51 protein-coding genes and 9 pseudogenes (2 of these 60 cut by a window edge) are annotated in these 55,037 nt (G+C 70.5%); 22 read left to right on the forward strand and 38 right to left on the reverse strand.

The annotated features are described in order from the left end of the window. From ACFYNL_RS35905 to ACFYNL_RS35980, 16 genes and pseudogenes are all read right to left on the reverse strand, one after another. On the reverse strand, nt 1–162 hold the start of the coding sequence (locus ACFYNL_RS35905; protein WP_388811348.1) for a fumarate reductase/succinate dehydrogenase flavoprotein subunit. 2,580 nt of this gene lie to the left of the window's left edge; 162 of the gene's 2,742 nt are visible here — the first part of the coding sequence; the start codon lies at nt 160–162; the stop codon falls past the left edge of the window. An 11-nt stretch (nt 163–173) separates the two neighbouring features. Further along, nucleotides 174–980 (reverse strand): ABC transporter ATP-binding protein, encoded by an 807-nt coding sequence (locus tag ACFYNL_RS35910; protein WP_388811350.1) that lies wholly within the window; start codon nt 978–980, stop codon nt 174–176. Then, nucleotides 964–1,908 carry an ABC transporter permease gene (locus ACFYNL_RS35915; RefSeq protein WP_388811353.1) on the reverse strand — a complete coding sequence of 315 codons (945 nt, stop codon included), beginning with the start codon at nt 1,906–1,908 and terminating at the stop codon, nt 964–966. The genes ACFYNL_RS35910 and ACFYNL_RS35915 overlap by 17 nt, the downstream gene beginning before the upstream one ends. Beyond that, nucleotides 1,905–3,251, reverse strand: a complete 1,347-nt coding sequence (locus ACFYNL_RS35920) for an ABC transporter substrate-binding protein (RefSeq protein ID WP_388811356.1) — start codon at nt 3,249–3,251, stop codon at nt 1,905–1,907. The genes ACFYNL_RS35915 and ACFYNL_RS35920 overlap by 4 nt, the downstream gene beginning before the upstream one ends. A gap of 16 nt (nt 3,252–3,267) precedes the next feature. After that, the gene (locus ACFYNL_RS35925) at nt 3,268–3,495 is read right to left on the reverse strand and encodes a ferredoxin family protein (RefSeq protein WP_388811359.1); all 228 of its coding nucleotides are present in this window, start codon (nt 3,493–3,495) and stop codon (nt 3,268–3,270) included. A gap of 33 nt (nt 3,496–3,528) precedes the next feature. Next, nucleotides 3,529–4,317: a GntR family transcriptional regulator gene (locus ACFYNL_RS35930; RefSeq protein ID WP_388811362.1), complete on the reverse strand. Its 789-nt coding sequence runs from the start codon at nt 4,315–4,317 to the stop codon at nt 3,529–3,531. 290 nt (nt 4,318–4,607) lie between these two features. Continuing rightward, a complete protein-coding gene (locus ACFYNL_RS35935) occupies nt 4,608–5,507 on the reverse strand; it encodes a TauD/TfdA dioxygenase family protein (RefSeq protein WP_388811365.1) in 900 nt (299 codons plus the stop codon). A 194-nt stretch (nt 5,508–5,701) separates the two neighbouring features. Further along, on the reverse strand, nt 5,702–7,057 hold the full coding sequence (locus tag ACFYNL_RS35940) for an LLM class flavin-dependent oxidoreductase (RefSeq protein ID WP_388811368.1): 1,356 nt from the start codon (nt 7,055–7,057) through the stop codon (nt 5,702–5,704). A 76-nt stretch (nt 7,058–7,133) separates the two neighbouring features. After that, nucleotides 7,134–8,123, reverse strand: coding sequence for an ABC transporter permease (locus ACFYNL_RS35945; RefSeq protein ID WP_388811371.1), 990 nt, complete (start codon nt 8,121–8,123; stop codon nt 7,134–7,136). Then, the gene (locus ACFYNL_RS35950) at nt 8,120–8,968 is read right to left on the reverse strand and encodes an ABC transporter ATP-binding protein (protein WP_388811374.1); all 849 of its coding nucleotides are present in this window, start codon (nt 8,966–8,968) and stop codon (nt 8,120–8,122) included. The genes ACFYNL_RS35945 and ACFYNL_RS35950 overlap by 4 nt, the downstream gene beginning before the upstream one ends. Nucleotides 8,969–8,972: 4 nt before the next feature. Continuing rightward, nucleotides 8,973–10,019: an ABC transporter substrate-binding protein gene (locus tag ACFYNL_RS35955; protein ID WP_388811376.1), complete on the reverse strand. Its 1,047-nt coding sequence runs from the start codon at nt 10,017–10,019 to the stop codon at nt 8,973–8,975. Between the two features lie 176 nt (nt 10,020–10,195). Further along, nucleotides 10,196–10,288, reverse strand: a complete 93-nt coding sequence (locus ACFYNL_RS35960; protein ID WP_388811378.1) for a putative leader peptide — start codon at nt 10,286–10,288, stop codon at nt 10,196–10,198. Between the two features lie 594 nt (nt 10,289–10,882). Beyond that, the gene (locus ACFYNL_RS35965) at nt 10,883–11,665 is read right to left on the reverse strand and encodes a TSUP family transporter (protein ID WP_388811381.1); all 783 of its coding nucleotides are present in this window, start codon (nt 11,663–11,665) and stop codon (nt 10,883–10,885) included. Nucleotides 11,666–11,717: 52 nt separating this feature from the next. After that, on the reverse strand, nt 11,718–12,287 hold the full coding sequence (locus tag ACFYNL_RS35970) for a winged helix-turn-helix domain-containing protein (protein WP_388811385.1): 570 nt from the start codon (nt 12,285–12,287) through the stop codon (nt 11,718–11,720). A 1,116-nt stretch (nt 12,288–13,403) separates the two neighbouring features. After that, nucleotides 13,404–13,816 (reverse strand): annotated as a pseudogene (locus ACFYNL_RS35975) (TetR/AcrR family transcriptional regulator); the annotation flags it as partial. Next, entirely contained in the window at nt 13,783–14,262 is a 480-nt protein-coding gene (locus ACFYNL_RS35980; RefSeq protein WP_388811387.1) for a winged helix-turn-helix transcriptional regulator, read from the reverse strand. The pseudogene ACFYNL_RS35975 and the gene ACFYNL_RS35980, both read right to left, overlap by 34 nt. A gap of 93 nt (nt 14,263–14,355) precedes the next feature. On the opposite strand from ACFYNL_RS35980, the gene ACFYNL_RS35985 reads away from it, so the two are divergent. Then, the gene (locus ACFYNL_RS35985; RefSeq protein WP_388811389.1) at nt 14,356–14,856 is read left to right on the forward strand and encodes a PaaI family thioesterase; all 501 of its coding nucleotides are present in this window, start codon (nt 14,356–14,358) and stop codon (nt 14,854–14,856) included. A 689-nt stretch (nt 14,857–15,545) separates the two neighbouring features. Here ACFYNL_RS35985 and ACFYNL_RS35990 read toward each other — a convergent pair. Further along, on the reverse strand, nt 15,546–17,435 hold the full coding sequence (locus ACFYNL_RS35990) for an AMP-binding protein (protein WP_388811391.1): 1,890 nt from the start codon (nt 17,433–17,435) through the stop codon (nt 15,546–15,548). Nucleotides 17,436–17,772: 337 nt separating this feature from the next. On the opposite strand from ACFYNL_RS35990, the gene ACFYNL_RS35995 reads away from it, so the two are divergent. From ACFYNL_RS35995 to ACFYNL_RS36010, 4 genes and pseudogenes are all read left to right on the forward strand, one after another. Further along, nucleotides 17,773–17,940, forward strand: coding sequence for a hypothetical protein (locus tag ACFYNL_RS35995; protein ID WP_388811394.1), 168 nt, complete (start codon nt 17,773–17,775; stop codon nt 17,938–17,940). A 225-nt stretch (nt 17,941–18,165) separates the two neighbouring features. Next, nucleotides 18,166–18,990 (forward strand): MerR family transcriptional regulator, encoded by an 825-nt coding sequence (locus ACFYNL_RS36000; RefSeq protein WP_388811397.1) that lies wholly within the window; start codon nt 18,166–18,168, stop codon nt 18,988–18,990. A 303-nt stretch (nt 18,991–19,293) separates the two neighbouring features. Continuing rightward, a pseudogene (locus ACFYNL_RS36005) lies at nt 19,294–20,267 on the forward strand (site-specific integrase). A gap of 144 nt (nt 20,268–20,411) precedes the next feature. Next, nucleotides 20,412–21,632 carry an MFS transporter gene (locus tag ACFYNL_RS36010; RefSeq protein WP_388811709.1) on the forward strand — a complete coding sequence of 407 codons (1,221 nt, stop codon included), beginning with the start codon at nt 20,412–20,414 and terminating at the stop codon, nt 21,630–21,632. 92 nt (nt 21,633–21,724) lie between these two features. Here ACFYNL_RS36010 and ACFYNL_RS36015 read toward each other — a convergent pair. Further along, a pseudogene (locus ACFYNL_RS36015) lies at nt 21,725–22,264 on the reverse strand (Tn3 family transposase); the annotation flags it as partial. Nucleotides 22,265–22,333: 69 nt separating this feature from the next. On the opposite strand from ACFYNL_RS36015, the gene ACFYNL_RS36020 reads away from it, so the two are divergent. The 4 genes from ACFYNL_RS36020 (at nt 22,334) to ACFYNL_RS36035 (ending at nt 24,426) form a co-directional block, all read left to right on the forward strand. Continuing rightward, a complete protein-coding gene (locus tag ACFYNL_RS36020; RefSeq protein ID WP_388811399.1) occupies nt 22,334–23,071 on the forward strand; it encodes an HAD family hydrolase in 738 nt (245 codons plus the stop codon). After that, nucleotides 23,068–23,544 carry a GNAT family N-acetyltransferase gene (locus ACFYNL_RS36025; RefSeq protein ID WP_388811401.1) on the forward strand — a complete coding sequence of 159 codons (477 nt, stop codon included), beginning with the start codon at nt 23,068–23,070 and terminating at the stop codon, nt 23,542–23,544. Before ACFYNL_RS36020 ends, ACFYNL_RS36025 begins: the two co-directional genes overlap by 4 nt. A 347-nt stretch (nt 23,545–23,891) precedes the next feature. After that, the gene (locus tag ACFYNL_RS36030) at nt 23,892–24,086 is read left to right on the forward strand and encodes a hypothetical protein (protein WP_388811404.1); all 195 of its coding nucleotides are present in this window, start codon (nt 23,892–23,894) and stop codon (nt 24,084–24,086) included. A gap of 196 nt (nt 24,087–24,282) precedes the next feature. After that, entirely contained in the window at nt 24,283–24,426 is a 144-nt protein-coding gene (locus ACFYNL_RS36035) for a hypothetical protein (protein WP_388811406.1), read from the forward strand. A 4-nt stretch (nt 24,427–24,430) separates the two neighbouring features. Here ACFYNL_RS36035 and ACFYNL_RS36040 read toward each other — a convergent pair whose 3' ends face one another. Continuing rightward, complete coding sequence (locus ACFYNL_RS36040) at nt 24,431–25,192, reverse strand: maleylpyruvate isomerase family mycothiol-dependent enzyme (protein ID WP_388811408.1); 762 nt, start codon at nt 25,190–25,192, stop codon at nt 24,431–24,433. 222 nt (nt 25,193–25,414) lie between these two features. Between ACFYNL_RS36040 and ACFYNL_RS36045 the strand changes: the two are divergent. Then, nucleotides 25,415–25,543, forward strand: a pseudogene (locus tag ACFYNL_RS36045) (IS5/IS1182 family transposase); the annotation flags it as partial. A gap of 316 nt (nt 25,544–25,859) precedes the next feature. Here ACFYNL_RS36045 and ACFYNL_RS36050 read toward each other — a convergent pair. The 5 genes from ACFYNL_RS36050 to ACFYNL_RS36070 form a co-directional block, all read right to left on the reverse strand. After that, the gene (locus tag ACFYNL_RS36050) at nt 25,860–26,795 is read right to left on the reverse strand and encodes a sigma-70 family RNA polymerase sigma factor (RefSeq protein ID WP_388811411.1); all 936 of its coding nucleotides are present in this window, start codon (nt 26,793–26,795) and stop codon (nt 25,860–25,862) included. Between the two features lie 10 nt (nt 26,796–26,805). Then, nucleotides 26,806–27,996: an NAD(P)/FAD-dependent oxidoreductase gene (locus ACFYNL_RS36055; protein WP_388811414.1), complete on the reverse strand. Its 1,191-nt coding sequence runs from the start codon at nt 27,994–27,996 to the stop codon at nt 26,806–26,808. Between the two features lie 443 nt (nt 27,997–28,439). Beyond that, nucleotides 28,440–28,673, reverse strand: a complete 234-nt coding sequence (locus ACFYNL_RS36060) for a hypothetical protein (protein ID WP_388811417.1) — start codon at nt 28,671–28,673, stop codon at nt 28,440–28,442. Between the two features lie 78 nt (nt 28,674–28,751). Further along, on the reverse strand, nt 28,752–29,084 hold the full coding sequence (locus ACFYNL_RS36065; protein ID WP_388811419.1) for a cupin domain-containing protein: 333 nt from the start codon (nt 29,082–29,084) through the stop codon (nt 28,752–28,754). Nucleotides 29,085–29,177: 93 nt separating this feature from the next. Then, the gene (locus tag ACFYNL_RS36070; RefSeq protein WP_388811422.1) at nt 29,178–30,050 is read right to left on the reverse strand and encodes a universal stress protein; all 873 of its coding nucleotides are present in this window, start codon (nt 30,048–30,050) and stop codon (nt 29,178–29,180) included. Nucleotides 30,051–30,668: 618 nt separating this feature from the next. On the opposite strand from ACFYNL_RS36070, the gene ACFYNL_RS36075 reads away from it, so the two are divergent. The 4 genes and pseudogenes from ACFYNL_RS36075 to ACFYNL_RS36090 all read left to right on the forward strand — a co-directional run bounded on the left by ACFYNL_RS36075 (nt 30,669) and on the right by ACFYNL_RS36090 (nt 33,855). After that, on the forward strand, nt 30,669–31,232 hold the full coding sequence (locus ACFYNL_RS36075) for a hypothetical protein (protein ID WP_388811424.1): 564 nt from the start codon (nt 30,669–30,671) through the stop codon (nt 31,230–31,232). A 389-nt stretch (nt 31,233–31,621) separates the two neighbouring features. Then, nucleotides 31,622–32,527: a universal stress protein gene (locus ACFYNL_RS36080; RefSeq protein WP_388811426.1), complete on the forward strand. Its 906-nt coding sequence runs from the start codon at nt 31,622–31,624 to the stop codon at nt 32,525–32,527. Nucleotides 32,528–32,576: 49 nt separating this feature from the next. After that, nucleotides 32,577–33,459: pseudogene (locus ACFYNL_RS36085) on the forward strand (universal stress protein). Nucleotides 33,460–33,630: 171 nt separating this feature from the next. Then, on the forward strand, nt 33,631–33,855 hold the full coding sequence (locus ACFYNL_RS36090) for a hypothetical protein (RefSeq protein WP_388811429.1): 225 nt from the start codon (nt 33,631–33,633) through the stop codon (nt 33,853–33,855). A 536-nt stretch (nt 33,856–34,391) separates the two neighbouring features. On the opposite strand, the gene ACFYNL_RS36095 is transcribed toward ACFYNL_RS36090, so the two are convergent. Continuing rightward, on the reverse strand, nt 34,392–35,117 hold the full coding sequence (locus ACFYNL_RS36095; protein ID WP_388811431.1) for a CBS domain-containing protein: 726 nt from the start codon (nt 35,115–35,117) through the stop codon (nt 34,392–34,394). Nucleotides 35,118–35,653: 536 nt separating this feature from the next. Here ACFYNL_RS36095 and ACFYNL_RS36100 point away from each other — a divergent pair. Further along, complete coding sequence (locus tag ACFYNL_RS36100; protein ID WP_388811433.1) at nt 35,654–36,562, forward strand: universal stress protein; 909 nt, start codon at nt 35,654–35,656, stop codon at nt 36,560–36,562. Nucleotides 36,563–36,636: 74 nt separating this feature from the next. On the opposite strand, the gene ACFYNL_RS36105 is transcribed toward ACFYNL_RS36100, so the two are convergent. The 7 genes from ACFYNL_RS36105 to ACFYNL_RS36135 all read right to left on the reverse strand — a co-directional run bounded on the left by ACFYNL_RS36105 (nt 36,637) and on the right by ACFYNL_RS36135 (nt 42,178). Further along, a complete protein-coding gene (locus ACFYNL_RS36105) occupies nt 36,637–36,903 on the reverse strand; it encodes a hypothetical protein (protein ID WP_388811436.1) in 267 nt (88 codons plus the stop codon). Continuing rightward, nucleotides 36,900–37,256 (reverse strand): hypothetical protein, encoded by a 357-nt coding sequence (locus ACFYNL_RS36110; RefSeq protein WP_388811438.1) that lies wholly within the window; start codon nt 37,254–37,256, stop codon nt 36,900–36,902. Before ACFYNL_RS36110 ends, ACFYNL_RS36105 begins: the two co-directional genes overlap by 4 nt. Nucleotides 37,257–37,296: 40 nt before the next feature. Continuing rightward, a complete protein-coding gene (locus tag ACFYNL_RS36115; protein WP_388811441.1) occupies nt 37,297–37,797 on the reverse strand; it encodes an oleate hydratase in 501 nt (166 codons plus the stop codon). Further along, nucleotides 37,779–38,210, reverse strand: a complete 432-nt coding sequence (locus tag ACFYNL_RS36120) for an oleate hydratase (protein WP_388811444.1) — start codon at nt 38,208–38,210, stop codon at nt 37,779–37,781. The genes ACFYNL_RS36115 and ACFYNL_RS36120 overlap by 19 nt, the downstream gene beginning before the upstream one ends. Nucleotides 38,211–38,441: 231 nt before the next feature. Then, nucleotides 38,442–38,864 (reverse strand): hypothetical protein, encoded by a 423-nt coding sequence (locus ACFYNL_RS36125; protein WP_388811447.1) that lies wholly within the window; start codon nt 38,862–38,864, stop codon nt 38,442–38,444. Nucleotides 38,865–38,903: 39 nt separating this feature from the next. After that, nucleotides 38,904–40,118: a globin domain-containing protein gene (locus tag ACFYNL_RS36130; protein ID WP_388811450.1), complete on the reverse strand. Its 1,215-nt coding sequence runs from the start codon at nt 40,116–40,118 to the stop codon at nt 38,904–38,906. 347 nt (nt 40,119–40,465) lie between these two features. After that, nucleotides 40,466–42,178 carry a SulP family inorganic anion transporter gene (locus ACFYNL_RS36135; protein WP_388811453.1) on the reverse strand — a complete coding sequence of 571 codons (1,713 nt, stop codon included), beginning with the start codon at nt 42,176–42,178 and terminating at the stop codon, nt 40,466–40,468. A gap of 381 nt (nt 42,179–42,559) precedes the next feature. Between ACFYNL_RS36135 and ACFYNL_RS36140 the strand changes: the two genes are divergently transcribed. Both ACFYNL_RS36140 and ACFYNL_RS36145 read left to right on the forward strand, forming a co-directional pair. Further along, nucleotides 42,560–43,504 (forward strand): universal stress protein, encoded by a 945-nt coding sequence (locus tag ACFYNL_RS36140; RefSeq protein ID WP_388811455.1) that lies wholly within the window; start codon nt 42,560–42,562, stop codon nt 43,502–43,504. Between the two features lie 26 nt (nt 43,505–43,530). Then, a complete protein-coding gene (locus ACFYNL_RS36145) occupies nt 43,531–44,436 on the forward strand; it encodes a universal stress protein (protein ID WP_388811457.1) in 906 nt (301 codons plus the stop codon). An 8-nt stretch (nt 44,437–44,444) separates the two neighbouring features. Here ACFYNL_RS36145 and ACFYNL_RS36150 read toward each other — a convergent pair. Next, nucleotides 44,445–44,528 (reverse strand): annotated as a pseudogene (locus ACFYNL_RS36150) (polyphosphate kinase 2); the annotation flags it as partial. 139 nt (nt 44,529–44,667) lie between these two features. Between ACFYNL_RS36150 and ACFYNL_RS36155 the strand changes: the two are divergent. After that, nucleotides 44,668–45,399 carry a CBS domain-containing protein gene (locus ACFYNL_RS36155; RefSeq protein ID WP_388811459.1) on the forward strand — a complete coding sequence of 244 codons (732 nt, stop codon included), beginning with the start codon at nt 44,668–44,670 and terminating at the stop codon, nt 45,397–45,399. Between the two features lie 15 nt (nt 45,400–45,414). After that, nucleotides 45,415–45,704: pseudogene (locus ACFYNL_RS36160) on the forward strand (flavodoxin domain-containing protein); the annotation flags it as partial. A 358-nt stretch (nt 45,705–46,062) separates the two neighbouring features. On the opposite strand, the gene ACFYNL_RS36165 reads toward ACFYNL_RS36160, so the two are convergent. Together ACFYNL_RS36165 and ACFYNL_RS36170 are read right to left on the reverse strand one after the other, a co-directional pair. Further along, the gene (locus ACFYNL_RS36165; RefSeq protein ID WP_388811712.1) at nt 46,063–46,767 is read right to left on the reverse strand and encodes a CBS domain-containing protein; all 705 of its coding nucleotides are present in this window, start codon (nt 46,765–46,767) and stop codon (nt 46,063–46,065) included. A gap of 41 nt (nt 46,768–46,808) precedes the next feature. Then, nucleotides 46,809–47,272: pseudogene (locus tag ACFYNL_RS36170) on the reverse strand (cyclic nucleotide-binding domain-containing protein). Between the two features lie 496 nt (nt 47,273–47,768). On the opposite strand from ACFYNL_RS36170, the pseudogene ACFYNL_RS36175 reads away from it, so the two are divergent. After that, nucleotides 47,769–48,691 (forward strand): annotated as a pseudogene (locus ACFYNL_RS36175) (carbamate kinase). 321 nt (nt 48,692–49,012) lie between these two features. Further along, complete coding sequence (locus ACFYNL_RS36180; protein WP_388811461.1) at nt 49,013–50,011, forward strand: Acg family FMN-binding oxidoreductase; 999 nt, start codon at nt 49,013–49,015, stop codon at nt 50,009–50,011. A 15-nt stretch (nt 50,012–50,026) separates the two neighbouring features. Here the strand turns inward: ACFYNL_RS36180 and ACFYNL_RS36185 are convergent, their stop codons facing one another. Further along, nucleotides 50,027–50,407, reverse strand: a complete 381-nt coding sequence (locus ACFYNL_RS36185) for an STAS domain-containing protein (protein ID WP_388811463.1) — start codon at nt 50,405–50,407, stop codon at nt 50,027–50,029. Between the two features lie 286 nt (nt 50,408–50,693). On the opposite strand from ACFYNL_RS36185, the gene ACFYNL_RS36190 reads away from it, so the two are divergent. Next, nucleotides 50,694–51,134, forward strand: a complete 441-nt coding sequence (locus tag ACFYNL_RS36190; protein ID WP_388811466.1) for a pyridoxamine 5'-phosphate oxidase family protein — start codon at nt 50,694–50,696, stop codon at nt 51,132–51,134. 702 nt (nt 51,135–51,836) lie between these two features. On the opposite strand, the gene ppdK is transcribed toward ACFYNL_RS36190, so the two are convergent. Both ppdK and adhP read right to left on the reverse strand, forming a co-directional pair. Then, nucleotides 51,837–54,521, reverse strand: a complete 2,685-nt coding sequence (gene ppdK, locus ACFYNL_RS36195; protein WP_388811469.1) for a pyruvate, phosphate dikinase — start codon at nt 54,519–54,521, stop codon at nt 51,837–51,839. A gap of 103 nt (nt 54,522–54,624) precedes the next feature. Next, nucleotides 54,625–55,037, reverse strand: partial view of an alcohol dehydrogenase AdhP gene (gene adhP / locus ACFYNL_RS36200; RefSeq protein WP_388811471.1) — the final stretch only. Its footprint extends 598 nt past the window's final position; the window shows 413 of its 1,011 coding nt (coding positions 599–1,011); the start codon falls outside the window, past its right edge; the stop codon is at nt 54,625–54,627.

Here is a 55,037-nt window from a genome sequence, read left to right on the forward strand (position 1 = left end):
GGAGTGGCGGACGTGGGCCTTCTCCAGCAGGAGCACGTTCGCGCCGTGCTCGGCTGCGGTGAGCGCGGCCATGGTGCCCGCGGTGCCGCCGCCGATGACGAGGACGTCGCAGCTGATCTCCTCGGCGTCGGCGAGGGCCGGGATCTGCAGGGGGGTGTCCACCGGGGTGCCTTTCAAGAACCGAGTGAGGTGAGGACTTCGCGCCGCAGGGCGATGCGCCCCGGATCGTCGTGCGCCGTACGGTCGCGCGGGCGCGGCACTTCTCGTACGGCGAGGAGGCGGCCGGAGCCGAGCAGGGCCACACGGTCGCCGAGGAACAGGGCCTCGTCCACGTCGTGGGTGACGAAGACGACGGTCGCGCCCGTGCCCCGCAGCACCTCCACCAGCAGGTCCTGCATGCCGGCGCGGGTCTGGGCGTCGAGGGCGCCGAACGGCTCGTCCATGAGGACGGCGTGGGGCGCTCCCGCGAGGGCGCGGGCCAGCTGGGCACGCTGACGCTGCCCGCCGGACACGCGATGCGGCAACTGCCGGGCCTGCTCGGTGAGTCCGACCCGGGCCAGCCAGGCCTCCGCCTGCGCTCGACGTTCGGCTCGCCGTACCCCGCGTACGGCGAGCGGGAGTTCCACATTCGCCCGCAAGGTGCGCCAGGGGAGCAGGGCGTCCTCCTGGAAGACCAGGGCGCGTTCGGCGGAGGGGCCGGTCAGGGACTGGCCGTCCTGGCTGATCTCTCCGGCGATCGGGGGCAGCAGGCCCGCGAGCGTGCGCAGCAGGGTCGACTTGCCGCAACCGGAAGGGCCCACGACCGTGAGGATCTCGCCCGGCGTGATGTCGAGGGTGATGCCAGTCAGGACGGGGGCGTCGGGGCGGCCGAGCGTGCCGGCGCGGAGGGTGAGCCGGGTGCCGCCTGAGGGGGACGGTGCCTTGTCCGCCGTACGCAGGTCGGTACGCAGGTCGGGCGTGGTGTCAGACGAGGTGCTCATCGCGTGCCTCCTCGGCGTCGGAGGACTGGTCGGTGGGTGCGGCGGTGGGGGCCGGCAGGGCTCGCGCGAGCGTGCGGGGTGCGGTAGGGCGGGCCGTAGGGCGGGCTCCGGGGACGTACGACGTACGCGGCAGCCACCGGGTCAGGCGTCGGCCCAGGAGTTCCACCGCGGTGGAGGTGAGCCAGCCGAGGACGCCGATCGTGACCATGCCGACGAAGACGCCTGGGTAGTCGACGATCGTGTAGTCCTGCCAGGTGCGGTAGCCGACGCCGTACTGGCCGGAGATCATCTCGGCCGAGATCACACAGATCCAGGAGACGCCGATGCCGACCGACAGGCCGCCGAAGATGCCGGGCAGCGCGCCCGGCAGGACGACCGAGCCGAGGACCCGCCACCGGCCGCCGCCCATCGTGAGCACGGCCTCCTCCCACACGGGGGTCAGCGCGCGCACCGCGTGCCGGGTGGAGACCAGCACGGGGAAGAAGGCGGCGGTGAAGGTGATGAAGACGATGCCCTGTTCGTTGGAGGGGAAGAGGAGGATCGCGACGGGGACCAGGGCGATCGCCGGGATCGGGCGGACCACTTCCAGCAGGGGGCCCAGCAGGTCCTCGGCGAGACGGGAGCGGGCCACGAGCACGCCCACCGCCACGCCCAGCACGGCGGCCAGCACAAAGCCGGTGAGGATGCGGGTCAGGCTGTCGGTGAGGTCCGTCCAGTAGTCCGCTCCCAGCAGGCGGTCGGCGAAGGCGTGGGCGACGTCGGTGACCGTGGGGAACTGCGAGAAGCGCAGCCACAGATCGACATCCAGGCTGGTCAGCAGCTGCCAGAGGCCGAGGGCGGCCGCGAGGGCGGCCACCCGCAGCGCATACCGGCCGATCGGCGGGAGCGGCCGCCGGTAGCGGCCCGTTCGCGGGGCGGGCCGGCTCATGCGGCCCGCTCCAGAGCGTCGGCGTAGGTGATGACGCGGGCGCCGCCGTGCGCGGAGACGTACGCCTGCGCGGTCGCCGGGGCGACGAACGGCAGGAGCTGGTCTCCGTCGGCCACCCACACCGCTTTGTCGGCGAACCACAGGGTGCCGGTGGTGGCGTCGGGGACGTAGGCGGCGCGGATGCCGTCGCGGTGCGCGGCCACATACCTCAGGAGGTCCACCGGGGACGCGAAGGACTCGGTCTCCTCGGCGTCCTTCGGCCACGCCTCGCTCGCGGCCACCGGGGGAGTGGCGGTGAGCTGCTTCGCGTAGGACGCTCCGAGGGCCTTCTTGACGTACTGGTCGTCGACGAAGGAGTCCACGTCCACGTCGCCTGTCAGCTTCGCCGCCTTCAGGACCGACACATCCTGCTTGAGCGCGTCGACGAGTTGCGGCTTGAGGGCCGGGTCGAAAGTGGAGATGCCGTGGGCGCCGTTGTAGAGGTAGACGACCTCGGCGGGCAGGCCGGTGGCCTTCGCGACCTTCTCTGCGGCGTCCACGGGGTGCTCCTTGAGGTAGTCGGTGGCCTGCGACTGGGCCTTCAGGAAGGCCTCCAGTACGGCCGGGCTCCTCTTCGCGAAGTCCTCGCGGGCGGTGACGCCGTGGAAGGTGGGCAGGTTCAGCTGGGCACCGTCGTACAGGGCCTTCGCCTTGCCCTGGTAGGCGAGCAGTCCCGGCCAGGCGACGAACTGGGACAGCGCGTCCGCGCTCCCCGCAGCCAGGGCCGACGCGCCGACCGCGGGCTGCTGGTTGAGCTTCTCGATGCCGTCGTTCGGGTCGATGCCGGCGCGTTGCAGGGCCCGTACGAGTGTGCCGTCGGCGGCGGAACCGACGCTCGTGGAGACCTTCTTGCCCTTCAGGTCCTTCAGCGAGGCGAGCTCGGAGTCGGGGCCGGTGACGATGGTGTTGAGGCCGCCGCGGAGGTTGTAGCCGGTGACGGAGACCAGGTGGGTGGGACGGTTCAGCTGCTGGCCGCGGGCGGCGTTGATGAGCAGGGGGAAGTCGCCCATCGAGCCGATGTCGATCTTCCCGGCGGTCATCTGGGCGGTGATGGGGGCGCCGGTGGCGTAGTCCTGCCAGTCGACCTTGTAGGTGCGGCCGTCGCCGAGAGAGTTCAGCTGCTTCTCGAAGTAGCCGAGGGAGCGCAGGAGTGTCCCCGCGGTGACCGTGTTGATGGTCTTGGACTGGTAGCCGACCGTGACCGTGACGGTGGAGCCGTCACCGTCTGCCGCGGCATTGCCGCCGCAGGCGGTGAGCGGCGCGAGAAGCAGGGCGGCGGCTGCGGCAAGCGCTGTGCGTTTCATGGCTGGTGTCGACCTTTCACCGGAGCAGGTAGGGCATGTTGACCGTGACGGCTCCGGTGGGACAGCGGTCCGCGCACGGGCCGCAGTACCAGCACTCGTCCACGTGCATGTACGCCTTGCCGCTCTTCTCGTCGATGGCGAGGGAGTCCAGCGGACACATGTCCACGCAGAGCGTGCAGCCTTCGATGCACTTCGACTCGTCGATGGTCACGGGCACGTCGGCCCGCTGGGGCGCCAAGGGCATGGCTGTCTCCAGGAATGTGCGCGAGCGGGTTGTTTACAGGGACCGGTGCAGCAGACCGCTCATCGAGATGCGGTCGCCGCGGAAGCGGATGAACTCCAGGTCGACCGGTCGGCCGTCGGCGAGGTGGGTGAGGCGTTCCAGCATCAGCACGGCCGCACCGCGCGGTGCCTGCAGCACGGCGGCGGAGTGGGCGTCCGCGTTCACCGCCTCCAGGCTGATCTCGGCGTGGCCGAGGTGCCGGCCGGTGAGTGTCTCCAGGAGCCGGAAGATGTCGGTGTTCTCCAGGTCCTCGCCGAGCAGTGCGGTGCCGATGTCGAGGGGGATGTACGTGAGGTCGAGGGACAGGGGCAGGCCGTTCAGCCGGCGCAGGCGTTCGAGGTAGAGGACGTCGGTGCCGGGTGGGAGGCGCAGGCGGTCGGCCACCGGGGACGGGGCGGGGACGGAGCCCACGGTGCGGACCTCGTTGGTGACCTGGCCGTGTTCCCGCAGCGTTTCCGCCAGGCCCATCAGCCGGTCGAGTCCGTGGGAGTACTTTTGGGCCACGACGACGGTGCCGACGCCGGGGAGGCGTTCGACCAGGCCCTCGGCGCGCAGAAGGTCGAGGGCTTGGCGAACGGTGTTGCGGGAGGCGCTGTAGTCCGCGGCGAGGGTCGTCTCGTGCGGAAGCGCGGCGTCCGGAAACCTGCCGGCCAGGAGTTGGTGGCGCAGCAGGTCGGCGAGCTGGCGTGCCCGGTCCGCACGCAGCCGCCGCCGCGCACGGTGGGCGGCGACGGTGATCGCGCCCTGGCCGGCGTGGTCTCGGATGCGGTCGGCGGGTGGCATGTTTCGAACCATACCTATCTGGTGGGGAAAGCGGTGTTGCTGGAGTGTTGCGCCACCTGACACATGACCAGGTACGCCTCTGACCTGGGGTTTCGTCGGACGGGCGGGAAGATCTGCCAGTGCCGGGCTCCACCAGCGGAGCCCGGACGGGAGGGTAGGGGCACGACGCGCTGGGCCGGCCGCACGGCCCGGCGAACGGGGTGCGTCACGCCATGGGCAGGCCGCCGGGCCGGAGCGGATGCCCCTGCCCGGCGACCAGGTGCGTGGCGGGTGTGTGGCGGGTGCGGGGTTCAGGCCGCGGTCGGGGTGTAGTGGGCGGCGTCGTCGCCCTCGATGACGTGACTGAGGGTGCCGTCGACGCCGGCCGGGACGTCGCCTGCGACGGTCACCCGGTGCAGCAGGCGCGGCAGGTCGCCGTAGTCGTCGGGGGCGTAGTGCTGGGTGATGCGGTTGTCGAACAGGACGAGGTCGCCCGGTGTCCAGGCCACCCGCACGATGTTCTCGGGTCGCGTGACGTACGACTGGAAGATGCGCAGCAGGTCACGGGAGTCGGTAGGGCCGAGGCCCACGATGCTCCGTGCGAAGCCGCCGATGAACAGCCCACGCTCCCCGGTCTCCGGATGGACGCGGACGACCGGGTGCGCGGTGCGGTACTTCCGGGAGACGAACCGCCTGCGGTGCTCGGCGGCCTTCTCGCTCTTGGGAGCGGCGTAGTCGTAGTCGTTGGTGTGCACCGCCCACAGCTTGTCCGCCAGCTCCCGCAGTGGCTCGGGCAGATCCCGGTACGCGGCGGCCGAGTTGGCGATGAGCGTGTTGCCGCCGTAGGGCGGGACCACGATGCTGCGCAGCGTGGACGCCTTGGGGGGCGTACGGACGAAGGTGACGTCGGTGTGCCACTGGTTGGCGCGGATTCCCTCGTCGCCGTCGACCGGCAGGATGTTCGGCTGGCCGTCGACCGAGGGGACGGTCGGGTGCGCGGTGGTCAGTTCACCGAAGAGGGAGGCGAAGCGGAGCTGGCCCGCGTCGTCCAGGTTCTGGTCCCGGAAGACGAGCGCCTTGTGTTCCAGCAGCGCTGAGTTGATCTCGGTGACGACGGCGGGGTCGAGGTCGGTGGAGAGATCCACGCCGACGATCTCGGCGCCGATACGGCCGCCGATCCTGCGGATGTCGAAGCCGGTGCTGGTGGTCATGACTCAATGTCCTTTCGTGTCGTGCTCGGATGGGAGGTGATCAGCCGGGATGTGCCCGGTTGGGATGTGGCCGCTCGGGTGTCGGGAAGTGATGGGCGGCGAGGATCCCCCGGCCGGCGAGGCTCCCCCGGCCCCCGGCGGGCTGGGGGGCGGGCCGAAGGGCCGCAGCGCGCCGGGTGTGAGGTCGAGACCGGTCATACGGCCACTTCCTCTTCTGCGGCTGCCGCGGTCAGCCGGTTGGCGGGGCGGGGCAGGCCGTAGTTCTCGCGCAGGGTGCGGCCGGTGTACTCGGTACGGAACAGCCCGCGCCGCTGCAGGATCGGCACGACGTGGTCGACGAAGTCCTCCAGGCCGCCCGGCAGATGGGGCGGCATGATGTTGAAGCCGTCGGCGGCGCGCTCGGTGAACCACTCCTCGATCTCGTCGGCTATCTGCTCGGGAGTGCCGGCGAAGACGCGGTGGCCGCGTCCGGCGCCGAGGCGGGCGATGAGCTCGCGCAGGGTGAGGCCGTCACGGCGGGCGAGCTCGGCGACGAGCGTGAAACGGCTCTTGTTGCCGTTGATGTCCCGCTCCTCGGGCAGCTCGGGCAGCGGCCCGTCCAGTGGCAGTCCCGTCAGGTCGGTGCCGAGCATCCCGGACACCTGGGCGAGCCCGTACTCCGGGACCTGAAGGTCCGTCAACTCCTGTTCCAGTGCGCGGGCCTCGGCCTCGGTGGAGCCGATGACGGGCGCGATGCCGGGAAGCACCAGCAGCTGGTCCCCGGTACGGCCGTAGCGGGCCAGCCGGGACTTGAGGTCCTTGTAGAAGGACTGGCCGTCGGCGAGGGTCTGCTGGGCCGTGAAGACGGCCTCGGCGTACTGGGCGGCGAACTCCTTGCCGTCCTCCGACGAGCCGGCCTGTACCAGCAACGGGTATCCCTGCGGGGCGCGCGGTACGTTCAAGGGGCCCTGCACCCCGAAGTAATCCCCGCGGTGGTTGATCTCCCGCACCTTGTCGGTGTCGGCGTAGACGCCGCGTTCACGGTCGAGCAGGATCGCGTCGTCCTCCCAGCTGTCCCACAGCTTGGTGGCGACCTCGACGAACTCCCGCGCCCGCGCGTAGCGCAGCCCGTGCTCCAGGTGCTCGTCCTGCCCGAAGTTGCGGGCCTCGTGCACGGTGCCGGAGGTGACGATGTTCCAGCCGGCCCGGCCACCGCTGATGTGGTCCAGGGAGGCGAACTTGCGGGCGGTGTGGAACGGCTCGTTGAACGTGGTGGAGACGGTGGCGATCAGGCCCACGTGCTCGGTGACCGCTGCCAGGGCTGACAGCAGGGTCAGCGGTTCGAAGCCGCCGAGCGCGTTGTGGCGGACCTTCCCCCACAGGGCGAGGCCGTCGGCGAGGAACACGGAGTCGAGCAGGCCGCGCTCGGCGGTGCGTGCGAGGTGCTGGAAGTAGCGCAGGTCGGTGACGCGTTCGGGCTGGGTGCGCGGGTGCCGCCAGGCGGCGTCGTGGTGGCCGGCATTCATCAGGAAGGCGTTGAGATGCAGGTGACGGGGACTGGGCGCGGTCATGGGGTTCCTCGGATCAGGGGGCGGCGAGGCGGGCGGGTGACGGGGGAGAGGGAAGAAGGGAGGGAGGGCGGGAGGGTCAGCCGCCCGCGGGTACGCGCCAGGAGCTGAGCCGTCGCTCGACGGTGACCAGGACCTGGTTGAAAGCCACGCCGACGGCGGAGATCGTGATGATGCCCGCGTACATCTGAGGGATGGCGAAGTTGTACTGCGAGGCATTGATCAGATAGCCGAGGCCGGCCTTGGCGCCGATCATCTCCGCGGCGACCAGCACCAGGATCGACACCGCTCCGGCCAGCCGGATGCCGGTGAACATCACCGGCACCGAGGCCGGCAGGATGACCTTCTGGAACAGCCGGGGCGCGGACAGGTCCATCGACTTCGCCAGCTTCAGCAGGGTCGGGTCGACGTTGCGGACCGCGCTGATCGTGTTGAGCAGGATCGGCCAAGTGCAGGCGTACACCACGATGGAGATCTTCGAGGTCTCGCCGATGCCCAGCAGCAGGACGAACACCGGCAGCAGGGCCAGCGCCGCGGTGTTGCGGAACACCTCCAGCAGCGGTCCGAGCAGGTCCGCGACGGGCCGGTACCAGCCGATCAGCAGTCCGAGCGGTACGGCGACGGCTACGGCGATACCGAACCCGCTGAACGAACGCGCCAGGCTGGCCCGCGCGTTGTCGGCGAGCTGACCGTCGGTGGCGAGCCCCCACCAGGCGTCGGCGACCTCGCTGAACGGCGGCAGGAAGGTCCGGTCCACCAGGCCGGCCCGCGGCGCGATCTCCCACAGCAGGAGCAGGGCCGCGATGGCCGCGGACCTGGTCACCCCTTTCAGCAGCAGGTACGGCAATCGGCCGACCGTCCGCAGCGCAGCCCGGCGGACACGGGCCGTGGGGGAGGGGGCGCGGCGTGCGTCCCGGGGCGTCGGGGTGTCGGGCGTGGATGGGGTCGACGAGCCGGGCTCGGAGCGGGACGGTGGCCGGGCGGCTTCTGCCGTGTTCGTCGCGCCCGTGGCTGTGGTCGCGTGGATCGTGCCGGTCTTCTCGGTGGTCGTGCCGGTCGTGGAGCTCATACGGACGCCTCCGCCTTCTCCAACTGCTGGGCCCTGGCCACTTCGTCGTGCAGCAGCGACCAGATCTGATGGCGGTGCCGTGCGAACTCGGGACTGGAGCGGAGGTCGTCCGTCGCCGTACGGGATCCGAGGTCCACCGGCACGATCTGCTTGATACGGCCCGGCCTCGACGTCATGACGGCGACGCGCTGTCCCAGGTACACGGCCTCGTCGATGCCGTGCGTGATGAACACGACGGTTTTGCCGGTGCGCTGCCAGATGCGCAGCAGCTCGTCCTGCAGTGACTCGCGGGTCTGGGCGTCCAGCGCGGCGAAGGGCTCGTCCATCAGCAGGACGTCGGGGTCGTAGGCGAGGCTGCGGGCGATCGCCACCCGCTGCCGCATTCCACCCGACAGCTCGTGCGGATGCCGGTCCTCGAACCCGGACAGTCCGACCAGGTCCAAGAACTCCCGGGCTCGTCCGGCGCGTTGACGCCGCGGGACACCGGTGGCCTCCAGACCGAACTCGACATTGCCCTGCGCCGTGCGCCACGGCAGCAGCGCGTACTGCTGGAACACGATGCCCCGATCCAGTCCTGGCCCCGTGACAGGCTCTGCGTCCAGCAGGATGCGTCCGCCGGTGGATCGGGTGAGACCGCCGAGCAGATCCAGCAGCGTCGACTTTCCGCAGCCGCTGGGACCGACCAGTACGACGAACTCCCCGTCCGCTATGTCCAGGTCGATACCGTCGAGGGCGGTGAACCGGGTGGCCTGCCCGCCTCCGGTGCGGTCCTTGACGGTGAATTCCTTCCGTACGTCCTCGAACACGATCTTGGGCGTTGCGGACTGCGCGGTGGGTTCCGGCATGGGATCAGCTCCCGCTCTTCGGGGCGGAGGTGGACTTCGTGTTGTCGTTGAACTCATTGGTGTAGAGGTCCGACAGCTTGACCTGGTCCTTCTTGATGTCGCCCCGCTCGGCCAGCCAGTCGATCCACAACTGCAGTTCCTTGCCGGTGATCCGGCCCGCCGTCTCCGCGACGCCGTAGGACCGCCAGAACTTCAGCGGTGCGGTGTCCTCGTTGCGGCCGCGCTTCTTCACGATCTCCGTCATCCGGGCGATGACCTCCTCGCGCGCAGTGGCACGGGACCACTCGATGGCCCGTCCCACGGCGGTGACGAAGGTCCGGGCAGTCTCGGGGTTCTGCCTCAGGAAGCGCTCCGTCATCACGTACGTGCCGGCACTGAACGCTCCGAGCAACTGATAGTCCGTGAACAGCGGGCGGATGCCGCCGCTCTCCAGTGCCTTGTCGCGGAGAATGCCGCCGAGCACGGCCACGTCGATCTGCTTCTGGCGCAGGGACTGCTCGGTGTTGACCGGGGGCACCACGAGCGGCTCGACCTTGCCGATCTGAGCCTGTGACAGACCGCCGCGCCGAAGGTAGATGTCGAGCATGGCCTCGGAATGGGCTCCGAGGGTGTTCATCCCGACCTTCTTGCCGACCAGGTCGCCGGCCGAGCGGACAGGGCTGTCCTTGAGGACGTAGAAGCCGTTGTAGGCGTCCTTGTCTGCGCCGTAGTAACTGATGACCGCTTTGATGGGAGCGTTGTTCGCGGCCAGTTTGACGACCGCGCCGTTGAACGCGCCGCCGAAGTCGACCTGGCCCGTGGCCGCGGACTGGATGTCCTGCGGCCCGCTGATCGTGTTGCCGACCCACTTCAGCTTCACGTCCTCCAGATAGCCGAGATCCTCGGCCAGCTCGGGCAACGTGACCTGACCGGCCCAGCCCTGGTATCTCAGCGTCTTGGCCTGATCCTTGGCAGCCGGTGTTCCGGAGGCGGCCGTGCCGCAGCTCACCGACACCGCCGAAAGACCGAGCAGGGTGAGGAAGTGACGTCGGGTCGATGCCGTCGTGGCCATGGAAGGGTCCTGTTCAGGAAACGGGAAAGGAAAGGGCAGACGTCGAACGACTGAGAAAAGACCTCAGCGGAAAATGGCTATGCAGAAAACGACTTTGAGGAAAGGTCGACGTCTGTGGAGAACAGCGGCCTGCGCAGAAGCCGACTGTGAAATGGAGCGAAGGGGAGCCGTGCCCGTCAGTGGGTGCCGCGGACGACGGCACAGATGGCGCTGGCCTGACGTCGCAGATCGACGTGCAGGCGCGCGGCGAGGGTCTCGAACTTGCTCACAACCAAAAGAGTTGCAGCGAGATCCAGCCAGGTCAATGTCACTTGCTTGTGCGTCTCATATTCTCAACGCCGGGACATGTGGCGGAAGCATGACGTTCACAATTCTCTGATCGGGCGGTGACGCGACGACTGCCGCGTGCATCCGCGGTTCTGCGCGGCGCCGTCACCGACCGCCAGGGCCGGGGCACGCCCCGGGGGGCGCGGTTCGGGCGGCAGATCGGCCCGGGATTCGCCCGGACCGGAGGTAGCCGTCCCGGAGCGCCGCGAGTGCCTGGAGCCGTGGGGCGCGGAATCCTATGGGTGGCCGTCGCCGCCCTCCCCGCACCGGGATGCAGGCTTGGGCCTCCTCCGCGCGGCCGAACGCTGGTGGTAGCCGGTGCGGACGACGCGCCGCCGGCCGTTCTGTTCGCGCTGTCGGCCCCCGGCGCGGGACGTCGAAGCCACTGCACACACAGCCGAGTTGGCCGGGCACCGGTCTTGCCCGGGCGGCCGATGGATCAATCACCCAGGAGGTACGTCCTAGCCGGGCCGCCGGACGCGCCGACCAGTCGGGGCGGGAACTGATCCACTGGCTCCGAGAGTTGCTCCCGTTCGTCAGCGCAGTGACTGCACGGCGTAGAGGGCGCCGAGGGCGGTGGCCAGGGCGCCGAGCAGGAGACGCAATGGTGTTTCGGGCAACCGAGGCTGCAGGTGCGCCCCGAGATAGCCGCCGATCAGTCCACCGAGGCCGCAGGCCAGACCGAGGTACCAGTCGGGAGCGATGTCACCCGAGCCCGTCAGGGACAGCAGCGCGAAGGCCGCCGCCCCGGTCAGGGAGGCGGCGAACGTGGAGGCGAGGGCGGCTGGTGCCACGCGGGCGAGGGGCATGCCCCGGCCGACCAGGAGGGGGCCGAGGATGGATCCGCCACCGATCCCGTAGATCCCGCCGACGACCCCCACGACCAGGGCGAGTCCCGTGACGGCCCGGGGTGAGGGTTCCGCGGCCCGGGCAGGACGGGCGGGCCGGAGGGTGCGCCCGATGAGCCACAGGCCGAGCGGCACCAGCAGAGCGGCGACCAGGAGGCGGAAGACGGTGACGCCCGGGACGGCGAAGACCCGTACCACCGCGCCGATGACCACCCCGGGCAGAGTGCCGACCACGAGTCGGAGCGTCAGCCGGTCGTGCAGCAGACCCGTGCGGTGGTGCCGCAGCAGGGCGCCGGGTCCGGCCACCACGTTGAACAGCAGGTTGGTGGGGGTGACCGCAGGGCTGGGCACCCCGAGTACGCTCAACTGCACGGGCAGCAGGAACACCGCACCCGAGACGCCCACCGGCGCGGTCACGACCGCTAAGAGCAGGCCGACGGCCAGACCGGCCAGCGCCGTCGACCATGTCACGGCAGTCCTCGGATGGGGCAAGATTGCGGAATCGATCTCCGCAGTGATTCACTCAAACTCGGCTGTGGAGCGCGGAGTCGGGGCTCTCCTGCTGGTTGGGCACGTACTTGTAGCCCACGCGCCGAACCGTGACGATACGGTGCCGGTGAGCCGCACCCAGCTTGCGGCGCAGACGGGCGATGTGGACATCCACCGTGCGGCCGTCGCCGATGTGGTCGTATCCCCAGACGGCAGCCACCAGCCGATCACGGGACTGCACGTGGTGGGGATGCTGAACGAGATGGGCCAGCAGCTCGAACTCAAGGTAGGTCAGGTCGAGTTCGCGTCCGTCGATCTCCGCGACATGTCGCGCCGGATCGATGCGGACGACGTCGTCCGCCGGCGGTCGGACAGGGGTCGGGCCTGGGACGGCGACCGGTCGGATCTCGGGCCGTGGCCGGTCCTTGGCGAAGAGCTCGGTGGGATCGGTGCCCTCGGGGACGAGCACGAGGTAGCCGACGAGCGGCGCGGCGATGGGGCCTTGAGTACCTGTGGGTGCGGTATCGCCCACCAGGCGAAGGCGGGGCGTGTCGGAGACGATCGGATCGCGCGGAGTGGCCTGGGCCGGAAGTGCCGTGGTCATGGCGGTTGTCCCTCGGAAGCGTGTGGGGCCGTCAGACTCAGTGGGTGCTGTCGCCTGACCGCCTGGGAAGGGGAGCGGAGTGGCACGGGCGAAGGTGCGCGTCGCGTGCCTTACGCGCGGCAGCAGGCGGCACTGACGACGTGACCAAAGTCGACATGCCGACGACGAACGAGTCGTTGCTGCTTAGGGGACATGTTCATCATCCTGCGCACCCCGGCGGACCCAGTCAATGCTTTCCTAGTAAGTCCATGGGGAAGGTAGGGAAAGTCTCACATTCTGAGAGGTCGGCCGTCCACCGGAGACGTAGCCGTCTCGGCCGGCCCCCACAGGGGAGTGGGTCCTCGCAGCGTGGCAGGTTGGAATGGAACGTCGAAGTCACCGGCCCTCGGCACCCCGTGCGCACAACTTTTCCGCCGCCTCGCGATCCCCGAGTCCCTCCCGTATCCGGGCGAGTGAGAGAAAGGCGGGACTGTGGCCCGCGTGAGCAGCCCGGCGCCACAGACGATGGGCCCAGTAGAGGCGGTGACGGACGGAGGCGGCCCTGGCCAGCTCGGTGAGATCGTCGACGTTGGTGAGGCATAGGTGAGCTGCGTCCCAGAACGACGCCGGCGGGCACTGCGTCCAACGGACGCGTCGGCCGTGTTGTTCCAGGTAGTCGGCGAGCTGATACGCCGTGGGCACCGCCCAGGAGTGGGCTTCGGTATCACGGGTACGGTCGGCTCGGCGCGGCCGGATGCGTGATACAGGGGAGCCAGGTTGCCGTGAACGGGCTGGCCGAGCTCGGCAAGAGCCTGATCAAACCAGTCGTCGTTCAGGGCGTCGTACTCGGTGTCGGTGAGGTAGCCCTCGGCTGCATGGCAGAGGAATGTCATCGGTAGGTGCGGGCCGACACCGAGGCGGCGGGCGTCCATGGCGGCCTCGAGCACCGCTCGCGCTGCTGGTGTCGCGGTGTGGTAGCGGCGCAGCAAGTGGGGTGCACCTGCCAGGAACTGAGCCAGTCGGCCCTCACGGGCGTGCTTGAGGGCGTGCGCCAGCTGTTGGTCCCCGGCTTCAGTGAGAGCCTGGGCAGCGGTGATCGCGTCGGCGTCGAAGTGGTCGGGCAAAGTGATCAACCGCCCTGGCGGCGACATCTCCGAGGATGTTCCGCGCGCCGTCGGTGTAGGCCTGCTCGGTCGCGTCCTCGCAACGACCGATCTCGTCGAGCAGGGCGGCGGAGGGGCATCCGGTTCCGGGGTGGTCCCGGTGCGCAGGCGACAGGTACTCGCGGGTGAGGTCCTCGAGTCCGGCGCGGCCGGGCCGCAGCGTGCCGTACGCGGCGATCTGCGTGCGCAGTTGGTCGGCGATGACGTGGGCGACCAGGTCGTCCTTGGAGGCGAAGTGCGCGTAGAAGGCCCCGTTGGTGAGCCCGGCGTCCGACATCCGCGTGGAGATGTCCGAGCCGTCTATGCCGTCCTGCTGAATCGCTGGCCAGACTTCTCGATGATCCGTTGCCGGGTCACCTGTTTGTACTCCTTGGCGTAGCGCACCACGGCTCCAGCCGGGCGGTGACTTCCCCGGGGGTGAGGGCGGAGTGCCCCTCGGAGCACTCGACGACGACGCGGAGCGGAGCGTCGCAGTCGGTGTGGCGAACGTCCAGTACCGGGCCCTCGGGATCAAGGGCGTACGCCTCGCCCCACTGCCTCAGCGCCATCAGGACGGGCCACAGGTCCCAGCCCTTGCGGGTCAGCCGGTACTCGTTGCGGGAGCGGCTGCCCGCCTCCTGGTAGGGAACGGTCTTCAGGACACCGGACGAGACCAGTTTGCGGAGGCGGTCGCTGAGGACGGCTTCCGACAGGCCGATGTGGCGGTGGAAGTCGTCGAAGCGACGGACTCCGTTGACGGCGTCACGCAGGATCAGCAGCGTCCACTTCTCTCCGACCACGTCGAGCGTGCGCTGCACGGGGCAGTTCTCCGTGCTCGCCTCAAGCCACTCCATCCCGCCATCATAGGGGCCTGACTTCTTCATTGACAGTCAGGTGGGCTCACAACTAGCTTCATTTCTAAAAGTCAGGCAGGAAGGCGCTCGGTCGTGGGACGAACACGTACGTATCAATGGGAAGATCCCGCGATCCTGGCGGAAGCCGCCGGGCGCATGGCAGGCATCGATTTCCTACGTGAGCTGCAGACGGGGAAACTGCCGGGGCCGCCCATCAGCTGCACCATGGACTTCGCCCTGGACGAGGTGGAGCCCGGCAGGGCGGTCTTCTCGCTGACGCCGGGGGAGGAGCACTACAACCCGATCGGCAGCGTGCACGGCGGCATCTTCGCCACCCTGCTCGATTCGGCTGCGGGTTGCGCCGTTCAGTCCACCTTGCCGCAGGGCGTGGTCTACACCTCGCTGGACTTGACGGTGAAGTTCCTTCGGCGGATCACCGTGGACACGGGCACGGTGCGGGCGATCGGCACGGTTGTCAGCCAGAGTCGGCAAACCGCCCTCGCCCAGGCGCAGTTGTTCGACGAGACGGACCGGCTGCTCGCCCATGCCACCAGTAGTTGCATGCTCTTCCCAGTGCCCTCCTCTCAAGGGTGACCCTCAACGGCGACCGGTGAAGCGAGCCTTGCCCCACACGCGCCGATGCCTCACCCCTTTTCGTCTCTTCCCCCTTAACTGTTTGACCTGCGCAGGGCGCAGAACGCCGGAGTGCGAGGTGAAACGGCTGTGGCGCGCGTCGGCGGCGGCCCGTAGCTCCTCGGGTCGCCGGGCCGCCGTGCGCCACTGCGGTGTTGACGCGCCTGGGGTTCGATGTTCCCTCGGGCGCAGGCTCATGCGCGATGTTCACCGCTGCTCTGGAGGCGATCTCCTGGGCAGCAGCAGTTCGTCGTCAAGGGGTCTGCCGTTTGACGGTGCACGAACCGTGCGAGTCCCAGCGGGCCTCCGCGGGCATACCGCGGGACCAGGAGCATGGAGCGAAGGCCCGAGGCGCCCGGGGTGGGCTCATGGCCCGCCGACATCGCCAGCCGGACATGGCCCGCCGGACATCGTCGGCCGTGACGCGGAGCCGGAGCGGCTGTCCAGTGGCCCGTGCGCGAGCCGGACCCGAGCCTTCCGGACAGGTGTGCGTCTGCCCTGCGTCGGGTGCCGGGTCCGGACAGCCGTCCGAGGCCGCCTGGGCGGTCCGGCGGAGCGTCGCAGGACTGTCCACCGCGTGCGAGGTGATCGGCACCGTCGTCCGTCGGTGTGGAGCGTGCTCCCCGTGGCTCATGTCCTGGGGCAGCCGTTCACGGCTTGTGATCGGCGCGGCGGAGAACCGGGCGCAGGGTTTCGATGACGCTCGCGTCGTCGACGGTGGAGGGGATGGGTTCGTCGTGGCCGTCGGCGATGCCGCGCATCGTCTTGCGGAGGATCTTTCCCGAGCGGGTCTTGGGCAGGGCCGCCACGACCGCGACGTCCTTGAGGGAGGCGACGGCGCCGATGCGTTCGCGTACGAGCTGGACGAGTTCGGCCTCGACCTCGGTCGCGTCGCGGCTGATGCCGGCTTTGAGGACGACGAAGCCGCGCGGGATCTGGCCCTTGAGTTCGTCGGCTACGCCGATGACGGCACATTCGGCGACGTCGGGATGGGCGGCCAGGGCTTCCTCCATGCTGCCGGTGGACAGTCGGTGTCCGGCGACGTTGATGACGTCGTCGGTGCGGCCCATGACGAAGACGTAGCCGTCGTCGTCGATGTGGCCGCTGTCGCCGGTGAGGTAGTAGCCCTCGTAGGCGGAGAGGTAGGAGGCGACGTAGCGTTCGTCGTCGTTCCAGAGAGTGGGAAGCGCGCCGGGCGGTAGGGGGAGCTTCACGACGAGGGCGCCGTCGACGCCTGCGGGTACGGGCTCGCCCGAGGGGTCGAGGACGCGGACGTCCCAGCCCGGCAGAGGGCGGGTGGGGGAGCCGGGTTTGACGGGGGCGGTTTCGATGCCGACCGGGTTGGCGACGATGGGCCAGCCGGTCTCGGTCTGCCACCAGTGGTCGATCACCGGGATTCCCAGGAGAGCGCTTGCCCAGTGGTAGGTCTCGGGGTCGAGGCGCTCGCCGGCGAGGAAGAGGTGGCGCAGGCCGGTCAGGTCGTAGTCGGCGGTGAGCGCTCCCTTCGGGTCCTCCTTGCGGATGGCCCGGAAGGCGGTGGGCGCGGTGAACATGGTCTTGGCCCGGTACTCGGCGGCGACGCGCCAGAACTGGCCGGCGTCCGGTGTGCCGACCGGCTTGCCCTCGTACAGGATGGTCGTGGCCCCGGCCAGCAGGGGCCCGTAGACGATGTACGAGTGGCCGACGACCCAACCGACGTCCGAGCCGGTGAACATCGTCTCGCCCGGGCCCACGTCATATACGGCACCCATCGACCAGTGCAGAGCTACCGCGTAACCGCCGCTGTCACGGACGACCCCCTTCGGTTTCCCGGTCGTTCCGGACGTGTAGAGGATGTAGAGGGGATCGGTGGCGGGGACGGGAACGCAGTCGGCCGGGGCCGCGGCGGCGATCAGGTCAGTCCAGTCGAGGTCGTCGGGCCCCAACTCGGCCGGTCGCTGCGGGCGTTGCAGGATCACGGTCTTCTGCGGTTTGTGGGCCGCGAGTTCGATCGCCCGGTCGAGCAGGGGCTTGTACGCGATGACACGCTTGCCCTCGATGCCGCAGGAGGCGGAGACCACGACCTTGGGGGCCGCGTCGTCGATGCGCAGGGCGAGTTCGTGCGGGGCGAACCCGCCGAAGACGACCGAGTGCACCGCACCGATCCGTGCGCAGGCCAGCATCGCGACGACAGCCTCCGGGACCATCGGCATGTAGATCACCACTCGGTCGCCGTGCCGCACGCCGAGTCCCGCCAGAGCTCCGGCGAAGGCCGCCACCTCGTCCCTCAGTTGGGTGTAGGTGTAGGTGCGCCGGGTGTCGGTCACGGGTGAGTCGTAGACGAGTGCGGACTGTTCACCCCGGCCGGCCGCGACGTGCCGGTCGAGCGCGTTGTAACAGACGTTGAGCCGTCCGTCGGGAAACCAGCGGTAGAAGGGCGCGCCCGAGGGGTCCAGGGCGCGGTGCGGAGCGACGTCCCAGTCGATGCCTTCCGCCGCCGTCAGCCAGAATTGCTCCGGGTCCTCGGTACTGGCGCGGAAGACATCCTCGTACGTTCCCATCGCGCACTCCTTCGTGACATCGGGACGGTGGTGTGGTCGCGTGCGGAGCGGTGAGCCTCCGCCAACTTGAAGTAGCAGGTCTACGGGCTGGTGTGACGGTCCTTCGGGGTGCTCGTGCTGGTCATGGGCGGCTGTCTACGGCATGGATCGTCCGTCAGCTCGGTCGGTTCGCCGGTCCCAGCTGGCGCCGCATCAGGCAACGTTAGCTCTGCGCTCCAGTTCCTGCCCGCTGCGGCGGGGCCGCCTTCTACGATCCTGTGCATGCTGGATCCCGCGCTGCTGGAACGGATCACCGCGCGGCGCGCGGAACGGGATTCATCAGCGCATCCTCGCTGCCGTGCGGCAGTCTGCAGGACCGGTCATGGCCCGGCAGGTCGGCGAGATGTTGGGAGTCGACGTCGCGATGCGGGCCAAGCTGGAACCGCGCCGCGGGAGACTGATCAGACTCGTCGATCGAGGCTGGCTGCGGAAACTGCCCGACGGCCGGTTCACCACTCGCCTGTGACCAGGGACGCCGCCGCGCTGATGGCGCCCGTTGATTGAATGCCCCACCCCTCAGGCCGTTGCCCAGGTCTGCTCATCCGGTACGTCTTCTCCACCCGTGCAGCGGTCCGTACGACTTCGATGGTGCCGGAGTACAGGCGCGCGCCCCCACGACAGAGGGTTTGCATGTGCCGTAGCGGCATGTGGTCCAGTAGGCGGCGAGCACGACATCGAGAGGTTCCCTCGCATGCCCCTTCCTGCGATTCCCCGCCAGGTCAAGATCGGCGATGCCGCCGCGTTCGCCGGGACCACACCCCGCGCCATCCGCCACTACCACGCCATCGGGCTCCTCGCCGAACCGGAACGCGGCAGCGATGACCGCCGCCGCTACGGATACGACGACATGATCCGCCTGCTGTGGATCCGCAGGATGGCCGATGCCGGTATCTCCCTGGATGACATCCACGCCGCCTTCACGGGCACCGCCGGTATCGAGCAGTCCCTGGCCCGCCTGGAGGAGTCCCTCGCTTCCAAGGCTGCAGCCATCGAGGCCCAGCGGGCCGCCGTGAACCGTCTCCGCGAGGTGGGCAGCCCCCTGGGCCTGCTCTCACCGCTGGTCACTGGCCGCCTGCGCGATCTACCGCCCGGAGCCCTGCGCACCGCCGACCTCGATACCCTCCTGGTCACGGAGCGCATCTTCGGCCCCCTGGGCGCCGCTAGCCAGGCCAACCGGTTCATCGTCCTGGCCACCCACCCCGAGCTGCGGGCCGAGGAGGACCGACTGGCCGAGGCCGAGGCGGCCCTGGACGACACCATGTCCCCCGACGACCCCCGCATCGAAGACCTGGCCGCCCAGCGATGTGATCACGAGGCCGCCCTGGCAGCCGCCATCGAAACATCCGGCCTGGAAGAGGTCCTCAACGTCCTCCTGGACCGGGAGGACGAGCATGCCGACGAGGAAGAAGACGGGGCGAGGATGAGCGTGATGGAGGCCATCGGCAAGATGCCGTACGACTTCTCCCCGGCCCGCGTCCGGTACGAGGAACGTGTCATCGAACTGTCACTCGGATGATCAGGACGGCGACAGGGACCCTCGGACCTGCTGACCGGTGTCGTGCCCAGAGCGAGCCCGACAAGAGCAGCCCGGTGAGGTGGCGCGATCGTAACCGGGGGGGCGAGGAACATCGGAACGGAAACCGGCGCTAAGCCCTCGTCGTCGCTGTTGGGCGGCTGGCGGGATGCTGGTCGCGGGGCCGGTGTGAAGTTGTTCCACGGACAACGCCCCATTATCTGCGGGAGCTTGGTTCGTCACCTGCGGTGACGTTTTCCGGGCCGTACGTGAAGCGGCCCTGTTGTCCGTGGCAAGGGGGAAGCAGTGCCAACCGTCGTGCAACTGCCGACCGGGAAGGAGTTGACCGTCCGCTCGGCGGCCGAAGCCTTCCTCGACTCGCTCCGCAACCCGACACCGCCCGCAGCTACGGGGTCAGGGTCGGCAAGACCGCCGAGCGGATCGGAGAGGCCCGCCCGCTCGGGTCGGTCGCGGACGACGAGATCGGCGAGGCACTGGTACTGCTGTGGGGCACTGCGGCGGTCAACACCTGGAATGCCCGCCGGGCGGTGGTGCTCTCCTGGCTGGGCTGGTGCGAGTCGTACGGCTACGACGGTCCGGCGGTCCCTGCCTGGACGAAGCGGCTGGCGGTGCCGGACTCCGAGAGCCCGGCCCGCTCGAAGATGTGCGTGGACCGGCTCATCGCCCGCCGCGAGGTCCACCTGCGGGAGAAGACGCTGTGGCGGATGCTCTACGAGACCGCCGCCCGCGCGGAGGATATCCTCGGCGTGAACATCGAGGACCTGGACCTCGCCTCGCCCGCCGCTGCCCGGTGAAGGCCAAGGGCGCCCGCAGCAAGGCCCGCCGACGAGGTCAGGCGCGCGAGGACTTCGTGCTGGAGACCGTCTACTGGGACGCCGGCACCGCGGCTCCTTCCCCGGCTGCTGCGCGGCCGTATCCGTGGGCCGGTGTTCGTCACCCAGCGCCGCCCAGGCCCGGGGAAGGTGGTCAGCCCGCGCGACGCGTGCCCGGACACCTGCCTGGCCCGCCTCTCCTATGGCCAGGCCCGCGCCCTCCTCGACGAGCACACCGCCGTGCGTGGGCCGGGGACGGGCTGGGACCTTCATGAGTACCGTCATCCCGCCCTGACCCACCTGGGCGAGCAGGGCGCCTCCCTGCTGATGCTGACGGCGAAGTCGAGGCACAAGTAGCCCGAGAACGTCCGCCGCTACTTCGAGCCCTCGCACGAGGCGATCTCGGAGTTGACCAGTCTGCTCGCACCTGGCGACAGCCGCCGGTGAATGTGCGGTGCTGCCGAGACCGGTGCGTATCCGCGTCCGCGTCTCCCCCGGCCCGATACGGGCCGTGGAGAGACTGGGGCACTTGCTATAATCGAGAAGTCGGCCTTCGGCGCCCCAAGTTGAGTGCGCGCGAAGGCTTTTTTCATGCCTTCTGACACATCTGCCTCCGGCACACCTCCCACCACCTACCGTGACCTGCTCCGCAACCGTGAATTCGTCGGCCTGTACGCCAGCTTCACACTGACGGTCGCCGCGAGCACCTTGTCGGGCTTCGCGCTCGGCACGCTGGTCAACCAGCAGACCGCGTCCCCGTTCCTGACCGCTGTGAGCATGTACGGCGCCACCTTCGCGACGGTACTCGGTGCGCTGACGCTGATGTCGGTCGCGGACGGAAGCCGTCCTCGCCGGACCCTCGTCGCGCTCCAGTGCGTATCGCTCGTAGGTGTTGCCGCACAGGCGGTTCCAGGGCTGCCGCTCGCCGCCCGGTTCGGTCTGCTCCTTGTACTGGGGTTCTTCCAGTCCCTGGGAACGGGCACACGGATGGGGCTGCTCGCCGAGGTAGTGCCGAACTCCTCATATGCACTGGCACGTTCGCTCATGAACATCACCTCGGGAGGCATGGCCATCCTCGGCTACGCCATCGGCGCCGTACTGCTGCGGTACCTGAGCCCGCAGGAGGTCTTCGCCGTCGCCACCGCCCTGACCGGCGGTGGATTGATCATTGTGGCGGTGACGGTCCGGGAACGCTCGATCCGTCTGACCCGTCGCCCTGGACTGCGCCAGACCTGGACGACGAACATCGAGCTTTTCTCCCACTCCGGCCAACGCACGCTGCTGCTGAACCTGTGGGTCCCCAATGGCCTGATCGTTGGCTGCGAGGCCCTGTTCATCTCCTACGCCCCCCATCACGCCGGCGTTTTCCTGGCCGCCGGATCGGCAGGCATGCTCCTCGGTGACCTTGCCGTCGGGCGGCTGTTCACCGCCGAGCAGCGGCGCCGCTACTCATTCGCCCTGCGACTGCTGCTCGCCGCCCCCTACCTGCTGTTCGCCGTCCACCCGCCCGTACTGGTGGCGACAGCCGCGGTGTTCATCGCCAGTGCCGGCTTCGCTGCCACCCTGCCCCTCCAGGAGCAGCTTCTGGAGCTGACCCCTGATCCGGTCCGGGGCCAGGTCCAGGGAGTTGAGTCCGCCGGCCGTATGACGTGGCAAGGTATCGGAGCCGCGATCGCTGGCGGCATTGCCCAGCACGTCACTTCTGGCACGGCCATCACCTTCGTGGCCGCCGTCTCCATCGCCATCACCGTCCTCTCCCGGCCCTTCGTGGTCCGCGCCCGAGCAGTCCGCGTCCAGGCGGCCAACGCATAGAGTTCCCACAACGGTGCGAGCGGCGGGCGCGGCCAGACGCGCCCGCCGCGTCTCGCTACGCGTCGACAGCGTCCAGGGCACGGAGGGGCCGCAGGCCGCAGGCCGCAGGGCAGGTCGGGAAGCTGGAAGGAGTACCGGCCCAGCACGTTGATGTGGTGGCGCACGAACGGGGAAAGCCGGGCCACGTCCTCGTCGCGGGCCTCGAAGCCGTCCGCGCGCTTGGTTCACGGCGGCGTCCATGTAGCGGGTGTTGAACAGCACGAGCGCGTTCAGGACGAGGCCCAGGGCGCCGCTCTGGTCCTCCATACCGTCCTGGTAGCGCTGGCAGAGCTGCCCGGCCCGGCCGTGAAAGATCTTCCGGGCCAAAGCGTGGCGGCCTTCCTGGAGGTTGGCCTGCACCTTGATCTGCCGCCGGTAGTCGGGCTCGTCGGCCAGGCGCAGGATGTGCAGGGTCTTCGCCATCCGTCCGTAGTGCGCGATCGCGTCACCGAGCGGGGTGGGCCGCCCGTCCCGGGAAAGCATCCGGATGACGTCGTAGGCGCGGACGGCTCCGGTGTGGATGGAGCCGATGATCCGCAGGATGTCCTCCAGTGCCGCTCGATCCGGGCGAGGTCGACTCGGCCGCGGGCAGCGAGAACGTAGCCAGCGTTTGGGAAGTGGCCCTGGCGTCGAAGGCCACGACGTAGTCAGGATCGTGAGTCATGCGTGCAGTTGTGTTCGACATGGATGGGACGCTTCTGGACAGCGTCCCCTCGGTGTCCCGCGCGTACGCCGACGCGATTCGTTCGCTCGGCGGCCCGCCGGTCTCCCCGGAGGAGGTCGTCGCCGGCTGGCATGTCGGGCACACAGAGCTGGTTCTTGCACACTTCCTCGGCCGCACCTGCGGCCCCGCCGAGGTCGAGCGCTTCCACGCCCACCTGGATCCGGCCGTCGCCGAACTGCGGCCGTTCCCTGGCATACCGGCCCTGCTCGACGAAGTCGCCGATGCGGGCCTGCGGCTGGGCGTATTCACGGCGGCCACCCGGCGAGTGGCTTTGAGTATGCTCGCTGCCGCCGGAATCGACGCACGATTCGGCGTGGTCGTCGCAGGCGACGAGGTTGACAGGCCCAAGCCGGCGCCGGACGGGTCGTTGCTGGCATTGCGGCAGCTCGGGGTTCCGGCCGACGCGACCGCCTATGTGGGTGACGCTGAAGTGGACCTCGGCTGTGCCAACGCCGCGGGATCCCTGGGAGTGCACGCAAGGTGGGGTGCACGCGCTGGTGTCTGTGCCGGGACTCACCCGGTCGCGGCGCGTCCGTACGACGTCCTCAGCCTGCTGGCGGCGCCTCGCAGCCGCACGGGCAACGGCACGGCCGGCCAGGGCGACTCTGACAGTGTTCGGCAGATCGGCAGTTCGGCAGACCAGCTGAAGCTCTCGGGTGAGGATGGGCAGTCGTGATCAACATTGGTTCGTTGCGTGAGGAGGATCGCGCCGACTGGGAAGTGCTGGCGCGCGGTTACAAGGCGTTCTACCGCACCGCGGTGCCGGACGAGGGCTACGAGGAGACTTGGCAGCGGCTACAGGGCGGTACCGAGTTCCACGGCATCGGCGCCTGGTCGAAAGGGAAGCTGGTCGGCATCGCGCACTATCTGTTCCACCCGACGTTCTGGATGGAAGACAGCTGCTACCTCCAGGACCTCTTCGTCGACGAGGCGGCACGCGGCCGAGGCGCGGCGCGGATGCTGATCGAGAAAGTGGCCGATGCATCGCGGGAGCGGGGAGCTTCCCGCTTGTACTGGACCACTCAGGAGGACAACACCGCCGCGCGCGCACTGTACGACAAGGTGGCGAGCTTCAAGGGGTTCATACGCTATGACTACCCCATTGGCTTGCGACCTGGGGGAAGTGCCGGCGGGGCCGGTCGGCAGTGACGTGACAAGGGCCGTCCGGGTTAGGTGAGTTGTGAAGCTGACCTGAGCCCTGGCTGAGCCCTTCGATGTCGACCGCTCGACCGTCTAGGCGGCGATCCGGCAGGTCCGCCCGCTGCTCGCGGCGCGCGGCTTCGCGGTGCCCGACCCCGGCTCGGGGTACGACTGCGCACGCTGGCCGACGTCTTCGCCTACGTCGAGGCCGAGGCCGTCGAACTGCGGCTCGACGGAGCCGAGACCCGAGTCAGACGCCCGCAGACGGGCCGCCCCGGACGCCGGGCCTTCGCATCTGGCAAGCAGAAGCAGAACACGAGTCCAAGACCACCACGTTCAGCGACGGACAGGGCCGGATGCTGCTGTCCGGGGTCGTACGGCCCGGCCGAATGCACGACCAGACCGCCGTGCGAACTGAGGGCATCGCCGGGCAGTTCCGGCTCCACCCGTCGGTGAAGTCCCAGGCCGACGCCGGGTATGCCGGGCTGGCCAGGGAGTTCCCCGGCCATGTCACCGTCCCGCCGAAGAAGCCGCAAGGACGACGCGTGTGACGGCGAAGTGCGCACCACGAGCGCCGGCAGTAAGCGAGAGGGTGCCGTGGTGCGCGGCGGTGATGCGGCGGGCGATGGCCGGAGCCGTCGCGTCGCGGGTGCGGGCGTCGTCGCTGGACGTCCGATACGGCGTCGCCGCCGTCAGGGGTGTGGCCTCAGAGCACCTAACAGGATGGCTGGTCATAGCCATATCCCCTTGCTGGCTGAGTCGGAAGTGCTGCGGGAGGCGCTTGAGCCCGAGCCGTACAAGGCCGTACTGATCGTCCGCCGCGCGAAGGCGGAGCTGTTCGCGACGTTCACCGACGTGGACGTCATCGAGGCCGTCCGCCGGCGGTGTTGACGGGCTACTCCTCGGGCTCCCAGGCGATCAGCTGCTCGAACACCTGCTGGTCGCCCTCGATCTTCAGGTCGCTCAGCGTGAGGCGGCCCCAGACGAAGAGGAGCAGTTGCTCGGCCGTGCCCGTGGCCGAAGCGGAGGCGGGCGCGGCGTCGTCCGTGAGGGGTGCGGGCCAGGCGCCGGTGCCGTCCAGCGTGAGGAGCCAGGAGCGGCCCTCGGCAGCGTGGTAGTGGATGGTGGCGGCCTCGTGCGGCCAGGCCGCCGGGGTGGAGTTGCAGGTGTCGAGAAACTCGGCCACGCCGTCGATCGCCACGTCCGCCGGCATGGGCTGCACGGCGCCTGCGGCGAGTTGGGCGTCGTAAGTGTGCACCAGCACCTCGTGCACCCGGCGCCGGGCAACGCCCCAGGCATCCGCCGGCGACACGCCGGCGGCCCACCACGTCCAGCACTCGCGCTCCGGGCCGGCCTCGCGCAGCGCACTCAGCAGCAGCTCGTTCGATTCGGCGTACCAGGCCAGCAGCGCTTCGAGCTCGCGCGGCGCCTCCGCGGCATCCTTGGCCGGCGGAGCAGCGGCCGGGCCCGCGGCGACGATCGCGGCCCACCAGCGCTGGCCCGTACCCAGGTGCTGCACCAGATCGAACAACGTCCACTCGGGGCAGGACGGCACCGGCGCGTCAAGGCTGGGCGCGGCGGCAACCGCACTCCGGAACGCGGCCGACCGCTCGTCGATCAGTTGCAGCAGGGCGGAATACTCAAAAGTCTCTGTCACATCGCTTGGCTATCATCCCAGCTCAGCCGACCGCACCCTGTTTTCCAGGCCGTCAGCTGCGGGAATTGGAGCACCTCATAGAAAGCCTGGTCGTAGCCATATCCCCTTCCTGGCTGGCTGGTTGAACGAGTCAAGGGGAAGGGGAACGGTCCTCCCTGGATGGTGCCGGATGACCTGTGGGTGCGGATCGAGCCGTTGCTGCCGGTGAGGCAGCGGCCGCCCAGAACCGGGCCGAGCCCGGTCGACCGTGCCCGGCCCGGCTCGTAGCACCACGTCATCACCGACGCAGGCGGCACCCCGCTCGCCCTCACCCTGACCGGTGGTAACCGCCACGACATCACCCGGCTGCTGGATCAACGGGTCGGAGAACGTCCAGCGTATTCGTGGTGAGCTTTACCTGTTCTCGGAGGGTTTCGTCGAGGCCGCGGGCAGGCGCTTGGTCAGCGTGGCGTGGTCGGAAATTCGGTCGATCGAGGGCGAGAGGACGCAGTTCGCCATCGGCTCGCTTCCGGCCCCGCGCGCGCCTACAGAGCGGCTTCGCGTTCGGGCAGGGGCCCGCCTCTGACCGTCACGTCTCTGCCCACTGCAGGCCTGTCGCTGTGCAGCGCAGGGGCCGAAGGCGCGCCGTTCTCACTCCGCCCTTGCCGCTGGAGCCCGGTGGCCGCGGTCACCATGCATGGATGACCGGCGCGTCCGGTGCGTGCCGCCGCCAGGCCTCATTCAGGCGCCGGAGCCGGTCCGCGGCGGCGATACCGCGCAGGGACGCGACCTTGCCCTCGCTGACTTCGAACGCCACGGCACCCACGACCCGGTCGTCGACCACGGCGATGACGGCCGGGGAGCCGTTGACCGACGCGATGTACATCGCGGGGGAGCCGCCGGCCAGTCGCCGCTTCGCCGCAGTGGGCTTGAATCCGGCCCGTACGAAGGAAGCGATGCGCTCGCGCGTCTCGTACCGCAGCAGCCGCCTGGCCAGTCCGGCACCGTCGGAGACCAAGGTCGCGTCGGCGGTGAGCAGCGCCACCAGCCGTTCGGTGCGCCCCGACGTGGCGGCTGCGAGGAACTCCTCGACGACCCGGCGCGCGGACGCGGGGTCCACCTCGCCGCCGCGGCGCTCGGCGGCGATCCGGCGTCGGGCCCGGTGGACGTGCTGCTGGCTTGCGGACTCGGTGATGTCGAGGATCTCGGCGATCTCGGCGTGGGGGTACGAGAAGGCCTCGCGCAGGACATAAGCGGCCCGCTCGACCGGGGAGAGACGCTCCATGAGGGTCAGTACGGCCAGGGACACCGATTCGCGCTGCTCGAAGGTATCCGCAGGGCCGAGCATCGGGTCGCCCTCCAGCAGCAGCTCGGGCAGCCAGTCGCCGACGGCGCGCTCGTGACGTGCCTGCGCCGAACGGAGCCGGTCGAGGCAGAGGTTGGTGACGACCTTGGTCAGCCACGCCTCCGGCACCTCGATGCGTTCCCGGTCCGCGGCCTGCCAGCGCAGGAACGTGTCCTGTACGGCGTCCTCGGCGTCGGCGGCCGAGCCGAGCAGACGGTACGCGAGCGAGGCCAGCCGTTCCCGGCCGGCCTCGAATCGATCGATGGCTGCGCTGTCCATACGGAAGACCCTATGCGGCGGCCGTCACACCGGCCCGGTCGGGCACGGTGGCCAGGCGGCGCTTGCGCTTCGGCATACCGAAGGTCGGGTGGGTGATGCTCCACCCGGCCCCCCGGAGGATGCCCGCCTTGAGCCATGAGGCGGTCCGGCCGCCCAGGTACCAGGACTTCGACCGGACGTCCTCGTCCACCATCTGGAAGATCGCGTCCCGCCGCCCGAGGCTGATGTGGTTGCCGTGGTACTTCAGCCCGACGGTCGGGATCTCGCCGCCCGTCAGGCGCGCGATGATCGCGGCGGTCGCCTGCATGTTGGTGTACCCGGCCGAGGCGCAGGACATCGGCAGCGGCCGGCCGTTGTCGCCGATCGCGTAGGCGCAGTCACCGGCGGCGTAGACGTCCGGGTGCGAGACCGAGCGCATGGTGCGGTCGACGACGATCTGGCCCGTCTCGGCGACCTCCAGGCCGCTGGCGGCCGCGATGGGGTGGACGGCGAACCCCGCCGACCACACGGTCACGTCAGCCGGTATGGACCTGCCGTCGGCGGCGACCGTCCGTGTCGGCTCGACGGCTTCGATGCCGGTGTGCTCGTGGACGGTGATACCGAGCCGGTCGAAGGCGCGGCGCAGGTGCTGGCGGGCCTTCGGGGAGAGCCAGGCCCCCAACTCCCCGCGGGCGGCGAGCGCGACCGAGAGGTCGGGCCGGGACTCGGCGAACTCGGTGGCGGTCTCGATCCCGGTCAGCCCCTCACCGACGACCAGCACGGTGCCGCCCGCGCCCAGACCGGCCAGGCGCTCGCGCAGACGCAGCGCCGAGGACCGGCCGGTCACATCGAAGGCGTACTCGGCCACGCCGGGCACGCCATGGTCGGCCACCGAGCTGCCGAGCGTGTAGAGAAGGGTGTCGTACGTGAGCTCGCCGTCACCGTCCTCGCCGGCCACGGCGACTGTCCTGCGCTCCGGGTCGACCTCGGTGACATGCGCCAGGCGCAGCCGCACCCCGGTCCCCGCGAAGACGTCGGCGAGCCTGCGGACCGCGAAGTCCCGGCCGCTCGCGAGCTGGTGGAGCCGCATCCGCTCGACGAAGTCGGGCACCGCGTTGACGACGGTGATCTCGGTGTCGGTGGGCGACAGCCGACGAGCCAGGTTCCCGGCGGCGAAGGCCCCGGCGTATCCGGCGCCGAGTACGACGATGCGATGCTTCATGGCGATGCTCCTGTCTCGTTCGCGTGCCCCTTGAACGAGATGGCGTCCCGATTGCTGACAGGAGCCATGTGTGACGTGGGTCACTGAACTCAGGCGAGTGCCTCGGCCTCTGGCAGTTGCTTGAGCCGCGCCCCTCGAAGTCGGACAGCGCGGTGCGTCCGTCGGGCAGCGCGTCCGTCGGGCAGCCGCGCGGGGGGGCGCCTCGGTGCCGGGACCTCGCCGTGAAGTCGACATGGTGGCGTCGCCTGTGTCTGCGTGCGACTGGCGAAGCGCCGTTATTCGGAAGCTGCAGGGTGGCGATCGCGGTCTGGGAACCGGCCGTGACCACCCATACCGACCACATCGGCGTACCGCGGTTCATCGGGAAACTCCGCACTCCTTCACGGGAGGCCCACTTCCCGGAGGTCGCGTTTCCGCAGCTCAGAGAATCCCGTCGGTTGCCCTCAAAGCTGATGCGAGAAGCGCAGCGAGCCGCCTTCCTCCCGGTAGCGTCCGCGTCCGCGTTTCGCGTAGGGGTTGGGGAGCATGCGGATGTCCATCCGGCCCGGGGTAAGGGCGTTGGTGACCATGAGGAGGCGCCAGCGGTCGTTGCCCGCGTGTTGCTGGGCTGCGCGTACTTCGCTTTCTCCCAGCTCGAAGCGGCCGCTGCCGCCCTGGGTCGCCTTTACTTCGTACATGTAGGGTCGTCGGGCCGAGAGTCCCTGAGGCGGGGACCAAGCTGACCGAGCCGCCCTACTGCTCTGCGGACGCGAGTGTCAGCTGTGTTTGGCGACGGTGAGCAGCACTGCGGCGTCCTCGATCGCCTGCAGGCTGTGGCGGGCCGGGGGGATGGCGATCAGGTCGCCGGTCCGGCCGTCCCAGGCGGTGCCACCGCTGGTGAGCCGGACACGTCCGCGTAGCACCAGAAGGGTTGCCTCGCCGGGGTTCTCGTGCTCGGCGAGGACGGTGCCTGCGGTCAGGGCAAGGACGGTCTGGCGCAGGACGTGCTCGTGGCCGCCGTACACGGTGGTGGCACTGCGTCCGGTGGATGCGGCTGTGGCGCGTTCCAGGTGCTGGCGGGCCAGGGCGTCGAGTGAGAGTTTCTGCATGGTTCGAGTCTCCGTGGATGTGACCGGTGGCGGCGGATGCGCCGTGCCGGCGACTGACCGTGGCCCTGGCGATATCGGCGTTCCGGCCGGACCTCAGTCGTGCGGGATGACGGCCACCGGGGCGGCGGCGTGGTGCAGTATGGCGTGGGTCACCGGGCCGATGTGGGCGCCGAGGGCGTGCCGGTGCACCTTTCGGCCGACGACCACCAGCCCTGCACTGACGGTGGCCTGCAGTACGACCGTGGCCGCGGAGGCGAGGTCGAGCGTCTGGACCACCGGTACGTGCGGGTACTTCTCCCGCCATGGCTTCAGCAGCTCGTACAGATCCCTCGTCACGCGAGCCTCCAGGCCGCCGTCCTCGTCGCTGATGTGCAGGGCTGCCGGGTTGTAGCCGTAGACGGGCGGGAGTTGCCAGGCGTGTACGGCGCGCAAGGTGGCGCCGCGGGCGGCTGCCGCGGCGAACGCGAACTCCAGCAGTGTCTCGGCCGATTCACCCAGGTCCTGGAGGGCTACCGCCACCTCGGCGCGGTCCGCTTCGGCAGTGGTCCGCTCGTTTGCCCGGACCATCACCACTGGGCTCTTGGCCCGAGCGAGGATCTGCTGGCCGACGGATCCGAGTAGGAAGCCGGCGATGGCGCCGTGCCCGCGTGAGCCCAGTACCAGCATCTCCGCTTCCTCGGCCTGGTTCAGCAGGACCGTCACGGCGAGGTCGGAGACCTGTCCGGTGTCGATCGGTAGCTCCGGGTACCGGGCTGCCAGGTCGTCCTTCGCGTTGCGCAGGGTGGCCAGGGCCCACTGCTTCTGGGTCTCCAGACTCTCGCTGACCGGTACGTCGTGCGGTTGCCAGATCCAGGCCTGGACCAGGCGCAGCGGCAGGCCGCGCCGCTGTGCCTCGCGGGCGGCCCAGTCCGCTGCCGCCAGGCTTTCGGCAGAACCGTCCAGACCCACGACGATGGGGCGAAGCATGAGGAGTACCTCCGTCTCCGACAGGGGAGGGCCGCGGGCCTTGCGCCCGGCTCTCGCTTCGAGCGTGCTGGCGGAGCGGCATCGGGCCCAGGGGCCGGTGGTCCCGGGATTCGGTCCTCAGGGCCCTGCAGGCAGAACTCCTGTCCGCGCCCCGCGCCTTACGGTCGGTCGGCGGTGGCCACTGGCAGCGTTTCGGCTGCCTGCCGTGGGGTCGGCTGCGTCCCATGGACCGCAGGCTGGAGGCCAGGCCCCGAAGAAGGTCGGGTGCTCGCCCATCGGGGCTGCGCCTGGCGCCGCGCCTGGTCACCGGGCGACCATCGACGGGTGTGCCGCCAACGTCGCGCGCGTTCGGGCTGGGAGCGACTCCGCGAAAGCCGCGGGTTGTGCTGTGACCATCTTGCGCACACCCGGGGACCGCCGTCCCACGTACGCGACGTCGGGCCGAACGCCCCCGATCGAGAGCTCTCCACCGGCTGCGTGGCCGGGCCGGTCGGCCCTTGGCACGGGCCCGCGCGGCCCTCGGCCCGGTTCACTCCGGTCTGGGACGGTACCTGGGTGTCGTACCGCCCGGAACCGACCGAGGCGGAAACCGGGACTCGGAAAGCAGGGGGCGTGACGATGGGGACCAAGGTGAGGCTGTGGCGCTGGCGGCGCAATCCGCTGCGGCGCCGCTCGGACGCTGCGGAGGCGTGGGTCATCCTGGCGACGGGCCTCGCCATCGCGATCGCCACGCCGGTCACCGGCGCGGCCACGGCGTGGAACGTCCAGGACACGCTGGACCGGCAGCGGCAAGAACTGCGCAGCACCACGGCGGTGCTCACAGCGGACGCACCTGCCGGGCGCGCGTACACCGGCGGTGGAACGGTCCGTGCGGCGGCGCGGTGGGCCGCGCCCGACGGAACCACCCGAACCGGCGACGCGCAGGTGAAGGCGGGCCTCAAGGCCGGTGACCGTGCCACCGTCTGGACCGATGACACGGGAGCCCTCCGCGACGGATCGCTCAGCCCGGCCGAGGTGGAAGCCAGGGCCGGCCTGTCCGGGGTCCTGGCCGCGGGCGGGGCCTGTGCCGTGCTCCTGACCGGCTCCTGGGTCGTCCGACGACGCCTGGACACGCGCCGCGCGGCCGGGTGGGAACGCGAATGGGCCGAGGTCGGCCCGCAGTGGGCCCGCAAGCACGCCTGAACACTGCCGCATCGTGACGGTCCGGGTCCCCGGTCCGCACGGCTCCCTGCCCACGGATCGCCGACCCGACGGCAGCGCACAGCTCCTGGTCCTGGTCCTGGCGAAACGTGACCGTACTGCGCACGATGCGGGCCCACCCGACATCACCGACCGCCTCCAACGAGGCATCGACGAGTTGGAACCACGGCCGACTCGCTGACAGCGGAGACAGTTCGCGGGCCCACGAAAGCGTCTCGCGGTCCCGGTGCCGCGGCGCACGCCGGACCCCCGGCATGGGGCCGATCGGCCCCATGCCGGGGGCCTGTGCGGCCTCTCCAACACACCTTCCCCGGCTGCGAGGCTGTAGCCGGATACTCCATGCGCTCGACCTGCCCCAGGAGGTACGTCCCATGTCCCGCACCGTCACCGTAGGGCTCGACGGCTCGTCCGAGAGCCGGGCCGCCGCCGAGTGGGCGGCCCGTGAAGCGCAGCTGCGCGGATTGCCGCTGAGGCTGGTGAACGTCTGGGAACCGGTGCCGGCGCCCATGGCCCTGGCACCCCTGCTGGGCGCCGAAGCGCAGCAGAAGTGGCCGGAGCGGATCCTGCGCGAGGCGGCCGAGGGACTGCGGCTGCGCCACCCCGGCGTGGAGGTCGTCGGTGAACAGCTCACCGGGCGGCCGGGGGAGGTGCTCCCCGACGCGGCCGAGGAGGCCGAGCTCCTGGTGCTGGGGTCCCGGGGGCTGAGTGGCATCGGCGGGTTCCTGGTCGGCTCGGTCGGCCAGGCCGCCGTCGCGCGCACCGAGCGGCCCGTGGTCCTCGTACGGGCCGGGGAAGCGGCCGCTGACGAGCACGTGATGGACCCGGCAGGCATTCCGTCCGCCGCGACCGGGTACCGGCCCGTCGTTCTCGGGCTCGACACCGGGAATCCCCACGAGGCGTTGATCGAATTCGCGATCGACGCGGCCATGCGTCGCGCCACCACGTTGCAGGTCGTCCACGGCTTCACCCTGCCGCCCTATTTCGCCTACGGGCTGCCCGACGATCCGGAGCTGAACGCCCTGATCGCCGCAGAATGGGCGTCCGCGCTGACCGAGGTCCTGCGTCCCTGGCGACAGAAGTTCCCGTCCCTGGAGATCGTCGAGAGCTCCCGGGCCGGCAAGGCCGCCGACCAACTGGTGGCTGCCTCCCACGACGCCTCCCTGGTCGTGGTCGGGCGCCGGATCCGCCGTTCTCCGTTCGGCGCCCACATCGGCCCCGTCACGCACGCCGTACTGCACCACGCTGCTGCCCCAGTCGCGGTCGTCCCGCACGACTGAGCCGCCCGGCAGAAGAGTACAAGGAAGGGACAGCAAGGGGATGAGGAGCATGGAGTTGCCCCTGACCGTGGGCGTGGACGGCTCCGAGCCGAGCATGCGGGCGGTGGACTGGGCGGCCGACGAGGCCGCCCTGCACGGGGTGCCGCTGCGGCTGGTGTACGCCTCGCTGTGGGAACGGTACGAAGGCGCCGCCCTCGCGGAAGGGTTGGGCAGATCCTCGGAACAGGTGCTGGCCGACAACATCGTCGAGGCCGCCGCGCGCCGCGCCCACCGACGGGCCCCGAACCTGAAGATCACCACAGCGGTCCTGCCCGACGACGCCGTCAGTGCGCTCCTCGACGAGGGCCGCCACGCCTGGGCACTCGTCATCGGATCGCGGGGCCGCAGCGGTGTCGCCGAGCGGCTGCTCGGCTCGGTCAGCCTGGCCGTCGCCGCCCGCGCCCACTGCCCGGTGATCGTGCTGCGCGGCGGCCACGACAACCGACGCACGCCCCGGACCTACCAGCGCATCGTGCTCGGTGTCGGCGAGGAACCGGGAAACACGGCAGCCGTGCGCTTCGCCTTCGCGGAGGCGGCAGCCCGCTACGCCACCCTGCAGACCGTACGGGCCTGGCGCCGCCCCACACACCCGAGCACCGCCCCTGCCCCGCCTGCGGGAGAGCCCGCCCCTCAATCCCGAGCAGCAGGCCGCCGGGACTTTGGAAGCGGCCTTGTCCGACGCGGCGGCCGCCCACCCGTCCGTGCCGGTGCGCCGGCGCACTGTCGAAGGATCCGCCCACCAGGTGCTGCTGGACGCCTCGGCCACCGCCGATCTGCTCGTCGTCGGCGCCCAGCGGCGCCACGGACACGCAGGGCTCCAGCTCGGCCGGGTCGCCCACGCGGCCCTGCACCACTCCTCCTGCCCAGTGGCGGTCGTACCCCAGTGGACTTGACCGGTTCAGGGGCTCGCCGCGTGGCCGGGACGCAGGTCTGCGCGCCCGGACGACAGTGCCGACCGGCACCCGAGTGGGTACCACCCGGCTCAAGTGCCCTGCACAGACGGCGGATTGGCTGAACCTGAACGAACTGACCGATGCGCAGCAGTCCTGGAGGAGGCAAGGCCAGTGCGTACGACACTCACGCCGGAGTTCTACCAGATGTTCGCCGTGCTGTTGGTCGCGGCGATGGCTGTGACATGCGTCGTGGCCGCGGTGGCCGACGAACTGCTCGTGCGGCTGCTGCGCCGCCTGCACACGTGCCGGCAGGCGGCCATCCGCCGTCGTCGTCCCCGTGCCGGCTCCTCGACAGGGTCGCCCGCCCACGCATCGGTGGGCGGGCACTCCCGGTAGCCGCCGAAGCAACTGCCCGCAACTGGGTAGCGGGAGGGGACGCGGTCGGCCCAGCCAGACACACGGGAATCCGTTACGCGTACCGCCGTCAGTCCTGGTGATCCACAACTGGACGGACGGCGGCTGGAAGAAGTACCGGAGAGCACTGGCGGCAGTGGTGATGAGGAGGCCGCGGAAGGCAAGGCCGAAACCCGGAGGACGAGCGGCGGGAGTCCGGAGGGCTCCCGCTCGGTGCCGCAATAACGCCAGAGCAGGCCGTGTGGTCATCTCCCGTATCGGCGGCCATCTGTCGCTTCTCAGCGAGGTCGGTCGCCGCAGATTCCGCTGACCTGGATTGGCTGAGACAGCCGGCACGGCTTTGGGTGCCCAGCTTGCCGGGGACGCCCCGACGACGCTGAGCGAATCCGCCGCGCCAGCCGAATGCGCCTGGCCGAGGTCGGCCTGATCGTCGGCCATCCAGCGCAGCCCGGGCGGTGTGGACTTCGGGGTCTCGACCGGCCCGGCCGGCCCGCCCGGTCACCGAAGCGGCGTCGGGGTCACCGCTGCGGAAGCGCGTAGTGGTCGATCCTGCGTGAGGGGTGCTTCTCGGGTGGGTGAGTGTCGTCGAAGCGGAAGGTGAGGCTGTTCATCACGCCCACGACGCCGTCCACCTTCCAGGTCAGCCGGAGCACCAGCGGGATGTCGCTGCGCTGTTCCAGCCGACCTTCCAGCGTGGCCACGCCGTCGTGGACGGAGACGATGACCGTGTGGGGCGGCAGGGACATGGTGCGGGTGAGGACCTCGTCGATGATCTCCTGGCGAATCTCGTCGTCGGTCCGCAGGAAGACCCGCAGCAGGTCACGGCGGGTGGCGATGCCGATGAGGCGGTCCTCCTCGTCGACCACGGGCAGCCGTTCGACGTGATGACGCTCCATCACCCGGGCCGCGTCCGCGACACCTTGTTCCGGGTGCACTGTGATCGCGGGCGTCGACATCAGCTGCCCGGCGGTGGTGGCACGTGCCTTGGCGGTCGTACGCCGCGTCTTGCGGCGCAGCGCCGGGAGCCGGAAGCCGTGTCCCCGATCCCGTTCGGCTTGCGCCGCCTGCCGGAGGATCAGGTCGGTCTCGGATATCACGCCCACGACCTTGTCGTCGGCGTCCACCACCGGCAGGCCGCTGATCCGATGCCGGCCCAGCAGGCGCGCCACCTCCTTGAACGGCGTCTCCTGGCGGGCGCCGACTACCTCACGGGTCATGACCTCGCCGACCGTGCAGGTCTTCATGGCTGTCCCTCCCTCCTTCACCCCGTCATGTGGAGCGTGACGTGGTCTGCGGCGCGTACGGCACGCACGGGCCTGACGGACACCGCGGGCTGTCCTGGTCCCGCGATGTGCATCGAGGGCCGGGACTCGCGGGTTCGAGCGGCCGGTCCGGCCGTTGCTGTCCCGTTGGACTGTCCCGGGTAACCCGGCCCTCCGATGCCACTTCAGTTTCCCGCGCAACGACTTGAGCGGGCAGGGCCGGTCGTCCCGGACCACCGGGCCGAACCGTCCCCCTCTCGGCCGGACGCGGAAGGACCGACGGGTCACGCCGATTCGAGGGGATCGAAGAGCAGGAGGCGGACCCACCGTGGTGCGCGAGGGGCGGTGATGGAGGCAGCCACGTTCGGCCTCGTGGGAGACCGTCCCTGCAATCACGGCGAGAAGCGGGGGCCGTGAAGCCCGAGGAAAGGGACCTCTGGTCCCTGCGCACGGCTCGGTATTCGTAGCAGGCTTCAGAGTGGACACGCGGACACGCGGACACCGAGGAGGCACAGGTCATGGATCGACACGTTGCTGCAGGGATCGACGGTTCTCCCGAGAGCCTCGCCGCTGCGCACTGGGCGGCCCGGGAGGCCCTGCGCCGCGGCGCCGAGCTGCAGTTGGTGCACGCCTGGCAGATGCACGCGCGCCCTCCGGCCAGTGTGCCCATGGGCATGACCGAGCGCGGGTGGGCCAAGCAGATCCTCGCAGAGGCGTCGAACAGTGTCCGTGCCGCTCACCCCGCGCTGAGCATCGTCGACCGGCAGGTGAAGGAATCACCGGTGGCCGCCCTGCTCGAAGTGGCCGAACGTGCCGACCTCCTGGTGCTCGGCTCCCGCGGTCTCAGCGGTCTCGCGGGCTTCCTGCTCGGCTCGGTCTCCCAGCGGGTCCTCGCCAGGTCCCCGCGCCCCGTCGTCCTGGCCCGGGCAGGTGAGAGCTCCGCCGCCGAACACCTCCCGGCCCCCGACGGTGTCTCCCCGGAGGAGATCCCCGAGCTCCCGTACCGCGACATCGTCCTCGGCCTCGACACCCGCCAACCCTGCGACGACCTCATCGAGTTCGCCTTCGAGGCGGCCCGGCGCCGCGGCGCCGCGCTGCGCGTGGTCCACACCTTCACCGTCCCGCCGGGATACGCCACCGCCGACCGGGTCGTCCCGCCGCCCGGCCCGGAGCTGCTCGCGGAGCACGAACACGCCGTGGTCGCGGCGCTGCGCCCGTGGTGCGAGAAGATCCCCGAGGTCGCCGTCACCGAGACGGTCGCCGAGGGCCGGGCGGCCACCGAACTGGTCCGTGCCGCTGCCGGGGCGGCCTTGGTGGTCGTGGGGCGCCGGATACGGGACGGCCGTCTCGGTATCCACACCGGTCCGGTCACTCACGCGGTGCTGCACCACGTCGGCTGCCCCGTCGCGGTGGTGCCCCACGTCTGAACCAGCATCCGCGCATGGACGTCATCGGCTTCTCCCGCTTATCAACGTGGCGCAGGCGGCGCCGACCTGGGCGGTTACGAGCCGTTGCCATCTCTCTGGGGGCGCCGCCGGGGTCGGTCCTCCTCCTCGGCCTCCGCGATGGCCTCCCACTCGTCCCGATTGGCCGCCAACGACTCCCGGGCCTGCCCGAACGCGCGGTTCGGTTCTGGCAACGCCTCCTCCCGCTGCCACGCCCCCACACAGTCCACGGCGTGGGAAATCACCCCGCGCAGCACCCACACGGGAGACCGGCCGTGGAAGGCGTACACCAGCCCGCTGTCCCACACCTCCAGCAGGGTCATGGCCTCGTTGAGGCGGTGGCGGACCTTCCTGTCCCGGATGACGCCGATGGCCAGCCGGCGGGCGCGATGTGATCCTGCAGCTTCTCGTCCCACGCCTGCCGCGCCGCCGTGAGCGTGGCGGCGTCTTCGGCGCTCACTCCTGACTCCCGGTCGTCGGGGACGCTTTGGACGTGCTTGTGAAGGTCTGCGAAGGCTTCCGCCAGCGTGGTCACGGCCTGGTCCTGCTTGGCTTCAAGGCGAGCCTGGCGGGCATCGGCCAGCGCCCTGGCCTGCGCCCGGTGTGTGGCCAGATACGACAGCCCGGCACCCGTGAGGGCGCCGACGAGTCCGGATACGGGTGAGAGCCAGTCCATGAGCGACAGTCTCCGCGACGGAGGAACACCAGCGGTACCGTCAGCCGTCGGCAGAGACGGCCACGGCCCGCTGGCGCACCATGGTCAACTTCGGTGCTGTGTTGCGGGGTTCGGCTGTCGAGCGGCCTTGACCGGCCCCTTGGTCCGAGCCGGGCACCTCGCGCGATGCCCACGCAGTCGGCACCGGCCTGGGGCCCGCTCTGCGTCGTTCACCGCAGCCGCGACCAGGGACTCGGAGCCCGCGCTGCCCTTCGCAGCTGGGCGCCCTGGGGGAACGCGGCCCGGCACTACCTGCGTTGCGCAGCCGGAGCACGCCGCACTCCGGCCGGGGGGACCGTCGGTGCATGGCCTCCAGCGCCTCCACCAGGCCATGCGGGTCGTGGTGTCCCTTGTAGACCCCGGGCGGGCGCCGGCCGAGGCCGAGGAGTTCGGCGACGGCGGTCCAGGCGGTGCGCACCGAGTATTCGACGGTGAACACGACGTCGTCGGGTACTTCGGCGAACTGGCCGATGAAGGCGAGGTTCACCGAGCCCTCGGGCACGACGTGTGGTCGGTCGTCGCGCCGGAGGGCCAGGAACTGGCTGGTGATGCACGGAACCCCATCGACCGTACGTCGGTGATCTCCCCGTCCGCGTCGAAGAGGCGTGCGGTGTCGTCCCAGCCGAACTCCTCGTACGCGGCGAGGATGTCCTCGGTCACCGACACCGACGGGTCATCGAGGGTGGGGATGGTCGACAGCAGGTCGTAGGTGCAGCGGAACTCGGCTTCGAACATCCGCCCGCCGCGCATGGTGTAGCCGGCCTCGGGCGTTCCGCCGGCGTCCAGGCTGCCGCCCGTGCGTTCCTGCTGTTCGAAGAGGTGGATGTCGCCGCCGTCGAATCCGCCGTCGCGGATCAGGAATGTGGCGGCGGCGAGCGCCGCGATACCGCTGCCCACCAGGTAAGCCTTCGCCATCACACAACTCCTCGTTCTGGCCCGTTGATCGGGAACCGCGCACCATCAGCGTTTCCGGTGGCAGTGAGCGCCGTCAGTGGGCCGTTGGTCACCCGAGTGGGCCGAATGGCCCGCCAGGTGGGGCTCCCATGTGCAGGAGTGCTTCACGCTCACCGACGCCGCGGGGCAGTGGGGAATCGCAGAGGCCCGGTCGGTGGACCGCCAGCGACCGGGCCTGTACTCACCGCAGACTCACGCCGGGTGAGAGTCCGCCGTCGGGCTGCTGCCTTCGGCAGGACGCGGGATTCCGGGGCCGCCTCGCCACGGCGGGGCCGCCGTCCGGTGGTCGTTGTGTCCGGCGCGGGCCGCCTTGTCGATCTGGCGGCGCAGCCGGTCCTGGAGTTGGTCGACGACCTCCCGGCCGGTGGCCTCCTCGGCGAGCACGACAACCTCTCGCCGTCCGACGTGCAGGGCGGCCGTCGCTGTCCACGGACGGTCCGCGTGGTGAGCAGCCGCTCGCGTGATCCGCACCTCGCCGGTTGCGGCGGGCAGTCCCGGCCGACCCACGACGGCGTCGATCTTCGTGCGGGCATACGAGAGGGTCTCCTCGTCCACCTCGCCTTCCGAACGCAGCAGCACGGTGGGGGCGGCGGCCTGGGTGTCATTGCTGGTCATGCCAGTTCCTCTCCTGGAGTGCGGTGGGACGTCCGGCGTTCAGGCCGCCGGGCCGGGTAGCCACAGGTCGGGGCCGAAGACCTCGTAGCGGATGCGCTGCGGGGAAACTCCGGCCCTCAGCAGCTGTGCGCGGATGTCGCGCATGAACCGCAGCGGGCCGCAAAGGAACACGGTGGCGTTCTCGGGCAGTTCGATGCCGTGGAGGTTCATCAGGCCCTCGCGGGCCTCGGGTTCCTCCAGGCCGGGCTGCTCGTACCAGAAGATGGCGCGGGCGCCCGGCAGTTGCTCCACGAGTTGGCTCGTCTCGGTGCGCAGGGCGTGGTCGGCGGGGGAGCGGTCGGCGTGCATGACCAGCACCGGGCGGGTGGAACCGAGGGTGGTGAGATGGGCCAGGATGCTGGTCATGGGGGTGCCGCCGATGCCCGCGGAGACCAGGACGACCGGAGTGGTGGCATCGGCCGGGTCGTCGAGGAAGACGTCGCCGAAGGGTGCGGACAGCGTCAGCTCGTCTCCGGCACGGACATGGTCGTGCAGCATGTTGGAGACCTCACCGTCCGGCGCGTCGGCCGTGCCGGCGACTCGCTTGACGGTGATGCGCCGCAACTCCCCGCCGGGGTCGGAGGAGATGCTGTACTGGCGCAGCTGATGTACTCCGTCGGGCATGCGCAGGCGCACGCTGACGTACTGGCCCGCCCGCGCACGCGGCGCTCGCTGACCGTCGGCCGGCTGGAGCAGGAAGGACACCACGTCCGGGGTCTCTGTGCGGCGCTCGACGACCGTCCACTGCCGCCAGATCTGGCCGGGCTCCACGCCCGCGTCCTGATACAGGCGGGCCTCCCGGCCGATCAGGGCGCCGGCCATCAGCCAGTACACCTCGTCCCAGGCGGCCGCCACCTCCGGGGTGACCGCGTCGCCGAGGACCTCGGCTATCGCGCCGAACAGGTACTTGTGCACGATCGTGTACTGGTCGTCGGTGACTCCGACGGCGGCGTGCTTGTGCGCGATCCGGTCCAGCAGGACGTCCGGGCGGGTGTCCGGTGCGTCGAGCAGCGCGGTCGCGAACCCGGCGATCGAGCCGGCCAGTGCGCGGCGCTGGGCTCCGCTGGCCTGGTTGCCGCGGTTGAACATCCCGTCCAGCAGTTCCGGCCGGTCGTGGAACATCGCGCCGTAGAAGCGGGTGGTGATCTCGTCGAGCGCGCCGGCCACGGCGGGCAGGGTGGCACGGATGACGGCGGCGGATTCTGCGGACAGCATGATGCCTCCCGGACAGGGCTGATGAGGGGGAAGGGGACCGCATCCGACGAGGGCGGCTGACTCCTGTGTAGCAGGCACCGAGCCGCGTTCCGGTGTCGTTTCGCGTCGCACGGCGAAGAGGGGCCGAACGGCCCCACCGACTCGGGCGCATGGGCCCCACGGGGCTTCCCAAAGGCAGGGTCGGATGGCACCGCAGCGGTGTACCGACGGCCCTGCCCCGCTGTCGGCTGAGGCGAACGAGTGGCGACAGCGGATGCGTGGGCGTCAGTCTGGCACTCAAGTGAAAGCCTGATCCCGACGAGCACGGTGCCATGGAGTCCGGGGCCTGAGAGACGGCCTACTGCGGCCTACTGATCGCGGCACCACATCCGGTACGCGGCCACTGCTGTCGGAAGGGTGGGAAAGATCCGCTCGCTGCCGACGGCGTCTGCCAGGCCGTACGCCGTCAGGTCGGCCAGCAGGTCCTGCTTGACGCGGGCGAGGGCGAAGACGATGCCGCGGTGGGCGAGTTCGCGGCGCAGTTGGTCCACCGCGTCCAAGGCGGTGATGTCGACCTCCACATTGGCCTCGGTGTTGAGGACGAACCAGCGGACCGGTTCGGACTGTTCGTCCACGGCGGCCAGGGCCCGGCGGTGGAAGTCCTCGGCGTTGGCGAAGAAGAGTGGGGAGTCGTAGCGGTAGACGAGGAGGCCGGGGATGGTGCGGGCCTGTGGGTAGTCGTCGATGTCGTGCATGCCGGCCACGCCGGGGACGAGGCCCTGGACGGCGTCGTGCGGGCGGGCTACCCGGGTGAGCAGTTCGGCTACGGACAGGCCGACGGCGACCAGCACGCCGTACAGGATGTCCAGCGCCAGGACTCCGGCCAGGCAGCCGAGCGCCAGCAGGAGTTCCCGGCGGCGGAAAGACGCCAGCCGCCGGAAGCCCGCCAGGTCGATCATGCGGACGGCCGCGTAGACGACGAGCGCGCCCAGGACCGCCGTGGGGGTGCGGGCGAGCAACGGGCTCAGGAAGAGCAGGACCGCGAAGACGGCCGCGCCGGCCATCAGTGCGTACGCCTGGCTGCGCCCGCCCGCTGAGGAGGCCAGAGCGGTACGGCTGGCGCTGCTGCTGACCGGGAATCCGTGCAGCACGCCCGCGCCGAGGTTGGCCGCGCCCAGGGCGAGGAACTCCTGGTTGGCGTCGAGCCCGGGACCCTCGTCGCCGCGCCTGGTGAAGGCCCGCGAGGTGAGGATGAAGTCGGTGTAGCCGACGAGGAGCACGCCCAGGGCGGGGAGCACCAGGTGCGGCAGCTCGGCCAGGTCCGGCAGGGCCACGGCGGGCAGGCCCGACGGGACGTCGCCGATCACCTTGATGCCGTGTTGGCCGTCCAGGTCGAACAGGGACACGGCCGCCGTACCGAAGACCACGACGAGCAGGGGACCGGGGAAGGTGCGGAAGAAGTGGGCCGCCGTGAAGAGGACGCCGAGCGCCACGACGGCGAACAGCACCGTGGCCATGTGGACTCGCGACAGGTGCTGTACGAAGGACCACAGTTGGGGGAAGAAGGCCGAGCCCGTCGTCCGGACACCGGTCAGTTTGGGAAGCTGGTCCACGATCATGATCAGTGCCACGCCCGCCAGATACCCGATCAGCACCGGGCGGGACAGCAGATCCGCGACGAAGCCGAGCCGCGTCGCCCATGCCAGCACGCACAGCAAGCCGACCGCGATCGCGAGGGTGGCCGCCAACGTCGCGTAATGGGCCGGATCTCCGGCGGCGAGCGGGCCGACCACCGTCGCCGTCATCAGCGCGGTCGTCGACTCCGGACCGACTGAGAGCAGGCGCGAGGAGCCGAGCAGGGCGTAAAGGGCGAGCGCCGGCAGGATGGCCCACAGCCCCGCGACCGGTGGCAGGCCGGCCACGCCCGCGTACGCCATCACCTGGGGCACGAGATACGCGGCCACCGTCACCCCGGCCAGGACATCGCCTCTCAGCCACGAGCGCCGGTAGCCGAGCAGCGTGCCGAGCCCGGGCACCAGACGCCGCCACCTTGGAGCAAGGTCGACCGAGCTCTGGGACATGATTCTCCTTGGGCCGAAAGATCTCAGGATCCTCTGGGCTTCTGGTCGGCCGCCAGGTGCCGAACGGCCCGCGAGGCATGCTCTGCCGACACAGCGCTGATGGTCGACATGCCGGGCAGCGCCAGCCGGCACCGTCCTGGGAACAGACGGCACACCGGTGCCCTGGCCGAGAGGCTGGGCGCGCCTGGTCGCCGCTCGCTCGGCTTCGCTCCGCTCGCACGCACCGCTCTGTCCGCGGCCTGGGTCGCCGGACGCGGCGTCGGTGGGGACCCGTCGGCCCATGGGGCCCATCGGCCCCCGAAAGGGGACCTGCGGTCTCTGCACCGTGCCGTTTCCCCGCCACCACTCTGGGATCGGAACCCCGAGCAGGAGGTGGACAACATGTCCCGCACCGTCACTGTGGGCCTCGACGGCTCGCTCGAGAGTCGTGCCGCTGCCGAGTGGGCGGCCCGTGAGGCGAAGCTGCGCGGTCTGCCGTTGAAGCTCGTTCACGTCTGGGAGCCCGTCCCGGAGCGCATCGCGCAAGCCCCGCTCCTGGGCGCCGAGACGCAAGCGCACTGGAGCGAGCGAAACGAGATGGGGGTCCCCCCGGCCGAAGGCTGGGGGAGGATTCCGCGCGAGGCGGCCGAGGGACTCCGCCTGCGCCACCCGGGCGTGGACGTGACCATGGAGCAGATACCCGGCAGGCCTACGGACGCGTTGGCCGAGGCGGCGAAGGACGCCGAGCTGCTGGTCCTCGGCTCCCGCGGACTGAGCGGGCTCGGAGGATTCCTCGTCGGGTCCGTGGGTGCGGCCGTGATCGCTCGCACCGAGACACCCGTCGTCCTCGTGCGATCCGGCGAGCAGGCCGCCGACGAGCACGAGAAGGACCCCACGGGCATTCCGTCCGCCGCCACCGCGTTCCGGCCCGTGGTACTCGGCCTCGACACTGACCACCCCGATGACACGGTGATCGCTTTCGCGTTCGAGGCGGCCGCCCGCCGTGGCACCGCGCTGAAGGTCGTGCACGGCTGGATCCTGCCGCCCTACTACGTCTCCAGCCTGCCCGCCGCCCCCGAGGTGGGCGTGGAGCTGGGCCGACAGGACGCCGCCGCCCTGGCCCAGGTCCTGAGCCCCTGGCGGCAGAAGTACCCGGACGTCGAGGTCGTCGAGGAGTCCCGCCTCGGCAGTCCCGCCAACCACGTCATCGACGCCTCCCGCGAGGCATCGCTGGTCGTCGTCGGCCGCCGGATCCGCCGCAGCCCGATCGGTGCCCACATCGGACCTGTCACGCACGCGGTACTGCACCACGCCGCCGCCCCCGTCGCCGTCGTCGCGCACGACTGAACGCACCACCTGAGGGAGTGGAGATCATGAAGGCACCGGCCGAACGAGCCCTCACCGGGGCCCTGGTCGTGGGCGTGGACGGCTCCGAGCCGAGCCTGCGGGCCGTCGACTGGGCGGCCGACGAGGCCGCGCTGCGTGGGGTGCCGCTGCGGGTGGTGTACGCCTGCCTGTGGGAGCGGTACGAGGGTGCCGCACTCGCCCGTGACATCGGCAAGCCGTCCGCGGTGCCTCTGGCCCAGGACGTCGTCGGCGCCGCCGCCGAGCGGGCACGCTCCCGGCACCCCGACCTGCGGGTGAGCGCCGACGTGGTGTTCGAGGAACCGGAGTACGCCCTGGTGCGCGAGGCCCGGGACGCCTCCGCGCTGGTGGTGGGCACCCGTGGCCGCAGCGGCATCGCCGAGATGCTGCTCGGCTCCGTCAGCCTGGCCGTCGCCGCCCACGCCGACTGCCCGGTGATCGTGTTGCGCGGCAGTCACGACAACCAGGCGACGCCCCCGGTCCACGGTCGTGTCGTCGTGGGCATCGGCGATGAGGCGAAGGAGTCGGCGGTCGTGAGGTTCGCCGCCGAGGAGGCGCGGCGACGCGGCGTGCCCCTGGAAGCCGTACGGGCCTGGCGGAGCCCCGCGCACGAGACCACCGACCACCCCCAGCTGGCCGGTGAGCCCGCCCGCCTGCACGAGCAGCAGGCGGCGGAGGAACTGGAGGCGGCCTTGCAGGACGTCCCGGCGAATGTCAGCGTGCGTCGGCGTACCGTCGAGGGCCACGCCCGCCGGGTACTGGTCGACGCCTCGCACGAAGCTGACTTGCTCGTCGTCGGTGCCAGGCGTCGCGAGGGACTCTTCGGGCTCCAGCTCGGTCGGGTCGCCCATGCGGCACTGCACCACTCCGCCTGCCCGGTCGCCGTCGTACCGCACCGGGTGCACGACGCCTGACCGGCGCTTCATAGGCTCGCCGCGTGGTCCGGGACGTAGGTCTGCAGATCACGCGGCGGGCGCTCGTACCCGGTCGATGACGGCCTGGGCGGGCCGAGGCCGACTTCAACCCGGTCCTCGCGACACCGGACGGCGTCACCGTGCTCGACGCGCGGATCCGTCTCGTGCCGTGCAGGCCCCAGGACCCCTATCTGCGCCGGCTCCGCTGAGTCCACAGAGGAGAAAACAGACATGAAGCACAACAAGGTCGGCTCCGTGATGACCACGGATGTCGTCCGCGCCGAGTACGGCACCCCGTTCAAGGAGGTCGCGAGGTTGCTCGCGGCCCACCGGATCAGCGGACTGCCGGTGGTCGACGAGGACGACAAGGTCATCGGCGTCATCTCCGAAACGGACCTGATCGCACGCCAGGCCGCTACCCCCGACCCGTACGCACCGCGCCGCCGCTTCACGTTCCCCGGGCTGACGCGTGGTAGCCGACGGCAGGCAGCGAAAGCGAACGCCCGCACCGCCGGGCGGCTCATGACCGAGCCGCCCGTCACCGCCCACGCCGACGACACCATCGTCGAGGCCGCCCGCACCATGGCCCAACACCAGGTGGAACGGCTGCCGGTGCTCGACGAGGAGGACCAGCTGGTCGGCATCGTCACCCGCCGCGACCTGCTCCAGGTCTTCCTGCGCCCCGACAAGGAGATCCGCGACGAGGTGATCGAAGAGGTACTGGTGAGCACCCTGTGGCTGGCGCCCCGCGGCATCGACGTGTGCGTGGTGGAGGGCGTTGTCACGCTCACCGGTCACATGGAACGCAAGAGCGAGACGGAGATCGCCTTGTCGATGACCCGCCGGATCGACGGCGTGGTCGGTGTGGTCGACAAGCTCACCTACCGACTGGACGACGCGCACCTGCCCACCCCGGAACAGGCGCTGCACGGCGTGGCCGACGACTGGCTGCGCCGATTGTGAGAGGAGGCGTATCCCATGACCGGCACCCTGTTGGCCACCTACCGAACCACGAACGGATCAACGGCGCAGATCGCCGAAGCCATTGCCGACGTCCTGCGCAAGAAGGGCTGACGGTCGAGGCCCTTCCGGCCCAATCCGTCGCGAGTGTGGCGTCGTACGACGCCGTGGTGGTCGGTGGCGGACTGTACGCCGGACGCTGGCACAAGCCCGCCCGCCGCTTCCTCCGGCGGCACCGCCGCGACCTGGCCGAACGCCTCCTATGGCTGTTCAGCAGCGGTCCGCTCGACGCCTCGGCCTCGCAGCGTGGCAGCCGCGCAGTGCTGCGGCTGCTTCGGTGCCTGCGCTTGTAGTCGTTCCACGAACGCACGGTGGTGGCTGCTGTGATGGGAGGGATGCGGTGCTGCTGGTGGTGTCGGAATTGTTCCCCAACGTGGAGCGTCATGCCGGCGGGGTGACCGGGTTCCGGCTGGTGGCGGCGACGCTTGTCAGGCGGCCGTCGGCTCGGCCGGTGTGATCGGGCCTCGCCGCCGCATCGCGATGACTCGACGGCGGGGGAGCACGGCGAAGCCGGAGTCGTCCGGAACGCGACGGCGAGAGCGGCGACGGCCTCGTCCTGGCCAGAGCCACCGCGTGCGGGAGGAGTGCGGTGTGGGCTCGGGTGGGTCACGAGGTTGAGGCGTCCTCGCTGTGACTCGACGGAGCAGGGGCCGGCTCCGAAGAACGGCCGTGCCCGGAGACGTCGAACTCCACGTCCACGACTCCTTCAACGGCCCGGATCAGACGGGCGGCCACGGGGACCAGGGACGTGTCCCGGATGCGGCCGCTGAGCGTCACGATGCCGTCCCGCACGGCCACACGGGCGGCGGACGTCGGCGCGGGGAAGAGGTACGAGACCACCTCCCGGCGGACCTCCTCCGCGATGGCCTCGTCGTCGCGCAGGAACACCTTCAGCAGGTCGGCGCGGCTGACGATGCCCTGCAGCATGCCCAGCTCGTCGACGACCGGGAGCCGTTTTACCTTGGCTCGTGCCATGGTCCGCGCGGCCTGCGCGAGGGTCGCGTCCGCGTGGACGGTGAGGGCGGGGGAGGTCATCAGCTCCCCGGCGGTGACCGAGCCGGCCTTGGCCAGGTCGGAAAGGCGTCGCAGCTGAGTGTGGCGGTCGGGGTCGCTGTCGCGGAACTCCTCCTTGGGCAGCAGGTCGGCCTCGGACACGACGCCGACGACGCGGCCCTCGCCCTCCAGGACGGGCACGGCACTGACCTTCCAGCCGTGCATCATCCGCACGATCTCCTTGAAGGTGGCGCCGTGGCCGATGGCGGCGACGGTGTGCGTCATCACGTCGCTGACGATGTGCGGGCCGCCGTGCATCATGCCCCCTGGGGCGCTGTCGCTTCGACTCGTCGGTGTCGTCACAGGAGGCTGCCGCTGCCGTGGGGGGCGTACAGGTCGAGCAGCCGGATGCGGGTCGAGCGCAGGCGGTGGGCGAGAACTCCGCCCACCCACTGTGCGACACTCGCGCCGAGCGCGGGGTCGTCCTGGCACATCGAGCGGATCGCGGTGGCTCGAACTCGTAGGCGCGCACCGGGCTGGTCGTCTCGGCGCCCAGGTGCCAGGTGTGCGGGGCGAACAGCCAGGACCAGCCGATGAGTTCGTTGTGCCGGAGGGTTTCGATGACGGCGGCCCGGCGACCAGGCACGCGCATGTCGGGGTCGACGCTGCCGGTACGGATGATCCAGAACCGGTCGGCGCGGCCGCCCTCCTCGAAGAGCCGGGTGCCCTGGGGGAACGACACCTCCCGGGCAGAGCGCATCAGCCGCTGCCGGTGCTCGGCGGGGAGCGCCTGCAGCATGCCAGCCGTGGCGGGAGCGTTCATGACGTGCCTCCAATCAGGGCGTACGGGTCTGGGGTGTTCAGCGTGCGCCCGTGGCCTGGGCCGGGCGATGGGCCACACGGCCCCACGGCCGGGCCGCCCGGCCCCGCGTCCGGGTCCATCGGCACCATGCGCCGCAACAGGTCCGGATGTTCGATGAAGACGACAGACCACTCGGTGGAAGGGGATGTGCAGAGTGGCTACGTCACTGACCTCTGAGTTCTGGAAGCTGTTCGCGGTTCTTCTGGCGGTCTCCACGGCGGTCACTTCTGTGCTCAGTGCGGTGTTCGACGCACTGGCACTGCGGACGCAGCGGTTTCGTGCCGGCGATCGGTCGGCCGTCGTGGAAGCGGCGGAGGTGCACCGCCGACCTGATCGGATCCCCGTACTTCAGTGAGCAGTGAGCAGTGAGCCGGGAAGCCATCGCCCTTCGACCAGGCGGAGAACCGGCTGCACACCATCAGCGCTGTATTCGTGGCCACCCCGGAGGACCGAAGTCATGCGCATCGTCATCGCTCTCGGCGGCAACGCGCTGTTGCACCGGGGCGAACGCCCCGACGCCGATATTCAAGAGGCGAACATCGATCGGGTGACCACGGCGATCGCCGCCCTCGCCCTGGAACACGAGGTCGTGGTCACCCATGGCAACGGGCCACAGATCGGTCTGCTCGCCGAGGAGAGCGCCGCCGATCCGGCGCTGAGGGCTCCCTATCCGCTGGACCTGCTCGGCGCCCAGACGCAAGGGATGATCGGCTCGCTGCTGGTCCGCGCACTGCACGACGCGCTGCCCGGACACCGGATCGCCGCGCTGGTCACGCACACCCTCGTGCGGGCCGACGATCCCGCTTTCGGCCGGCCCACGAAGTTCGTCGGCCAGGTGTACTCCCGCAAGGTCGCCGAGTCCCTCGCCCGCAGGCACGGTTGGCACATTGCCAAGGACGGCAGCGGCTGGCGCCGCGTGGTCCCCTCACCGTCGCCCGAACGGATCCTGGAGATCGAGACCATCCACGAACTACTGGGCAGCCGCGCGCTGGTCCTGTGCGCCGGCGGGGGAGGCGTTCCCGTCACCGCCGACAACGACACCGGCGCGCTGCACGGAGTGGAGGCGGTCGTCGACAAGGACCTCACGGCGGCTCTGCTCGCCGAGGACCTCAAGGCCGACTTCCTGCTCATCCTCACCGACGTTCCGTGCGTCTACGCCGGCTACGGCACCCATGACGCGCAGCCCGTCCTCGACGCAACCCCCGACGACCTGCGCCGCGGAGGCTACCCCGACGCTCCATGGGCCCCAAGGTGGAGGCCGCCGCCCGGTTCGTCGAACGTACCGGAGGACTGGCGGCCATCGGCGCCCTCGACGCGGCGTACGAGATCGTTCACGGGAGGTCGGGGACGCTTGTGCGCCCTGACCTGATCGTCGGCTGAGATGCCGCCAACGAGCCTTGGCATGAGCCTCCAGGCAGCACGGCGGGCGTGCGTGACCGGTAGCCCGCCACCTCCGCCCGGTGGCGGGCTGCGCGCCGGAAGGGGCCAACTCGCGGCCGGTGGAGTGCTGTTCAGCCCTTGCCCGGACGGGGACCGGAGGCGGGAAATGGCGAGGGTGTTCCCGCATGCCGCTCACTCGGTGAGGTGTGGCCCGTCCGGGCCTGGCGGCGGGACCATCGGCCCCTCACAGGACTTTGGCCGGGCACCCACGCTCGTAGGACCAGCACCCCCTGTCCTACGCCGACGCGCGAGGAGGGCATCATGCACAGCACAACCCTGGACGCCGTGATTCCGGAGACTTGCGTGACGGCCGCGGTCGCCGCGCCCTCGATCCACAACACCCAGCCCTGGCGCTTCCGCCTGGACGCCGAGTCGGCCACGTTCCAGGTGCGCGCCGCCCCTGAACGCGGCCTGCGGCACACGGACCCGGCAGGCCGCGCCCTGCACCTTTCGGTGGGGACGTGCCTGTTGAACCTCCGGGTCGCGATCGCGCACTGCGGATGGTCGCCGGTCAGCCGCCTGTTGCCCACCCCCGAGGACCCCGGCCTGCTCGCCATCGTGCGCTTGGCCGGGTCCGCTGCCCGCCCCACAGGGCACCGCGCCGACCTTTATGAGGCGATCTGGCGCAGGCACAGCAGCCGCCTGCCGTTCTCGGGCCGGCCGCTGGCACCGTATCTGCGCAGCGAACTCGGTGAAGCCGCCCGTGTGGAGGGCGCGCGGCTGTGGTTCCCCGACCCCGTCGAGACGGCGCGACTGCTCCGCCTGACCGCAGAGGCCGAGCGCCGCAACCGCCTGGACACCGACCGCGCCGCGGAGAGCAACCGCTGGGTGCACCACGACCTGCAGCCGACTCCCGATGTGGGCCTGCCGCAGGCGGTGCTCGGTCCCCAGGACGCCCGCGAACATCTTCCCCTGCGGGACTTCACCGCGCAGCGGCACACCGAGCGGCTTCTCGCCCGACCCTTTGAGGCGGCACCCGTCCTTGCTGTGCTGATCACCGAGCACGACCGCCGCGCCGACTGGCTGCGGGCCGGCCAGGCACTCCAGCACGTGTGGCTCCTCGCCACCGCTCACGGTCTGCGCGCCTCCCTGCTGCACCAGGCACAGGAGTGGCCGGACCTGCGCCGTTCCCTGAGCCCGACGCCCGGGCGGACCGGGCATGCGCAGATGCTCATCCGCCTCGGATACGGCCCCGAAGGCGCTGCGAGCCCGCGGCGCGCCCCGGGCAAGGTTCTCGATGAGGCGCTGCCGAGCCGGTAGGCCCCGGGCCGGTCATCAGCCCGTGGCGACGACCGCGGACGTACGGACCAGGGCATCGTTCAGGCTGGAGTGCAGCTCGAAGACACCCGCCAGGCCCACGGCTCGAAGGATCCGCCGGAAGCCGACGCTGTCGGTGACCAGCCGCAACCGGCCGTACCGCGCCTCGCTGCGGTTCCGGGCTCGGCATAGGACGCCCAGGCCGGTGCAGTCGATGAAGGCCGTGAAGCGCAGGTCCAGCACCAGATCGGGGTGCGGGTCGGCGGTCAGGGCGTCCAGGCGGGCCGCGAGGAGCGGCGCAGTGAAGATGTCGATCTCGCCACGCAGCTCCACGACGATGGTTTCACCGACGGTGTGTTCCCTGAGGTGAGGCGTGGACCTGGGGTCAATCCCGGACATGGTCTGAGACAACAGGGCAAAGCGAAGTGACGGTAGGGCCGGTCGGCCCTACTGCCCGGTTCGGGTGGAGCTGCCGCGCCCGCCGCGCGGGCGTGAAGCAGCCCGCCGGCCCAAGCAGGACCAGCACCATCCCGGAAGGCCAGGGCCCACTGGGGGATCGATCGCGGCGTGACACGGGTCGTTCTCCGCTATGGCCGGGACCGATGGCCCCCTCGTGCCGAGCCTCACACGGTTCAGGCTGGACAAGACGCAGTACCGCTGTACCAGGCGAAAGACAGGTTGGCAGATGTATCCCAACGACGGTTTCCGCGAACTCGGGCGGCAGGAATGTCTGCGGCTGATGGCCAAGGTGCCCGTCGGCCGCATCGTCTACACGCGCCGGGCGCTGCCCGCCGTACTGCCGGTCAACTTCGGTCTCGACGACGACGGCGCGGTGCTGCTGCGCACCTCCGCGGCTTCGGATCTGGTCCGCGCGATCGACGGCGCGGTGGTCGCCTTCGAGGCAGACGACGTCGACGCGGCCAGGCACTCCGGCTGGAGCGTTGTCGTTACAGGCACGGCCACGGTCGTGACCGATCACGCCGAGCATGAACGCCTGGCCCGCACCGGCCCGGTCTCCTGGGTGCCCGCCCCGCAGGAGGTCTTCGTTCGCATCGAGCCGGAACTGGTCACCGGGCGTGAGCTCATCGGCGGGCGCACCTTGTATGGCGTTGACCTCACCGCTTGAACGTCTCCTTCGCCTGCGCACGGCTGGGGCGTCGGCCGCTCTTCGCGGCGAGTGCGGTGAGCCGGCCGATGAGCGTTGAACCGTTCCACGGCCAGCCGGGCGCTCCGTTCCTGCGCCTTTCCTGCCTCCTTCTGCGGTCCGCTCAGATCCGCCTGGAGCCCGATGACCCGGCGGGGACCCGCGGACTGTGCCGCCGGATCCTCCCCGTCGTCCCGCAGCGCCGCCCACAGCGCCGCGCCGCCGCCCGCCGCGGGTGACTCGAAGTGCCGGGTCAGGGAGGCCAATACGCTCTTCGGCAGCTCCTGCTGCTGCCACGCGCAGTCCTCGCCCAGCACCGCCCAGCGGGTGGGTCGCTCTCGTACGGCGCCGCCCGTACCACCCCCGGCCCGAACAGTTCCGGCCCGGGAATCACCTTCCGGATCAACTCCCGCGCCTGCTTCTGGGACGTCGGCTGCTTCGCCGCATCGAAGGTCGGTGTCGCACCAGCCCCTCCGGCGGCTCCGGCCCCGCCCCCTGCTCCGGCCTCCGCATCGGCACTCCGCTGTCGGCCGCCTACGGCGTCCCTTGGCACAACCGCGTCATCGGCGCGCGCAGAAGGCACCAAACGGCGCTCGACGCGGCAAGGGAGCGTCTCCTCGGGCGGACCTTGTTGCCCTGACTCGGCTGGCGCCCGGCCCTCAAACGGTAGGGCCGGGCGCCCCGTCACCTGCTGTCGCTTCCCTCCGTCTCGGACAGGGCAGCACGTCCGGCCTCCAGGCGTGCGACCGGGACCCGGAACGGTGAGCAGGAGACGTAGTCGAGCCCGGCAGCGTGGAAGAAGTGCACCGACTCCGGGTCGCCACCGTGCTCGCCGCAGACACCGATCTTCAGGTCAGGCCGTGCGGCGCGGCCCTCGGCGACCGCGATCTCGACCAGGCGCCCCACGCCGTCGCGGTCGATCGTCTCGAACGGGGAGACCTTGAAGATGCCCTTGTCGAGGTAGGCGGAGAAGAACGCCGCCTCCACGTCGTCGCGGGAGAAGCCCCACGTGGTCTGGGTCAGGTCGTTGGTGCCGAAGGAGAAGAACTCCGCCTCTTCGGCGATGCGGCCCGCGGTGAGGGCGGCCCGGGGCAGCTCGATCATGGTGCCGACCGGGCACTCGACCGGGACGCCCGACGCCTTGGAGACCTCGGCCAGTACCTGCTCGACTTCCTGGCGGACGAGCCGCAGCTCCTCGACCGTGTCGATCAGCGGCACCATGATCTCGGCTCGCGGATCGCCGCCGGCCCGCTTGCGCTCCACGACCGCCTCGGCGATCGCCCGCACCTGCATGGCCACGAGGCCCGGCGCCACCAGACCCAGGCGCACCCCGCGCAGGCCGAGCATCGGGTTCTCCTCGTGCATGCGGTTCACGGCGTCCAGCAGTTCGGCGTCGTGCGCACTGGGCGCGGTGCCGTGGGCCTCGGCAGCCGCGAGACGCACGGCCAGTTCGGTGCGGTCCGGGAGGAACTCGTGCAGCGGCGGGTCGAGGAGCCGGATCGTGACCGGCAGCCTGTCCATGGCTTCCAGGATGCCGACGAAGTCCTGCCGTTGCAGCGGCAGCAGCGCGGCCAGCGCTCGTTCTCGCTCGCCGTCGGTACGGGCCAGGATCATCGCCTCGACCAGCTGTCGACGGTCGCCGAGGAACATGTGCTCGGTGCGGCAGAGGCCGATGCCCTCGGCTCCGAACCGGCGGGCGCGGGCGGCGTCCTCGGGAGTGTCGGCGTTGGCCCGCACGCCCAGCCTCCGCACCCCGTCTGCCTGCTCCATGGCCCGGGCCACGGCGTCGACCAGGCCCGCTGACCGTTCGCCGGTCTCGAAGTAGCGCATCACCGAGGAGTCGACCAGCGGCGCGGCGCCGAGGTACACGGCGCCTTCGGAGCCGTCGACCGAGAGGACGGTGCCTTCTTCCACGGTGGTGCCGTTGGCCGTGAACTTCCGCACCTGCGTGTCCACGGCGAGTTCCTCGGCACCGCAGACGCACACCTTGCCCATGCCGCGGGCGACCACGGCCGCGTGGCTGGTCTTTCCGCCACGGCTGGTCAGCACGGCCTGGGCGGCGACCATGCCGGGCAGGTCGTCGGGCGTGGTCTCCTGCCTTACGAGGACCACCTTCTCGCCCGCTGCGGCCCGTCGCACGGCCTCGGCCGAGTCGAACACCGCGGCCCCGACGGCGGCACCCGGCGAGGCGGGGATGCCGTGCGCGAGCGCCGAGCCGACCGCGTCGGTGTCGAAGCGCGGGAACATCAGCCGTGCCAGGCCGTCCCCGCCGACCCTGGCCAGAGCCTCGTCCGGGGTGATGAGCTCCTCGTCCACCAGCTCGGCCGCGATGGCGAACGCGGCCTCCGCGGTGCGCTTGCCCACCCGCGTCTGCAGCATCCACAGCCGGCCGCGCTCGATCGTGAACTCGATGTCGCACAGATCGCGGTAGTGGGTCTCCAACAGCCCCATGTGGTCGCGCAGTTGGACGTACGCCTCCGGGTTGACGTGCTTGAGCTCGTCCAGCCCGACGGTGTTGCGGATGCCGGCGACGACGTCCTCGCCCTGCGCGTTCGGCAGGTAGTCGCCGTACCGGCCCGGGCGGCCGGTGGCCGGGTCACGGGTGAAGGCGACACCGCTGCCGGAGTCGGTGCCGAGGTTGCCGAAGACCATCATCTGAACGTTGACGGCGGTGCCCAGGTCGTCGGGGATGTGCTCGCGGCGGCGGTAGAGCCGGGCGCGCTCGCCGTTCCACGACTCGAAGACGGCCAGAATCGCCCGGCGCAACTGCTCGGCCGGGTGCTGCGGGAAGTACTCGCCGGTCTCCTGACGGATCAGGTCCTTGTAGACCTCGACGAGAGCGGCCAGATCGGACGCCTCCAGGCCAAGGTCGTCGACGGCGCTCCGCGACTCCTTCAGCGCGGTCATGGCGTCCTCGAACCGCTCGCCGGCGACGCCCATGACCGTGCTGCCGAACATCTGCACAAGGCGGCGGTAGGAGTCCCAGGCGAAGCGTTCGTTCCCGGAGGACTTCGCCAGGCCGACAACGGTCTCGTCGTTGAGACCGATGTCCAGGATCGTGTCCATCATGCCGGGCATGGAGAAGCGGGCCCCGGACCGGACGGACAACAGCAGCGGATCGTCGCCCTGCCCCAGCCGCCGCCCGGCCGCCCGCTCCAGGACGGTCAGCCGGTCGGAGACCTCACGAGCCAGTCCGTCCGGCTCGTGCCCGGTGGCGAGGAACGCCCGGCAGGCTTCGGTGGTGATCGTGAATCCCGGCGGCACAGGCAGACCCATCCGGGTCATCTCGGCCAGATTGGCGCCCTTGCCGCCGAGCAGGTCGGCCATGTCACGGCCGCCCTCGGTGAACGCGTACACGTAGCGGATCATGACAGTGCTGTTCCTTCCTGCTGAGCAGGGGCAGGTGTGGGCCTGGCCACTGGCCGAGCTGCACCCCGATCGGGGCACGAGGCGCAGCGGCCATACGGGAGGGTCACATCTCGAAGACGATGCGTGCCTTGATCCGACCGTCGAGGACTTCTGCGATGGACTCGTTGACGGTCTCCAGCGGCCGGGTCTCGTAGATCACCTTGGTGCGTCCGGCGGCGTGCAACTGGAAGACCTCCTCCAGGTCCTGGCGGGTGCCGACGATGGAGCCGATGACGGACGTGCCGTTCAGGACGGTGTCGAAGATCGGCACGCTGATGGTGCCGTGCGCCGGGAGGGCGACCATGACCAGCTTGCCGCCGCGCCGCAGACCGCCATAGACGGAGGCGAACGCCTGCTCGTTGACAGCCAGGGCGATCGCGGCGTGCGCACCGCCGTGCTGCTTCAGCACCTCGGCCGGGTCTTCCTTGCGGGCGTCGATCAGGATGTCGGCGCCGAGCTCACGGGCGAGGTCGAGCT

The organism is Streptomyces sp. NPDC007808 (genome assembly GCF_042868655.1).
Taxonomy (GTDB): domain Bacteria; phylum Actinomycetota; class Actinomycetes; order Streptomycetales; family Streptomycetaceae; genus Streptomyces.

Excerpts from the sequence above, each read along its gene's own strand:
- ACFYNL_RS36020 (WP_388811399.1), top strand. The coding sequence starts at position 22,334 with ATGCGTGCAGTTGTGTTCGACATGGATGGGACGCTTCTGGACAGCGTC.
- ppdK (WP_388811469.1), bottom strand. The coding sequence starts at position 54,521 with ATGATCCGCTACGTGTACGCGTTCACCGAGGGCGGCCGTGACATGGCC.
- ACFYNL_RS35980 (WP_388811387.1), bottom strand. The coding sequence starts at position 14,262 with ATGGAGTGGCTTGAGGCGAGCACGGAGAACTGCCCCGTGCAGCGCACG.
- ACFYNL_RS36095 (WP_388811431.1), bottom strand. The coding sequence starts at position 35,117 with ATGAAGACCTGCACGGTCGGCGAGGTCATGACCCGTGAGGTAGTCGGC.
- ACFYNL_RS35990 (WP_388811391.1), bottom strand. The coding sequence starts at position 17,435 with ATGGGAACGTACGAGGATGTCTTCCGCGCCAGTACCGAGGACCCGGAG.
- ACFYNL_RS36105 (WP_388811436.1), bottom strand. The coding sequence starts at position 36,903 with ATGACCCTGCTGGAGGTGTGGGACAGCGGGCTGGTGTACGCCTTCCAC.
- ACFYNL_RS35930 (WP_388811362.1), bottom strand. The coding sequence starts at position 4,317 with ATGCCACCCGCCGACCGCATCCGAGACCACGCCGGCCAGGGCGCGATC.
- ACFYNL_RS36010 (WP_388811709.1), top strand. The coding sequence starts at position 20,412 with ATGCCTTCTGACACATCTGCCTCCGGCACACCTCCCACCACCTACCGT.
- ACFYNL_RS36145 (WP_388811457.1), top strand. The coding sequence starts at position 43,531 with ATGAAGGCACCGGCCGAACGAGCCCTCACCGGGGCCCTGGTCGTGGGC.
- ACFYNL_RS36185 (WP_388811463.1), bottom strand. The coding sequence starts at position 50,407 with ATGTCCGGGATTGACCCCAGGTCCACGCCTCACCTCAGGGAACACACC.
- ACFYNL_RS36180 (WP_388811461.1), top strand. The coding sequence starts at position 49,013 with ATGCACAGCACAACCCTGGACGCCGTGATTCCGGAGACTTGCGTGACG.
- ACFYNL_RS36065 (WP_388811419.1), bottom strand. The coding sequence starts at position 29,084 with ATGCAGAAACTCTCACTCGACGCCCTGGCCCGCCAGCACCTGGAACGC.
- ACFYNL_RS36165 (WP_388811712.1), bottom strand. The coding sequence starts at position 46,767 with ATGCACGGCGGCCCGCACATCGTCAGCGACGTGATGACGCACACCGTC.
- ACFYNL_RS35935 (WP_388811365.1), bottom strand. The coding sequence starts at position 5,507 with ATGACCACCAGCACCGGCTTCGACATCCGCAGGATCGGCGGCCGTATC.
- ACFYNL_RS36100 (WP_388811433.1), top strand. The coding sequence starts at position 35,654 with ATGGATCGACACGTTGCTGCAGGGATCGACGGTTCTCCCGAGAGCCTC.
- ACFYNL_RS36135 (WP_388811453.1), bottom strand. The coding sequence starts at position 42,178 with ATGTCCCAGAGCTCGGTCGACCTTGCTCCAAGGTGGCGGCGTCTGGTG.
- ACFYNL_RS36125 (WP_388811447.1), bottom strand. The coding sequence starts at position 38,864 with ATGACCAGCAATGACACCCAGGCCGCCGCCCCCACCGTGCTGCTGCGT.
- ACFYNL_RS35925 (WP_388811359.1), bottom strand. The coding sequence starts at position 3,495 with ATGCCCTTGGCGCCCCAGCGGGCCGACGTGCCCGTGACCATCGACGAG.
- ACFYNL_RS35970 (WP_388811385.1), bottom strand. The coding sequence starts at position 12,287 with ATGACCACGGCACTTCCGGCCCAGGCCACTCCGCGCGATCCGATCGTC.
- ACFYNL_RS35915 (WP_388811353.1), bottom strand. The coding sequence starts at position 1,908 with ATGAGCCGGCCCGCCCCGCGAACGGGCCGCTACCGGCGGCCGCTCCCG.
- ACFYNL_RS35940 (WP_388811368.1), bottom strand. The coding sequence starts at position 7,057 with ATGACCGCGCCCAGTCCCCGTCACCTGCATCTCAACGCCTTCCTGATG.
- ACFYNL_RS36000 (WP_388811397.1), top strand. The coding sequence starts at position 18,166 with ATGCCCCTTCCTGCGATTCCCCGCCAGGTCAAGATCGGCGATGCCGCC.
- ACFYNL_RS36140 (WP_388811455.1), top strand. The coding sequence starts at position 42,560 with ATGTCCCGCACCGTCACTGTGGGCCTCGACGGCTCGCTCGAGAGTCGT.
- ACFYNL_RS36060 (WP_388811417.1), bottom strand. The coding sequence starts at position 28,673 with ATGTACGAAGTAAAGGCGACCCAGGGCGGCAGCGGCCGCTTCGAGCTG.
- ACFYNL_RS36155 (WP_388811459.1), top strand. The coding sequence starts at position 44,668 with ATGAAGCACAACAAGGTCGGCTCCGTGATGACCACGGATGTCGTCCGC.
- ACFYNL_RS35945 (WP_388811371.1), bottom strand. The coding sequence starts at position 8,123 with ATGAGCTCCACGACCGGCACGACCACCGAGAAGACCGGCACGATCCAC.
- ACFYNL_RS36055 (WP_388811414.1), bottom strand. The coding sequence starts at position 27,996 with ATGAAGCATCGCATCGTCGTACTCGGCGCCGGATACGCCGGGGCCTTC.
- ACFYNL_RS35950 (WP_388811374.1), bottom strand. The coding sequence starts at position 8,968 with ATGCCGGAACCCACCGCGCAGTCCGCAACGCCCAAGATCGTGTTCGAG.
- ACFYNL_RS36120 (WP_388811444.1), bottom strand. The coding sequence starts at position 38,210 with ATGGCGAAGGCTTACCTGGTGGGCAGCGGTATCGCGGCGCTCGCCGCC.
- ACFYNL_RS36050 (WP_388811411.1), bottom strand. The coding sequence starts at position 26,795 with ATGGACAGCGCAGCCATCGATCGATTCGAGGCCGGCCGGGAACGGCTG.
- ACFYNL_RS36075 (WP_388811424.1), top strand. The coding sequence starts at position 30,669 with ATGGGGACCAAGGTGAGGCTGTGGCGCTGGCGGCGCAATCCGCTGCGG.
- ACFYNL_RS35955 (WP_388811376.1), bottom strand. The coding sequence starts at position 10,019 with ATGGCCACGACGGCATCGACCCGACGTCACTTCCTCACCCTGCTCGGT.
- ACFYNL_RS35910 (WP_388811350.1), bottom strand. The coding sequence starts at position 980 with ATGAGCACCTCGTCTGACACCACGCCCGACCTGCGTACCGACCTGCGT.
- ACFYNL_RS36070 (WP_388811422.1), bottom strand. The coding sequence starts at position 30,050 with ATGCTTCGCCCCATCGTCGTGGGTCTGGACGGTTCTGCCGAAAGCCTG.
- ACFYNL_RS35920 (WP_388811356.1), bottom strand. The coding sequence starts at position 3,251 with ATGAAACGCACAGCGCTTGCCGCAGCCGCCGCCCTGCTTCTCGCGCCG.
- ACFYNL_RS36030 (WP_388811404.1), top strand. The coding sequence starts at position 23,892 with ATGCTGCTGTCCGGGGTCGTACGGCCCGGCCGAATGCACGACCAGACC.
- ACFYNL_RS36110 (WP_388811438.1), bottom strand. The coding sequence starts at position 37,256 with ATGGACTGGCTCTCACCCGTATCCGGACTCGTCGGCGCCCTCACGGGT.
- ACFYNL_RS36130 (WP_388811450.1), bottom strand. The coding sequence starts at position 40,118 with ATGCTGTCCGCAGAATCCGCCGCCGTCATCCGTGCCACCCTGCCCGCC.
- ACFYNL_RS36080 (WP_388811426.1), top strand. The coding sequence starts at position 31,622 with ATGTCCCGCACCGTCACCGTAGGGCTCGACGGCTCGTCCGAGAGCCGG.
- ACFYNL_RS36190 (WP_388811466.1), top strand. The coding sequence starts at position 50,694 with ATGTATCCCAACGACGGTTTCCGCGAACTCGGGCGGCAGGAATGTCTG.